50 protein-coding genes and 2 tRNA genes (2 of these 52 cut by a window edge) are annotated in these 57671 nt (G+C 66.9%); 3 read left to right on the top strand and 49 right to left on the bottom strand.

Going from position 1 to position 57671, the window contains the following annotated elements:
* The 4 genes from DFQ59_RS13855 to DFQ59_RS13840 form a co-directional block, all read right to left on the bottom strand.
* On the bottom strand, positions 1-3108 hold the 5' portion of the coding sequence (locus DFQ59_RS13855; protein ID WP_114280304.1) for an efflux RND transporter permease subunit. Its footprint begins 117 nt before the window's first position; 3108 of the gene's 3225 nt are visible here — the first part of the coding sequence; it begins with the start codon at positions 3106-3108; its stop codon lies beyond the left edge, outside the window.
* Positions 3105-4166, bottom strand: a complete 1062-nt coding sequence (locus tag DFQ59_RS13850; protein WP_114280303.1) for an efflux RND transporter periplasmic adaptor subunit — start codon at positions 4164-4166, stop codon at positions 3105-3107. Before DFQ59_RS13850 ends, DFQ59_RS13855 begins: the two co-directional genes overlap by 4 nt.
* A gap of 592 nt (positions 4167-4758) precedes the next feature.
* Positions 4759-5271 carry an SCP2 sterol-binding domain-containing protein gene (locus tag DFQ59_RS13845; RefSeq protein ID WP_114280302.1) on the bottom strand — a complete coding sequence of 171 codons (513 nt, stop codon included), beginning with the start codon at positions 5269-5271 and terminating at the stop codon, positions 4759-4761.
* A 201-nt stretch (positions 5272-5472) separates the two neighbouring features.
* The gene (locus tag DFQ59_RS13840; RefSeq protein ID WP_114280301.1) at positions 5473-6735 is read right to left on the bottom strand and encodes an OmpP1/FadL family transporter; all 1263 of its coding nucleotides are present in this window, start codon (positions 6733-6735) and stop codon (positions 5473-5475) included.
* 363 nt (positions 6736-7098) lie between these two features.
* Here DFQ59_RS13840 and DFQ59_RS13835 point away from each other — a divergent pair, with 363 nt between their 5' ends.
* Positions 7099-8355: an OmpP1/FadL family transporter gene (locus DFQ59_RS13835; RefSeq protein WP_114280300.1), complete on the top strand. Its 1257-nt coding sequence runs from the start codon at positions 7099-7101 to the stop codon at positions 8353-8355.
* A 364-nt stretch (positions 8356-8719) separates the two neighbouring features.
* Here DFQ59_RS13835 and DFQ59_RS13830 read toward each other — a convergent pair whose 3' ends face one another.
* From DFQ59_RS13830 to DFQ59_RS13670, 33 genes are all read right to left on the bottom strand, one after another.
* Positions 8720-9157, bottom strand: coding sequence for a biotin/lipoyl attachment domain-containing protein (locus tag DFQ59_RS13830; RefSeq protein ID WP_114280299.1), 438 nt, complete (start codon positions 9155-9157; stop codon positions 8720-8722).
* Positions 9158-9367: 210 nt separating this feature from the next.
* Entirely contained in the window at positions 9368-10435 is a 1068-nt protein-coding gene (locus tag DFQ59_RS13825) for a class III poly(R)-hydroxyalkanoic acid synthase subunit PhaC (RefSeq protein ID WP_114280298.1), read from the bottom strand.
* An 11-nt stretch (positions 10436-10446) separates the two neighbouring features.
* Positions 10447-11562, bottom strand: a complete 1116-nt coding sequence (gene phaE, locus DFQ59_RS13820) for a class III poly(R)-hydroxyalkanoic acid synthase subunit PhaE (protein ID WP_114280297.1) — start codon at positions 11560-11562, stop codon at positions 10447-10449.
* Between the two features lie 476 nt (positions 11563-12038).
* Positions 12039-14129 carry a polyribonucleotide nucleotidyltransferase gene (pnp, locus tag DFQ59_RS13815; RefSeq protein ID WP_211314941.1) on the bottom strand — a complete coding sequence of 697 codons (2091 nt, stop codon included), beginning with the start codon at positions 14127-14129 and terminating at the stop codon, positions 12039-12041.
* A gap of 43 nt (positions 14130-14172) precedes the next feature.
* Positions 14173-14442, bottom strand: a complete 270-nt coding sequence (gene rpsO, locus DFQ59_RS13810) for a 30S ribosomal protein S15 (RefSeq protein ID WP_114280295.1) — start codon at positions 14440-14442, stop codon at positions 14173-14175.
* 149 nt (positions 14443-14591) lie between these two features.
* A complete protein-coding gene (gene truB / locus DFQ59_RS13805; protein WP_114280294.1) occupies positions 14592-15512 on the bottom strand; it encodes a tRNA pseudouridine(55) synthase TruB in 921 nt (306 codons plus the stop codon).
* The gene (rbfA, locus tag DFQ59_RS13800) at positions 15509-15889 is read right to left on the bottom strand and encodes a 30S ribosome-binding factor RbfA (protein WP_114280293.1); all 381 of its coding nucleotides are present in this window, start codon (positions 15887-15889) and stop codon (positions 15509-15511) included. The genes truB and rbfA overlap by 4 nt, the downstream gene beginning before the upstream one ends.
* 26 nt (positions 15890-15915) lie before the next feature.
* Positions 15916-18552 carry a translation initiation factor IF-2 gene (gene infB, locus DFQ59_RS13795; RefSeq protein ID WP_114280292.1) on the bottom strand — a complete coding sequence of 879 codons (2637 nt, stop codon included), beginning with the start codon at positions 18550-18552 and terminating at the stop codon, positions 15916-15918.
* Between the two features lie 43 nt (positions 18553-18595).
* Positions 18596-20101 carry a transcription termination factor NusA gene (gene nusA / locus DFQ59_RS13790; protein ID WP_114280291.1) on the bottom strand — a complete coding sequence of 502 codons (1506 nt, stop codon included), beginning with the start codon at positions 20099-20101 and terminating at the stop codon, positions 18596-18598.
* A 35-nt stretch (positions 20102-20136) separates the two neighbouring features.
* Positions 20137-20595 carry a ribosome maturation factor RimP gene (gene rimP, locus DFQ59_RS13785; protein WP_114280388.1) on the bottom strand — a complete coding sequence of 153 codons (459 nt, stop codon included), beginning with the start codon at positions 20593-20595 and terminating at the stop codon, positions 20137-20139.
* 220 nt (positions 20596-20815) lie between these two features.
* Positions 20816-20892: transfer RNA gene (locus DFQ59_RS13780), tRNA-Met, on the bottom strand.
* A 78-nt stretch (positions 20893-20970) separates the two neighbouring features.
* Entirely contained in the window at positions 20971-22407 is a 1437-nt protein-coding gene (nuoN, locus tag DFQ59_RS13775; protein ID WP_114280290.1) for an NADH-quinone oxidoreductase subunit NuoN, read from the bottom strand.
* 62 nt (positions 22408-22469) lie between these two features.
* Positions 22470-23987, bottom strand: a complete 1518-nt coding sequence (locus DFQ59_RS13770) for an NADH-quinone oxidoreductase subunit M (RefSeq protein ID WP_114280289.1) — start codon at positions 23985-23987, stop codon at positions 22470-22472.
* A gap of 71 nt (positions 23988-24058) precedes the next feature.
* A complete protein-coding gene (gene nuoL / locus DFQ59_RS13765) occupies positions 24059-26047 on the bottom strand; it encodes an NADH-quinone oxidoreductase subunit L (RefSeq protein ID WP_114280288.1) in 1989 nt (662 codons plus the stop codon).
* A 9-nt stretch (positions 26048-26056) separates the two neighbouring features.
* Positions 26057-26362, bottom strand: a complete 306-nt coding sequence (gene nuoK, locus DFQ59_RS13760) for an NADH-quinone oxidoreductase subunit NuoK (protein ID WP_114280287.1) — start codon at positions 26360-26362, stop codon at positions 26057-26059.
* A gap of 60 nt (positions 26363-26422) precedes the next feature.
* Positions 26423-27025, bottom strand: coding sequence for an NADH-quinone oxidoreductase subunit J (locus DFQ59_RS13755; RefSeq protein ID WP_114280286.1), 603 nt, complete (start codon positions 27023-27025; stop codon positions 26423-26425).
* A gap of 30 nt (positions 27026-27055) precedes the next feature.
* Entirely contained in the window at positions 27056-27544 is a 489-nt protein-coding gene (nuoI, locus tag DFQ59_RS13750) for an NADH-quinone oxidoreductase subunit NuoI (protein WP_114280285.1), read from the bottom strand.
* A 10-nt stretch (positions 27545-27554) separates the two neighbouring features.
* Positions 27555-28598 carry an NADH-quinone oxidoreductase subunit NuoH gene (gene nuoH, locus DFQ59_RS13745; protein ID WP_170142160.1) on the bottom strand — a complete coding sequence of 348 codons (1044 nt, stop codon included), beginning with the start codon at positions 28596-28598 and terminating at the stop codon, positions 27555-27557.
* A 48-nt stretch (positions 28599-28646) separates the two neighbouring features.
* Positions 28647-31025, bottom strand: a complete 2379-nt coding sequence (nuoG, locus tag DFQ59_RS13740) for an NADH-quinone oxidoreductase subunit NuoG (protein WP_114280284.1) — start codon at positions 31023-31025, stop codon at positions 28647-28649.
* A gap of 34 nt (positions 31026-31059) precedes the next feature.
* The gene (gene nuoF / locus DFQ59_RS13735; protein ID WP_114280283.1) at positions 31060-32334 is read right to left on the bottom strand and encodes an NADH-quinone oxidoreductase subunit NuoF; all 1275 of its coding nucleotides are present in this window, start codon (positions 32332-32334) and stop codon (positions 31060-31062) included.
* A 64-nt stretch (positions 32335-32398) separates the two neighbouring features.
* Entirely contained in the window at positions 32399-32893 is a 495-nt protein-coding gene (nuoE, locus tag DFQ59_RS13730; RefSeq protein WP_114280282.1) for an NADH-quinone oxidoreductase subunit NuoE, read from the bottom strand.
* A complete protein-coding gene (locus DFQ59_RS13725; RefSeq protein ID WP_114280281.1) occupies positions 32893-34146 on the bottom strand; it encodes an NADH-quinone oxidoreductase subunit D in 1254 nt (417 codons plus the stop codon). The genes nuoE and DFQ59_RS13725 overlap by 1 nt, the downstream gene beginning before the upstream one ends.
* A complete protein-coding gene (locus tag DFQ59_RS13720) occupies positions 34139-34828 on the bottom strand; it encodes an NADH-quinone oxidoreductase subunit C (protein WP_114280280.1) in 690 nt (229 codons plus the stop codon). The genes DFQ59_RS13725 and DFQ59_RS13720 overlap by 8 nt, the downstream gene beginning before the upstream one ends.
* Before the next feature lie 12 nt (positions 34829-34840).
* Positions 34841-35317 carry a NuoB/complex I 20 kDa subunit family protein gene (locus tag DFQ59_RS13715; RefSeq protein WP_114280279.1) on the bottom strand — a complete coding sequence of 159 codons (477 nt, stop codon included), beginning with the start codon at positions 35315-35317 and terminating at the stop codon, positions 34841-34843.
* Positions 35318-35644: 327 nt separating this feature from the next.
* Positions 35645-36001 (bottom strand): NADH-quinone oxidoreductase subunit A, encoded by a 357-nt coding sequence (locus tag DFQ59_RS13710; protein ID WP_114280278.1) that lies wholly within the window; start codon positions 35999-36001, stop codon positions 35645-35647.
* A 241-nt stretch (positions 36002-36242) separates the two neighbouring features.
* Positions 36243-36327 (bottom strand) — tRNA-Leu (locus tag DFQ59_RS13705).
* 14 nt (positions 36328-36341) lie between these two features.
* Entirely contained in the window at positions 36342-36761 is a 420-nt protein-coding gene (gene secG, locus DFQ59_RS20625; protein WP_114280277.1) for a preprotein translocase subunit SecG, read from the bottom strand.
* Position 36762: 1 nt separating this feature from the next.
* Positions 36763-37521: a triose-phosphate isomerase gene (gene tpiA / locus DFQ59_RS13695; protein WP_114280276.1), complete on the bottom strand. Its 759-nt coding sequence runs from the start codon at positions 37519-37521 to the stop codon at positions 36763-36765.
* Between the two features lie 362 nt (positions 37522-37883).
* Positions 37884-39230: a phosphoglucosamine mutase gene (gene glmM, locus DFQ59_RS13690; protein WP_245937282.1), complete on the bottom strand. Its 1347-nt coding sequence runs from the start codon at positions 39228-39230 to the stop codon at positions 37884-37886.
* 310 nt (positions 39231-39540) lie between these two features.
* Positions 39541-40380, bottom strand: a complete 840-nt coding sequence (gene folP / locus DFQ59_RS13685) for a dihydropteroate synthase (RefSeq protein WP_114280274.1) — start codon at positions 40378-40380, stop codon at positions 39541-39543.
* Positions 40381-40558: 178 nt separating this feature from the next.
* Positions 40559-42478: an ATP-dependent zinc metalloprotease FtsH gene (gene ftsH / locus DFQ59_RS13680; protein WP_211314940.1), complete on the bottom strand. Its 1920-nt coding sequence runs from the start codon at positions 42476-42478 to the stop codon at positions 40559-40561.
* Positions 42479-42576: 98 nt separating this feature from the next.
* Complete coding sequence (gene rlmE, locus DFQ59_RS13675; protein WP_114280272.1) at positions 42577-43197, bottom strand: 23S rRNA (uridine(2552)-2'-O)-methyltransferase RlmE; 621 nt, start codon at positions 43195-43197, stop codon at positions 42577-42579.
* Positions 43198-43200: 3 nt separating this feature from the next.
* On the bottom strand, positions 43201-43431 hold the full coding sequence (locus DFQ59_RS13670; protein ID WP_147275254.1) for a hypothetical protein: 231 nt from the start codon (positions 43429-43431) through the stop codon (positions 43201-43203).
* 63 nt (positions 43432-43494) lie between these two features.
* On the opposite strand from DFQ59_RS13670, the gene yhbY reads away from it, so the two are divergent.
* Positions 43495-43785 carry a ribosome assembly RNA-binding protein YhbY gene (gene yhbY / locus DFQ59_RS13665; protein ID WP_114280270.1) on the top strand — a complete coding sequence of 97 codons (291 nt, stop codon included), beginning with the start codon at positions 43495-43497 and terminating at the stop codon, positions 43783-43785.
* Here the strand turns inward: yhbY and DFQ59_RS13660 are convergent.
* The 12 genes from DFQ59_RS13660 to hrcA all read right to left on the bottom strand — a co-directional run bounded on the left by DFQ59_RS13660 (position 43769) and on the right by hrcA (position 57360).
* Positions 43769-44260: a DUF4149 domain-containing protein gene (locus DFQ59_RS13660; RefSeq protein WP_211314939.1), complete on the bottom strand. Its 492-nt coding sequence runs from the start codon at positions 44258-44260 to the stop codon at positions 43769-43771. The genes yhbY and DFQ59_RS13660 overlap by 17 nt on opposite strands.
* Before the next feature lie 4 nt (positions 44261-44264).
* The gene (locus DFQ59_RS13655; protein WP_114280269.1) at positions 44265-45065 is read right to left on the bottom strand and encodes a peptidylprolyl isomerase; all 801 of its coding nucleotides are present in this window, start codon (positions 45063-45065) and stop codon (positions 44265-44267) included.
* 210 nt (positions 45066-45275) lie between these two features.
* On the bottom strand, positions 45276-45752 hold the full coding sequence (gene greA, locus DFQ59_RS13650; RefSeq protein ID WP_114280268.1) for a transcription elongation factor GreA: 477 nt from the start codon (positions 45750-45752) through the stop codon (positions 45276-45278).
* Between the two features lie 13 nt (positions 45753-45765).
* The gene (carB, locus tag DFQ59_RS13645) at positions 45766-48972 is read right to left on the bottom strand and encodes a carbamoyl-phosphate synthase large subunit (RefSeq protein ID WP_114280267.1); all 3207 of its coding nucleotides are present in this window, start codon (positions 48970-48972) and stop codon (positions 45766-45768) included.
* 78 nt (positions 48973-49050) lie between these two features.
* Positions 49051-50199 carry a glutamine-hydrolyzing carbamoyl-phosphate synthase small subunit gene (gene carA, locus DFQ59_RS13640; protein ID WP_114280266.1) on the bottom strand — a complete coding sequence of 383 codons (1149 nt, stop codon included), beginning with the start codon at positions 50197-50199 and terminating at the stop codon, positions 49051-49053.
* Between the two features lie 205 nt (positions 50200-50404).
* Positions 50405-50608: a hypothetical protein gene (locus tag DFQ59_RS13635; protein ID WP_114280265.1), complete on the bottom strand. Its 204-nt coding sequence runs from the start codon at positions 50606-50608 to the stop codon at positions 50405-50407.
* A 170-nt stretch (positions 50609-50778) separates the two neighbouring features.
* Positions 50779-51015, bottom strand: coding sequence for an HP1242/YdcH family protein (locus DFQ59_RS13630; protein ID WP_114280264.1), 237 nt, complete (start codon positions 51013-51015; stop codon positions 50779-50781).
* 356 nt (positions 51016-51371) lie between these two features.
* Positions 51372-52175 (bottom strand): 4-hydroxy-tetrahydrodipicolinate reductase, encoded by an 804-nt coding sequence (dapB, locus tag DFQ59_RS13625; protein WP_114280263.1) that lies wholly within the window; start codon positions 52173-52175, stop codon positions 51372-51374.
* A gap of 84 nt (positions 52176-52259) precedes the next feature.
* A complete protein-coding gene (gene dnaJ, locus DFQ59_RS13620; RefSeq protein WP_114280262.1) occupies positions 52260-53390 on the bottom strand; it encodes a molecular chaperone DnaJ in 1131 nt (376 codons plus the stop codon).
* Between the two features lie 184 nt (positions 53391-53574).
* A complete protein-coding gene (dnaK, locus tag DFQ59_RS13615; RefSeq protein WP_114280261.1) occupies positions 53575-55503 on the bottom strand; it encodes a molecular chaperone DnaK in 1929 nt (642 codons plus the stop codon).
* A 96-nt stretch (positions 55504-55599) separates the two neighbouring features.
* A complete protein-coding gene (gene grpE, locus DFQ59_RS13610; protein ID WP_114280260.1) occupies positions 55600-56193 on the bottom strand; it encodes a nucleotide exchange factor GrpE in 594 nt (197 codons plus the stop codon).
* Between the two features lie 84 nt (positions 56194-56277).
* The gene (gene hrcA, locus DFQ59_RS13605) at positions 56278-57360 is read right to left on the bottom strand and encodes a heat-inducible transcriptional repressor HrcA (protein ID WP_114280259.1); all 1083 of its coding nucleotides are present in this window, start codon (positions 57358-57360) and stop codon (positions 56278-56280) included.
* Positions 57361-57527: 167 nt separating this feature from the next.
* Here hrcA and DFQ59_RS13600 point away from each other — a divergent pair, with 167 nt between their 5' ends.
* On the top strand, positions 57528-57671 hold the start of the coding sequence (locus tag DFQ59_RS13600; protein ID WP_114280258.1) for an NAD(+) kinase. Its footprint extends 738 nt past the window's final position; the window shows 144 of its 882 coding nt (coding positions 1-144); the start codon lies at positions 57528-57530; the stop codon falls past the right edge of the window.

The following is a 57671-nucleotide window of genomic DNA, read 5'->3' as shown; positions in this document are numbered from 1 at the left end:
GATGGGGTCATCGAGAATGAACAGCGCGCCCAGCATGGCCGCGAGGCCGGTGAGCATGATGGGCTTGGCGCGCACGGCGCCGGCCCGGATCACCGCCTCCTGGAACGGCAGCCCCTCCGTCACCTGCTGGTTGATGAAGTCCACCAGCAGGATCGAGTTGCGCACGATGATGCCCGCCAGGGCGATCATGCCGATCATGGAGGTGGCGGTGAACTGGGCCCCCAGCAGGGCGTGGCCCGGCATCACGCCGATAATGGTCAGCGGGATGGGGGTCATGATGATCAGCGGCACCATGTAGGAGCGGAACTGGGCCACCACCAGCAGGTAGATCAGGATGAGGCCCACCGAGTAGGCGATGCCCATGTCGCGGAAGGTCTCGTAGGTGATCTGCCACTCCCCGTCCCACTTCAGGCCGTAGAAGTAGGGATCGTCGGGCTGGCTCAGCAGGTGCTGGTTGAGCGGCCGTCCCCCCTCCACGCGCTCCTCGCCCAGCTGGAAGTAGGCATCGAACATGCCGTACAGGGGGCTGTCGGTCTCGCCGGCCATGTCGGCGGTGACATAGACCACCGGGAGCAGGTCCTTGGAGTAGATGGACAGCTCGCGCCGGCTCTCCTCCACCCGCACCAGATCCGACAGGGGCACCAGCCCACCGTCCTGGGCGCGCACGCGCAGATCCAGCAGCGAGCGCGCCTCGTCCTTCATGGATACCGGCAGCTCCACCCGGATGGGCGTGGGGTACTTCACCCGGCCGCCATGGAGATAGCTCATGTCCTCCCCCTCCAGGGCCGTGCGCACGGCCGAGACCACCGCCTGCTGGGAGACGCCCAGCAGGGCCGCCTTCTCCTGGTCCACGTCGAGGATCAGCTTCGGCTGCGGCGACTCCACCGAATCGTCCACGTCCACGATGTCGGCGGTATTCTCCAGCACCTTGCGCACCTGCTTGGCGACCCGGACCTGCCCGTCGTAGTCGAGGCCGTAGATCTCGGCCACCAGCGGCGCCTGGACCGGCGGCCCGGGCGGCACCTCGACGATCTTGACGTTGGCATCGTAGCGGCTGCCGATGGCCTGCAACGGTTCGCGCATGGACAGGGCGATGTCGTGGCTGCGCCGGTCCCGGTGCTTCTTGTCCACCAGGTTCACCTGGATGTCGCCCACGTTGGGGCCGCTGCGCAGGTAGTACTGGCGCACCAGGCCGTTGAAATTGATGGGCGAGGCGGCCCCGGCATAGGCCTGGTAGTCGGTCACCTCCGGCACGGTGGCGAGATAGCGGCCCAGTTCGGCCAGCACCCGCGCGGTCTGCTCCACGCTGGTGCCCTCGGGCATGTCCACCACCACCTGGAACTCCGACTTGTTGTCGAAGGGCAGCATCTTGAGGACGACCACCTTCACTGCCGCCAGGCTGACCGAGACCAGGATGAGCGCCAGGATGCCCGCGCCGAGCAGGCGGCGCTTGCCGCGGCCCTGTTCGCGCTGCAGGAACGGCCCCACGAAACGCTTGAACACGCCGTAGAGCCCGCCCTCGTCCTGCGTCCCGCCGGACTCGCCGTGCGCATGCCCCTTTCCGCCCAGCAGCCTGTTGCTCAGCCAGGGCGTGAAGATGAACGCCACCGCCAGGGAGATGAGCATGCCCATGCTGGCGTTGATGGGGATGGGGGCCATGTAGGGCCCCATGAGCCCGGTGACGAAGGCCATCGGCAGCAGTGCGGCGATGACCGTGAAGGTGGCCAGGATGGTGGGGCCGCCCACCTCGTCCACCGCCACCGGGATCGCCTCGAGGAGGCTTTTCCCGCCCAGCTGCATGTGACGGTGGATGTTCTCCACCACCACGATGGCGTCATCCACCAGGATGCCGATGGAGAAGATCAGTGCGAACAGCGACACCCGGTTGAGAGTGAAGCCGTAGGCCCAGGAGGCGAACAGGGTGATGGCCAGCGTCACCACCACCGCCGCGCCGACGATGATGGCCTCGCGGCGGCCCAGGGTGAAGAGCACCAGGGCCACCACCGACAGGGTGGCGAAGACGAGCTTCTTGATCAGCGTCTTGGCCTTGTCGTCGGCGGTCTGGCCATAGTTGCGGGTGACATAGGCGTTGACGCCCTCGGGAACGAAGGTGCCCTTGAGTCCCTCGAAGCGCTGGATCACCTGGTTGGCGATGTCCACCGCGTTGGTGCCCGGCTGCTTGGCGATGGCGATGGTCACCGCCGGATACTCGCCCTGGCGCCCTATTCCCCGCTCCCCAGCGGCCGGACCGGTGCCCAGCCACACATACTGCTCGGGCTGATCGGGACCGGTGCTCACCGCGGCCACGTCGCCCAGGTAGACGGGGGCCCCGCCGTGCACGCCCACCACCAGGTTGCGGATATCCTCGGCGTTGCTCAGGAAGCGCCCGGCCTGGACCAGCACCTCGTGGTTGTCGGCCACCAGCGCGCCGGCGGGCAGGGAGCTGTTGCTGGCCTGCAGGGCCATGCGCAAATCGTCCACCGCCAGGCCGTAGCCGGCCATCTTCACGGGATCGATCTGCACATGCACCACCGAGTCGGGACCGCCGATGGTGTAGATGTCGCGCGTGCCCTTGACCCGCTTGAGCTCCGTCTCGATGGCATGGGCCACCTTCTGCAGCTCATAGCCGCCGCGGTGCTCGTCGTCGGTCCACAGCGTCAGGGTCACGATGGGCACATCATCGATCCCCTTGGGCTTCACGATGGGTTCCAGCACCCCCAGGTTCTGGGGCAGCCAGTCACGCTTGGACATGAGCTGGTTGTAGAGCCGGACGATGGCGCCGATGCGATCCTCGCCCACCTTGTAGCGCACGGTGAGCACCGCCATCCCCGGCTGGGAAACGGTATAGACGTGCTTGACCCCGGTGATCTCCGAGAGCACCTGCGCGGCCGGCTGGCTCACCAGGTTCTCCACCTCCTCCACCGAGGCGCCGGGGAAGGGGATGAAGACGTTGGCGAAGGTCACGTTGATCTGGGGCTCCTCCTCACGGGGCGTGACCAGCACCGCGAACAACCCCAGCAACAGGCCGGCCAGGGCCAGCAGCGGTGTTATCTCCGAGGTCAGGAAGGCCCTGGCGGTGACGCCGGAGATGCCGAGCTTCTCCTTCATGACCGAGCGCCCACCTGCTGCTCCTTCAGGTACAGACCGGCCCGGATGGGATCGAGCGCGATACGCTCGCCGTCCTCGAGCCCGGCCAGGATCTCCACCTGGCCATCATCGAGAGTGCGGCCGAGGCGAACCTGGCGCAGGACCACCCGGCCGTCCTGCCCGATCACGTAGACACCCTGAACCTCGCTGCGGTGGACCACTGCCTTGGCGGGCACCAGCAGGCGCTGCTGTTCACCGACGCGGAACGCCACTTTCACGAACATGCCCGGATAGATGCCTTCCACCTCCCGGGGCAGGAGGACCCGGGTCTTGAAGGTGTGCGACAGGCTGTCGGCATAGGGGAGCACGTTGATGCGCTCCGCCGCCAGGCTGCGCCCTTCCGGGCCGGACAGCAGCACCCGGGCCTGGCCGAACCTGCGCACCTGTTCCACCAGCACCTGGGGCACGTTGGCGATGGCCCGCAGCTGCTCGAAGGAGAATCCGGTCATCAGCGGCTGGCCGGGGCTGGCCATCTCGCCCAGCTCCACGTGGCGCTCCAGCACCACCCCCGCGTAGGGTGCCCGCACGACGGTATAGCCCAGCTGCTCCTCGGCGCCGCGCACGGCCGCCTCGGCGGATGCCAGCTTGGCCCGTGCCGCCTCCAGGTTGGCGCTGGCGCGATCCATCTCCGCCTTGGCCACCAGCTTCTTCTCGTAGACACCCTTGATGCGGGTGTACTCCTCCCCGGCCTCCCGCAGCCGGGCCTGGGCCTCCTTCAGCGCGGCCTTGGCCTGCTCCAGGGCGGCCCGCTGCTCGGTGTCACGCAGCCGCAGGATGATGCTGTCCTTGGGCACGAGGTCGTCCACATCGAAGTTGATCTCCACGATCCGGCCCGAGGTCTGGGCGGAAACGGTGGACTGGTTCACCGCCTCGATGACAGCATCCACGGTGCGCTCAAGGGGAACGATGCTCGTGCTTGCCTCACCGACCGGAAAGGGCAGCTCCTGTGACTGGGCCGCGGCCGGCAGCAGCCCGAGCAGTGCGAGAGCGATGAGAGGGAAGGGATTCGATTTCAACATGGTCGTCTGCCGGGAATCAGAATTCTTTATCAAATGGATGCGAAATTGTATATTAGATAATTCTAATGCTGCAACCCCGCACATCACGGCGCCCCCCAGGGACGCCCTCAACCGGGAAAGTATGGACGATATCGCAGCGGCAGGGTGAGAGGACCGTCCGCCATGACAGCAGGCGGGATGCCCCAGCCCCAGTGCCCGGGAACCAACCGGGACACAGGTAAAAAGGGCTCGTCAGCAGAATTCGTGGGTGGAGAGAGAAGAAGTTTCCTCTCGCCAAGACGCCAGGGTCGCCAAGGAATCAACAACGCTCTTCCAGCCGATTAACGATGCGAGTGATTCCCTGGTCATTCTGTATTCCTGTATTCCCCCATTCCCTTGGCGTTCTTGGCGTCTTGGCGAGAGCAAAAAACAATTCCGTCCCGGAATGACACAACCCGGGAAATGCGCCTCTCCGCCACTATCGCCCATGTGCATCAGGCACCTGGCGCCCGTTACAAGCTAAACATCCACCCACGGATTCTGCGGATGAGGCAAAAAAGAAGCCCGCCGAGGCGGGCTTCCGGAACGACCATGCAGCGTGGCTGTTGCGGGGTCAGGGGCACTGGCTCTGGTCGCCCGGAACCTCATCCGCCATCTGCAGGAAGGCGTTGAAGGGTCCCATCACGCCCATGGCCTCCATCTTGGGCCCCTTGAACTTCAGCTTGCCGGTCATCATGGCGCCCATGGCGCCGCAGCCGAACTTGGCCTGGCCCATGCACATCCAGTCCTCGTCGGTGGCGTACATGAGGTAGTCCATGGAGGGATCCATCTCCTCGGCCGTGGGCGCGCCGCCGTAGGTGCACATGGACTTGCCGTCCTGGGCCGAGATGGTCAGCTGGACCGCGGTCTCGGCTCCGCACTTGTCCCGATAGAGGCGGATGATCTTGTAGCCACGCTCGCCGTTGTTGCCCATCCAGTTGTCGCCCGCCAGCTCGGTGGTCAGCTCCGGCGAGGTGTTCCAGGACGAACACATCTCCTTGGCCCACTCCGCATCCATGTAGACCGCGGACCAGGCCGAAGCGGGAGCCGCCAGCAGGCCGGCGGCCAGCATCAGTGCTTTTTTCATAATCTCCTCCTAAGTGACAGTTCTATATGTCTATTTTTATAGATTGGGCAGCCAATCGGATTTCTGCGGCCGCCTGTACAGCAGGGCTGCCAATAGCGGCGGGGCGAGACGGCCTTGCCGCTGCTCCATCCATGGAACCGGAAAAAAGAGGGCCATGAGAACATGGCCCTCCTGTATTCCCTGTCAGCCCATTCCTGCGATTCAGAATTTCCAGCCGTAGGCGACGCCGATGGAATCCTGGTGCATCTTGATGGAGGTGTTGCCCGGAGCGAACTTGGTCGGCCCGGTGACCTCCTCCTCGAAGGCGTGCATGTAGGCGAAGGTCAGCTCGGAGCCATTCTGCAGGGTATAGGTGCCGCCGAGAGAGATGTGCTTCTGCACCGTGGCCGGCGCCAGGACGTTGAAAGTCACCTCGCCACTGGGAATCACGTCGGTACCATAGGTGTAACCGGCACGCAGCACGAGGTTGTCCTTGGCCTGGTAGGCGAGACCCAGCTTGTAGACGTTCTGATCATCCCAGCCGAAACCGGGGCCGTTGTCGGCACCGAGGATACAGTCCGGCGCCGCGCAGGTCAGGAAGTTGTCGATGGAATTGCCCACCGAGGCCACTTCGCTGTAGTTGATGCGCTGGTAGTCGAAGGCGACGGTCAGCTTGGGCGTCGCCTCAACGGCGATGCCAAGGCCCCAGTTGGAGGGGACGTCGAAATCTCCGTTCTCGGCGAACAGACCCTTGTAGTCATCGAATTCAGTCATCCAGGTGCGGGTCTGGTAGGTGGCACCCAGGGTGACGCCCGGGGCGACCTTGCCGGTCCAGCCGATGCGCACGCCGGCTCCGTAGGAGAAGTCGTGGCCATTGTTGGTCACGTTGCCGGGACTGCTGGTGGGCGGGGTGGTCCCGTCGAAATTCTCCAGGCCGTTGGCCTCGAAGGCCTGGGCGGCCAGGTTGACGCCGATGCCGATGCTGTGGTTCTCGTTCAGCTTCATGGACAGGGTCGGCACAACGAACAGCTGCATGAGGTCGATACCGGCCTCGGTGGAGCCGAACAGGGGGATGGCGGTTTTATAATCGGTGTTCATGCCGCCGTTGCCGAACACGGAGACGCCCAGCGACATGGTGTCGCTGACCATCTGGTTGTAGCCGAACTCGGGAATCAGGAACAGCTTGGTTTCGCTACCGTCATACTTGCCGGGAACACCGGGCCCACCCATGTTGTCGATTTCCGCATCGCGAATGGGGCGGAACAGGTCGACACCGAAATCGACGCGATTGCCGACCCAGACCATGCCGGCAGGATTCACGCCGCCGGCGATGGCATCCTGGGGCAGCGCGATGCCCACACCACCCATGCCCTTGGCCTTCAACCCGATACCATGGGGTGCATAGCCGGTGGTTGCCCATGCGGCGGAGGTAGCGCCAATCGCGACGAGAATCCCCACACCCAGCAGCTTTTTCTTGAATATCATTGCAGTCTCCTCTCCAGGGACGATTTTCTGATAATGATTGTATTAATTATTTTTATGTTGTTGTTTTCTGTGCCAATAAAAAAGAGGTGTTGGCACCAAACGCCCCGAAATAATGTCCCCCACCCCGGGCAATGTCAATTGATTCGGCATAGAAAAAGCACATATTATTATTTGTGAATGTTCTTATATATTTCATGGACTACCATGGTTCGGCGTCGACTTCTGGTATTCTTTCCGGCGCCCGGATACGGACACCGTCTGACACAATTGGATTCTTCGCGGTTTCCGGCAATTCTTGCAGCAGACTGAGGCACATTTCACTTACAATACCCAAGGTCATTTTGCGCATTTCTGGAGGGGAGGATGCGACGTAATACGATTTCCAACCATAGCCACGCCGCGGGTCTCCGCCGTTCCCTGGCGACTCTCGGCATCCTGCTGGCCAGCAGCCCGCTCGCCCATGGTTCCGGGTTCCGGCTGCCGGAGCTGACGCTGCCCGGCATGGCCCTGTCCAATGCCGTGGTGGCCGACCCCGACGAGCGCGGCACCTATCCCTACAACCCCGCCGCCGCGGGTCTGCATGAAGAAAACTCGCTTTATGCCGGGTTGATTCTCATCGATCCCCACCTCAAGTCGGATGCCGCCGCGACCCCTTTCGGGCTGGTGGAAAGCAACGGCGAGTCGCCGGTCCCGGTGCCCAACCTCTCCGCCGCCTGGCACGTGCCGGACTCGCCGCTGGCGGTCAACTTCAACGTCACGGCCCCCTTCGGCCTCGAAACAAAATGGCCGATGGGCAACTTCTCCGGCAGCCCGACCGACCCCACCCACACCAAGGTTGAACTCATCAACTTCAATCCGAACCTCGTCTACCGTCTCGGTCCCGACACCAGCATCGCCGTGGGCGCCGACTACTACTACCTGCGGGAAACCGTCTTCGACACCGCCGTTTCCTCCCTGGAGGGCGACGGGGCCGAGTGGGGCTGGAACGTGGCCTTCATCCACCGCGCCGGCGACTGGACCATCGGCGGTACCTACCGCTCCAGCGTGGAGATGGATGTGACCGGGACCTTCGGACTGCCCTTCGGCAGCCAGGCGCTCCAGTTGCCGCCCGGGACCGTGCTGCCGGCGAAGACCGGTATCGAGTTTCCGGCCATGCTGCAGCTGGGCGTCCACCATGCCGTCAACGAACAGTGGTCGGTGGAGTTCGACTTCGAGCGTACCTACTGGAGCTCCTTCGACCGGCTCGATATCTCCGCGAAGCACCCTGTTGCGGGCTGGGTCCCGGTGGCCAGCGACGTGAACAACTGGGACGACAGCAACGCCTACCGGTTCGGCCTCCGCTACCGGCCGGACAGCCTCAACACCTGGCGCTTCGGCTACACCTACGACCAGACGCCGCAGCCCGAGCTCTACTTCTCGGCCCGGGTGCCCGACGCGGATCGCCACCTCTTCAGCATCGGCTACGGCCGCCAGCTCACCGACACCTTGAGCCTGGATCTCGCCTACATGTATGTGCGCTTCGAGGATCGGACGGTGGACGGGGCCACGAACGTCACCTACAACGGCGACTACGAATCGGACGCCCACCTGTTCGGCGGCAGCCTGAACTGGACATTCTGAAGGGATGGTTCCGGGTTTCGAGGGGCGGGTTCCGGGGCGGCCGGCGCCTCGCCCCTCCTGGGCAACGCGCGGGATTCACCACGGAGACACGAAGGGCACGAAGAAAGGCGGAAAGACGATTTATCCGCAGATTACACAGATTACGCAGATGGGAATGTGTTCACAGCGAGTGTCCGGCAAGCAGGCCGGCGCGTTTCCGATACCGGGCTTGCCAAGACTGGGAATGAGCAGCACACGCCGCCAGCCTCAGACGGTTCAGTTGGCACGAAAAAATCTGCGTTAATCAGCGTAATCTGCGGTTAGATCGCTTTTGGCTTTTTCTTTTCTTCGTGTGCTTCGTGCCTTCGTGGTGAAGCTTGCCCCGTCAGCAGCCGTCGAAGCCGTCCTCCTCCATCCGCTGCTCGAACTCCGTGAGTGCCGCCGCGCCGGTCAGCAGCGCGGCGGACTCGACCGCCCAGTCCGCGGGGCGCAGGCGCAGCAGCCAGCCGGTGGCGTAGGGATCCCGGTTGATGGTCCCCGGGGAGTCCAGCAACCGTTCGTTCACCGCGACGATCTCGCCGCCCACCGGCGCGTTGATGGGGCCGACCCACTTGCCCGACTCCACCGTGGCGCAGGATCGTCCGCGCCGGATCTCCTTGCCCACCCGGCGCGGGGTGAAGGCCACCAGCGGACCGGCCAGGCAGCAGCCGTAGCTGGTCATGCCCACCGTCACCGTGCCGTCCGCCTCCGGACGCGCCCAGATATTGCTCTCCACGTCATAGAAGAGCGCCTCGGGAATGTCGCAGCCACGTACCGTCGCCATTTGTTGATCGTTTTCCACAGATTACGCAGATTACACAGATTACGCCGTTACCTGTATCGGAGTTGAATCCAGACAGATTGCCAGACACAAGTGCTTGCGAACACATCCGACCGGAACTCCGTGTATCCTGTTCCAGCACCTGCCGCCCACTGGTTGCCAGCCTAATCTGCGTAATCTGCGTAATCTGCGTAATCTGCGGATAATGGAGCCTCACCCGCTGCGGGCGTTGAGCCATTCGGCCACCGCGGCGGGGATCTCCTTCTGGGCGCGGCCGCTGACGTAGATGCCGATGTGGCCGCCGCGGAAGGCGAACTCGCTGTAGTCGCGGGTCCCCACCAGCGACTTCATGGCCAGGGAGCTGGCCGGGGGGACGAGGTGGTCCTGGGTGGCGTAGACGTTGAACACCGGCATCGACAGGTCCTTCAGATCGACCCGCCGGCCGCCGATTTCCACCGTCCCCTTCACCAGGCCGTTGTCCTGGAAGAACTGCTTGACGAACTCGCGGAAGGCCTCCCCGGCCTGGTCCGGACTGTCGAAGATCCACTTTTCCATGCGCAGGAAGTTCCGTGCCGCCTCCTCCTTCTCGAGGATGTTGACGAGATCCACGTACTTCTGGCCGGTGAGCCGGAACGGCTTGAGGGTGAGGAAGGTCCAGTTCAGCAGCTCTCCGGGAACGTTCCCCAGGGTGTCCACCAGCAGGTCCACATCGATCTGCCGCACCCAGTGGCTGAGCAGGTTGTCGGGGGTGTGGAAATCCACCGGCGTGACCATGGTCACCAGGTTGCGGACCCGTTCCGGGTGCAGGGCGCTGAAGCAGAGGCTGAACGCCCCGCCCTGGCAGATTCCGAGCAGGTTGATGCGCTCCTGCGCGCTGCGCGCGCGGATCCGGTCCACGCAGCGGCGGATGTAGCCGTTGATGTAGTCGTCGAGATTCAGGAACCGGTCGGCCGCATCGGGATAGCCCCAGTCGATGAGATAGACATCCAGGCCCGCGTCCAGCAGGCCGCGTACCAGCGAGCGGTCCTCCTGCAGGTCGGTCATGTAGGGGCGGTTCACCAGGGCGTAGACGATGAGCAGCGGCACCGGGTGCGGCTGTTTCACCCGCGGCTGGTAGCGGTACAGGGTGAGCTTGTCCTCCTGGTAGACCACTTCCTTCGCGCAGGCGCCCACCTCGATGTCGCCGATTCCGGCGAGGGTGCGGGAGCCGTGGGTGAGCTTCTCGCCGAACTCGGCCAGTTCCTTTGCCATCTGGTCGGGACGCAGGGTGATGGGAAACATGGCGCGGCTCCTCACTTGTCGGTCTTGCGGGAAGCGGTGGAACGGGCGGCTGCAGCGGCACCCTTCCGGCGTGGAGCGGCCTTTTTCTCCGCCGGGCGCGTCCGGGTACTCTTCACCGCCGGTTGCTCCGCGGGTGCGCCCCCCGCCCCGGGCCGCGCCTGCAGCATGGCCACCGTCTCGCGCAGTTCGTTCACCTCCCGGCGCAGGGCCTGGATGCGCCGGTGGGCGGTGTCCATTTCGCGCTTGCCCGGCAGGTTGGCCGCGGTGGTGAACTCCTCGCTCATGAGCTGGGCGTGGTGTTTCCAGGCCATCAGGGCGTTGACCATGCGTCCGTGGCGTTCGGCGTACCCGGTGGTGGCCACCACCTCGGCGTAGGCCTCCTCGCTGGCGTCCACCCACAGATCGTAGACCCCGCGCAGGTTGTCCACCTGCTCGCCCGCCTCCGCCATCTTCTCCAGGCGGGCCATGAGGCGCTCCAGGGCGGCGCTGTTGACGTGCCCGAGCAGCTCGGCATAGTCCTGCTGCGCCTTCTGGTAATCCAGCCACAGGCGGGCGCCATGCTGGGCCTGTTCCTGCCATTCGCGGGTATAGCCGAGCGCCGGGGCCGACAGGGAGCGTTCCACACCGGCGTGGAGGTGGCTGACACCCTCGTTCTTCAGGCCACCCAGGAAATCACCCGGCAGGGTGGAGAAGGCGGAGGAGACCCGTCTCCAGGTATCCAGCGGCAGGCCCCAGAAGGCCAGGGCGCCCTGGGCCGCCCCGGCGGCCTGCTCCCCGGCCTTGCCGAAACCCTCGCGCAGTGTCTCGAGCCCCTGGCCGAACCGGGCCTGCCAGGCCTCGCCGGCCTGGGCCGCCGACTGCATCCGGCGCAACAGGCCCATCATCTCGTCGCCGAACTGGAAGAACGCGCGGCCCTGCTCCAGCAGCCGATCGCTGACCTCGCTCCCCGTGGTGCCCGCACCGGCCGGTGGGCCCATGAATTTGAGCATGCCCTCCAGCGCCTGCTGCCAGGGCTGGCTGCCCTCGGGCGCCTGGCGGCTCAGCTCCAGCCAGGCGTCCCAGTACTTGCGCTGCGCCTCGGCCCAGTCCCGGCCCGGACCCTTGTCCCGCTCGTTGCCATCCGCCATGGTGCATCCCCCGCTGGATCGCCGCTTTCCGTCGATGTTACCGCCGCCGCGCCCGCCAGGGCCAGACACCGCTTCGCGTGACGCTGCGAAACCTGTGTTCACCACGAAGGCACGAAGGGCACGAAGAAAAGCGAAAAGACGTTTATCCGCAGATTACGCAGATTACGCAGATGGGAATGTGTTCACAGCGAGTGTCCGGCAAGCAGATCGGCGCGCTTCTCAATACCGGGCTTGCCGAGGCTTGGAATAAACAGTGCCCGCCGCCAGCCTGAAGTCGGTTCAGTTGGCATGAAAAAATCTGCGTTAATCTGCGTAATCTGCGTAATCTGCGGTTAGATCGTTTTTGTCTTTTTCTTTTCTTCGTGCCCTTCGTGCCTTCGTGGTGATCTTTTTCTTTCTACCCGGAGCACAGGCTTTCACGCGGGCACAAAAAAGGGGGGCTTGCGCCCCCCTTCCGGGTCCGTTGCGGAACGGCGTTACTCGCCTTCGTTGACGGCCTTCATGCTGAGGCGGATGCGCCCCTGCTTGTCCACTTCGAGGACCTTCACTTTCACCACGTCGCCCTCGGAGAGCTTGTCGCTGACATTCTGCACCCGCTCCTCGGAGATCTGGGAGATGTGCACCAGGCCGTCCTTGCCGGGCAGAATGGTGACGAAGGCGCCGAAGTCCATGAGCCGGGCCACGCGCCCCTCGTAGATGGCGCCCACCTCCACATCGGAGGTGATGAGCTCCACCCGCTTGCGCGCCTCCAGTCCGGCCGCGGCATCCACCGAGGCGATGCGCACGGTGCCGTCGTCGGTGATGTCGATGGTGGCACCGGTCTCCTCGGTGATGGCGCGGATGGTGGCGCCGCCCTTGCCGATGACGTCGCGGATCTTCTCCGGGTCGATGTGCACGGTGATGATGCGCGGAGCGTACTCGGACATCTCCGAGCGCGGCGCGCTGATCACCTTGTTCATCTCGCCGAGGATGTGCAGCCGGCCGGCGTGCGCCTGCTCCAGTGCCTGCAGCATGATCTCGCGGGTGATGCCGTCGATCTTGATGTCCATCTGCAGGGCGGTGACGCCCGCGGTGGTTCCGGCCACCTTGAAATCCATGTCGCCGAGGTGATCCTCGTCGCCCATGATGTCGGTGAGCACGGCAAACTTGTCGCTTTCCTTGATGAGGCCCATGGCCACACCGGCGACGGGCGCCTTGATGGGCACACCGGCGTCCATCAGCGCCAGGCTGGTGCCGCACACGGAGGCCATGGAGCTGGAACCGTTGGACTCGGTGATCTCGGAGACCACCCGCACCACGTAGGGGAAATCGTCCATGGTCGGCATCACCGCCTGGATGCCCCGCTTCGCCAGCCGGCCATGACCGATCTCGCGACGCTTGGGCGAACCGAGGAACCCGGTTTCGCCGACGCAATAGGGCGGGAAGTTGTAGTGCAGCATGAAGTTCTCACGCCGCTCGCCCTCGATGGCGTCGATGATCTGGGCATCACGGGCGGTGCCCAGGGTGGTGAACACCAGCGCCTGGGTCTCGCCGCGGGTGAACAGCGCCGAGCCATGGGTCCGCGGCATGACGGTCGTCTCGATGGTGATGGGACGGACCTTGTCGTTGCCGCGGCCGTCGATGCGCGCCTCGCCGGCCAGGATGCGGCCGCGGACGATGCGCTTCTCCAGCGAACCGAAGGCGCCCCGGACCTGATCCTCGCTCCAGCGCGGCTCATCGCCGACCACCAGCTTCTCCACCAGGGTGCTGCGGATCTCGCTCACCCGGTCCTGGCGCGCCAGCTTGTCCTGGATGCGGTAGGCCTCGCCCAGCGCCTCGGCGACCTCCGCCTCCACCGCCGCCTTGAGCTCGTCGTCGGCGGCGGGCGCCTGCCAGTCCCAGGCCGGCTTCCCGACCTCGGCGGCCAGTTCGCGAATGGCGCCGATGACCGCCTGCGACTGCTCGTGGCCGAACATCACCGCGCCGAGCATGATCTCCTCGGACAGCTCCTTGGCCTCGGACTCCACCATCAGTACGGCGGTTTCGGTGCCCGCCACCACCAGGTCCAGCTTCGAGTCCGCAAGCTGGCCGAGGTCGGGGTTGAGCACGTACTCGCCGTTGACATAACCCACCCGGGCCGCGCCGACCGGGCCGTTGAACGGCAGACCGGAGATGGCCAGCGCCGCGGAAGCGCCGATGAGGGAGGGAATGTCCGGATCCACCTGGGGATTGAGGGACATCACCGTGGCCACCACCTGCACTTCGTTGGTGAACCCCTTGGGGAACAGCGGGCGCAGGGGACGGTCGATGAGACGCGAGGTGAGCGTCTCCTTTTCCGTGGGCCGGCCTTCACGCCGGAAGAAGCCGCCGGGAATCTTGCCTGCCGCGTAGGTCCGCTCCTGGTAGTTCACCGTGAGCGGGAAGAAGTCGCGGCCGGGAACGGGCGTCCTGTTCCCCACCACGGTGACGAGAACCACCGTGTCGGCCATGTTCACCATCACCGCGCCGGTGGCCTGGCGTGCGATTGCACCCGTCTCTATGGTGACCTCATGGCCGCCGTACTGAAAGCGTTTGGTTGTTGGTGTCACAGGAAATTCCTTTAAGCTGCGTGAAGGCCGTGTTTCTTCTGACTCAGCGGCGCAGGCCGAGGCTGGAGATGAGCTCACGGTAGCGTTCGACATCCTTCCGCTTCAGATAGTCCAGCAGCTTGCGGCGGCGGCTGACCATGCGCAGCAGGCCCTGGCGGGAGTGGAAGTCGTGGATGTGGGTCTTGAAATGGCCGGTAAGGTGGTCGATCTGGGCCGACAGCAGGGCCACCTGGACCTCGGGAGAACCGGTATCACCAGGCGCGCGCTGATACTTCTCGACGACCTGCGCCTTGTTCGGGCTGCTCAGAGACATGGGTGTTCACTCCTAACATGCGATTCAGTAAAGCAATCAGAGCCGGGTATTCTAACCGGCCCCCGTTGAACGTAACAAGATCAATACCATAACCCGGGGCATGGCCGCCTCCCGGTACCGGACCTTCGGTCCCGGGTTCCGTTCGGCCGCTAGCCCTCCTGGATCAGGCGCCGCGGCGCCACCCGGCCGTCGTCGAGAATCTCCCCGACACCGAGAAAGCCGCTGTCCGCCCCGTAGAGCCTCACCCAGCCATGGGTAGGCGCGCGGGGCACGATGACCGGCTGTCCCTGACGCAGGTAGAAGGCCGCCGCCTCGGAAAGGCGCACCTCGGGCCAGTGGCTGGTGGAGCTCTCCAGGGGCAGCAGGAGCCCGTCGAGCGCCTCCGTCCCGCCATCGAGCGCCATCTCGCGCAGCTGTTCCAGGGTGTACATGGGCTGGCCCTCGTAGGGACCGGCCCCGAGCCGGCGCAGGACGATGACATGAGCCCCGCAACCGAGCGCCTCGCCGATGTCCTCCACCAGGGTGCGGACATAGGTGCCCTTGGTACAACGGATTTCGAGCTCCAGCTCGTCACCCTCGAAGCGCAGCAGCTCCAGCTCGTGAATGATCACGCTCCGTGGCTGGCGCTCCACTTCCAGACCCTTGTGGGCCAGCTTGTACAGCGGCTGGCCCTGGTGCTTGATGGCCGAATACATGGACGGAACCTGTTCGATGGAACCGGTGAATCGCTCCAGAACCTCGCGCAGGGCCGTCTCGGCCAACTCCGGCACCGGCCGGGTCTCAACCACCTCGCCCTCGGCATCGCCGCTCGCGGTTCGCACCCCGAGCTTGCCGGTGACCCGGTAGTACTTGTCCGCCTCCAGCAGGAAGCGGGAAAACTTGGTTGCCTCACCGAAGCACACGGGCAGCAGGCCCGAGGCCAGGGGATCGAGGCTGCCCGTGTGACCCGCCTTGCGGGCCCCGTACAGTCGCTTGACCTCCTGCAGTGCGGCGTTGGAGGTCATGCCCGTGGACTTGTCCAGCAGCAGGATGCCGTTCACATCCCGTCCGCGCTTGTGACGTCGACTCACTCTTCCTCATCTCCGCTCGAGCGCCGGTCGGCCGCCACGGCGGCATCGATGAGCGCGCTCAGCCGCACGCCCCGCTCGACTGAAACATCGTGGACGAAATGCAGCTCCGGCGTGGTGCGGAATTTCACCTCGCGCGCCAGCAGGTGGCGCAGGTAGCCACCGGCGCGGTTGAGCGCGCGCAGGTGTTCCTGGACCTTCTCCGCCGCATCCATGAAGGTGACGAAGACCTTGGCGTGGGAAAGATCACGGCTCACCTCGACGGCGGTGATGGTGACCATGCCCAGGTGGGGGTCCTCCAGCTCGCGCGGAATGATCTGCGCGAGCTCCCGCTGGATCACGTCCGCGACCCGGCGCGTACGACTGAAATCTCTCGGCATGTCGTTGCAGTATCCGCGCAGCGGCGTCAGAGCGTACGCTCAACCTTGACGCGTTCGTAGACCTCGATGTGATCGCCCGCGCGCACATCGTTGTAGTTCTTCACGCCGATGCCGCACTCCATGCCGTTGCGCACCTCGCCGACGTCATCCTTGAAGCGGCGCAGCGACTCCAGCTCGCCCTCGTAGATCACCACGTTGTCGCGCAGCACGCGGATGGGGTTGTTGCGCTTCACCACACCCTCAACCACCATGCAGCCGGCGATGGCGCCGAACTTCGGCGAGCGGAACACGTCGCGCACCTCGGCCAGGCCGATGATCTGCTCCTTGAACTCGGGCGCCAGCATGCCGGTCAGGGCCTTCTTGACCTCGTCCACCACGTCGTAGATGACGCTGTAGTAGTGGAGATCCACACCCTGCTCTTCCACCAGGCGCTTGGCCTGGGCGTTGGCGCGCACATTGAAGCCCACGAGGATGGCCTCGGAGGCCACCGCCAGGTTGACGTCGGACTCGGTGATGCCGCCCACGCCGCTGGCCACGATGGTGACCTTCACCTCGCCGGTGGAGAGCTTGGTGAGCGCATCGTTGAGCGCCTCCACCGAACCCTGCACGTCGGCCTTGAGCACGATGTTGAGGCTGGCGATCCGGCCCTCCTCCATCTGCTCGAAGACGTTCTCGAGCTTGGCCGCCTGCTGGCGGGCGAGCTTCACCTCGCGGAATTTGCCCTGGCGGAACAGGGCCACCTCGCGCGCCTTGCGCTCGTCGGCCACCACCACCGCCTCGTCACCGGCATTGGGCGCGCCGGACAGGCCGAGGACCTCGACCGGCATGGACGGTCCCACTTCGTTGACCATGTTGCCGGCCTCGTCGAGCATGGCGCGGACACGTCCGTACTCCTGTCCCGAGAGCAGCACGTCACCCTTGCGCAGGGTGCCGCTCTGCACCAGGATGCTGGCCACCGGACCGCGCCCCTTGTCCAGGCGCGACTCGATCACCACGCCCTTGGCCGGACCGTCCGCCACGGCGGTCAGCTCCAGCACCTCGGCCTGCAGCAGAATGGCGTCCAGCAGTGCGTCAACACCGTCACCGGTCTTGGCCGAGACCTCCACGAACATGGTGTCGCCGCCCCACTCCTCGGGAATCACGTCCTTGGCGGTCAGTTCGTTCTTGACCCGGTCGGGGTCCGCTTCCGGCTTGTCGATCTTGTTCACCGCCACCACCAGCGGCACACCGCCGGCCTTGGCGTGCTGGACGGCCTCGACGGTCTGCGGCATCACGCCGTCATCCGCCGCCACCACCAGGATGACGATGTCGGTGGCCTTGGCGCCGCGGGCGCGCATGGCCGTGAAGGCCTCGTGGCCCGGGGTGTCCAGGAAGGTGATGACGCCCTTCTCGGTCTCCACGTGGTAGGCGCCGATGTGCTGGGTGATGCCGCCGGCCTCGCCCGCCGCAACACGGGTGCGGCGGATGTAGTCCAGCAGGGATGTCTTGCCATGGTCCACGTGACCCATGATGGTCACCACCGGGGCGCGCGGGGACTCCTCGCCCTTGGCCTCGGCGGCGGCCACCACCTCCTGCTCCAGGGCATTCTCCCGGAGCAGCTTGGCGGTATGGCCCATCTCCTCCACCACGAGCACGGCGGTCTCCTGGTCGATCACCTGGTTGATGGTGGCCATGGCCCCCATCTTCATCAGGGTCTTGATCAGGTCAGCGGCCTTCACCGACATCTTCTGGGCCAGTTCGGCCACGGTGATGGTCTCGGGGATGGTCACCTCGCGCACCACCGGCTGGGTGGGCATGGAGAAGCCGCCCCGGGTCTCCAGGGTTGAGGGACGGCCCCGGCTCGGCTTGCCCCGGCCACGCCGTCCGGTCTTGCCCGGCGCGACATGCAGCTCGTCCCAGCCGCCGGTCGCCTTGCCGGCGCGGCCGCGCCGTGCGCCGCGACCCTCTTCCGCCTTGCGCGCGGGCTTCTCCGCCTCGGCCTTGCGCCGGGGCTTCTCCTCCTCGCCCTTGCGTACCGGCTTTTCCGCCGGCGCCGGCGCCGGCGCGGCCGCGCCGGTCTTCAGCCGGGCGGCTTCCTCGGCCTTGAGGCGGGCCTCCTCCTCGGCTTTCTGGCGGGCCTCCTCCTCGGCTTTCTGGCGGGCCTCCTCCTCGGCCTTGAGGCGGGCCTCCTCCTCGGCTTTCTGGCGGGCCTCCTCCTCGGCCTTGAGACGGGCCTCCTCCTCGGCCTGCAGACGGGCCGCCTCATCCTCGCGGCGGCGCTGGGCGCCTTCGAATACCGCCCGCTCCTCGGATTCGCGGCGCTCGCGCTCTGCGGTCACCTCGGCCAGCTGCTCGGCCTCCATGGCCTGGACCACGCTGCGCTTCACGTAGGTGCGCTTCTTGCGCACCTCCACCGCCACGGTCTTGGTCGTGCGTTCACGGCCCTGCCCGCTGGCGATCTTGAGCTCGCTCACCTCGCGGCGCTTGAGGGTGATTTTCCTGGGTTCTGCCGCGGCTTCACCGTGGTTGCGCTTCAGGTAGGTGAGCAGCTTTTGCTTTTCCTCGTCGCTGACGGATGCTTCGGGCCCAGCGACCTGGACGCCCGCTTCGTCCAGCTGCGTGAGCAGCCGGTCGACAGGAACGCCCACGACCTCAGCCAACTGCTTGACGGTGACTTCTGACATATTCAACTTCTCCCGCGCCCAAGACAGGTGCGCATCTTCGACGTTACTGCTCGTCGGCAAACCAGGGGGCGCGCGCGGTCATGATGAGGCTGGCGGCGCGCTCTGCATCCATGCCCTCGATGTCGAGCAACTCGTCCACCGACTGCTCCGCCAGGTCGTCCATGGTGACAATGCCGCGACTGGCCAGCAGATAGGCGAGATGACGATCCATGCCCTCCATCGCCAGCAGGTCCTCGGCCGGCTCGGTGGACTCCAGCTGCTCCTCGGAGACGATGGCCTGGGTGAGCAGGACGTCACGGGCACGGTTGCGCAGTTCGTTGACGATATCCTCGTTGAATTCCTCGATCTCCATCATCTCGTTGATGGGTACATAGGCCACTTCCTCGAGCGTGGAGAATCCCTCCTGGGCGAGGATGGTAGCCACTTCCTCATCCACATCAAGCTGGTCCATGAAATTCCTGACCAGCGCCGCGGCCTCGCTTTCGCTCTTGGCCTCGGCCTGCTCGACGCTCATGACGTTCAGGACCCAGCCGGTGAGTTCGCTCGCCAGGCGGACATTCTGCCCGCTGCGGCCGATGGCCTGGGACAGCTGCTCTTCGGCCACCGCCACATCCATGGCGTGGGAGTCCTCGTCCACGACGATGGACACCACTTCCGCCGGGGACATGGCGTTGATGACGAACTGGGCCGGGTTCTCGTCCCAGAGCACGATGTCCACCCGCTCGCCGGACAGCTCGCCGGAAACGGCCTGCACCCGCGAACCGCGCATGCCCACGCAGGCGCCCACCGGATCGATGCGGGGATCGTTGGATTTCACCGCGATCTTGGCCCGGGAGCCGGGATCACGGGCGGCGCCGCGGATCTCGATGAGCTCCTCGCCGATCTCGGGCACCTCGATCTTGAACAGCTCCACCAGCATCTCCGGCCGGGTGCGGCTGACGAACAGCTGCGGCCCCCGGGGTTCGGAGCGGACGTCGTACAGGTAACCGCGCAGGCGATCGCCGGGCCGCACCGCCTCGCGCGGGATCATGTCCTCACGGGAGATGAAGCCCTCGGCATTGTTGCCCAGGTCCAGCACCACGGTGCCGCGCTCGGCCTTCTTGACCACTCCCATCACCAGGGTGCCCACGCGGTCCTGGAAGGCATCCACCACCCGCGCCCGTTCGGCCTCGCGCACCTTCTGCACGATGACCTGCTTGGCGGTCTGGGCCGCGATGCGCCCGAAGGCGATGGATTCCATCGGCTCTTCCACCGACTCTCCCGGCTCGATGCCGGGGACGCGCTGGCGGGCCTCTTCGAGCGACAGCTGGGCCTCGGGATTCTCGATGCCCTCCTCGGCCTCGACCGCGGGATCAGCCACCTCCCAGCGACGGAAGGTCTGATAGTCCCCGGTCTTGCGGTCGATGGCGACCCGCACATCGATGTCACCACCATGGCGCTTCTTGGTGGCCGTGGCGAGCGCCGCCTCCAACGCCGCGAAGATGACGTCCTTGTCGACGCCCTTCTCGTTGGAGACCGCCTCAACAACCAACAAAACCTCTTTGCTCATAGCTACCGCCTCAATCTGCCTCAGCAGGCCTCAAATCAGGTCGTCTCGGGTACCAGGTTGGCCTTGTCGATACCCGCTAACGGAAGCTCGTACTCGACTTCGTCGTCGATGACGATAACCTTGTCCTCGCGAACACCGGCCAGCATGCCGGCGAACTTCCGCCGCCCCTCGATGGGCAGCGCCATGCGGATGCGCACCCGGTTTCCGACGTACTGCTCGTAGTGCTCGCGCTTGAACAGCGGACGATCGAGCCCCGGGGAGGAGATCTCGAGGGCGTACTGGCCGCGGATGGGATCCTCCACGTCGAGCATGCCGCTGACCTGGTGGCTGACCGCCTCGCAGTCGTCCAGCGTAATCCCCTGCTCGGAGTCGATGTAGATCCGCACGAGCGACCGCCTGCCCTGCGACAGGTGCTCGATACCCAGCAGCTCGTAACCCATGGCGGTCACGGTCGGCTCGATGATTCGCTGTAGTTCGGATGCCTTCCGGCTCAACCCAGTCACCCAGGAAAAAAAAATGGGCACAAGGCCCACTTTGAGTTCAGACCGCCCCGTCGGGAGCGGCGCTTGACCGCCGGCGGCCGGGTTGCGCCGGTTACCGTCACCCGCGCGCCGCCGCCAGCCGGAGCCATTCTGAGGAGCCCCGGCCCGCCCAGACGGCGGCTCCGGAACCCCTAACAAAAAGCCCCTCTGAAGGGGCTTTTTGTCAAAACCTTGGTAGCGGGGGCAGGATTTGAACCTGCGACCTTCGGGTTATGAGCCCGACGAGCTGCCAGACTGCTCCACCCCGCATCAGAGGACTGGTATTCTAGTGGTACGCCTGCCGGAGCGCAACCCCTCCGACCCTCCCGGAGGCAGATATTTCCCTTTTCACAGCCCGAATGCGCTGTTGCAGACGGCGAACAGGGCGCCCGGAAAGATACCCAGCGCCAGCAGCGCCAGCCCGTTGGCGCTGATCACCAGCCGCAGGTCGCCGCCGGCCTCCAGCGGCGCGGCGTCCTGGGCCGGTTCGAAGTACATCAGCCGCACCACCCGCAGGTAGTAGAACGCGCCGATGACGGAGAACACCACCGCCACGACGGCCAGCCAGACCAGGTCCACGCCCACCGCCGCCTGCAGCACCGCCAGCTTGGCGTAGAAACCCACCGTGGGGGGCACCCCGGCCATGGAGAACATCAGCACCAGCATGATGAAGGCGAACCAGGGACTGCGCGTCCCCAGTCCCCGGAAGTCCTCCAGGCGCTCGGCTTCGAAGCCGTTGCGGGAGAGCAGGATGATCATGCCGAACCCGCCGGCCGCCGTCAGCGCGTAGGTGACCGCGTAGAACATGGCCGCCGAGTACCCCATCGCGGTCCCGGAGAGCACGCCGAGCAGCAGGAAGCCCATGTGGGAGATGGTGGAGTAGGCCAGCATCCGCTTCAGGTTGGTCTGGGCGATGGCGATCACGTTGCCCACCGCCAGCGAGAGGATGACCAGCACGGCCAGCAGGCCCTCCCAGTGGGGCTGCAGCCCGCCCAGCCCCTCGGCCAGCAGGCGGATCACCATGGCGAAGGCGGCCACCTTGGGCGCGCTGCCCACGAACAGGGTGACCGGCGTGGGCGCGCCCTCGTAGACATCGGGCACCCACATGTGGAACGGCACCGCCCCGAACTTGAAACCGATGCCCACCACCAGGAACACCAGGCCGAACTGGAACACCAGCCCGCCCTCGCCGGCCACGGTCCGCTCCGCCACCTGGGCCAGGTCCAGGCTGCCGGTGGCGCCGTAGAGCATGGACATGCCGTACAGCAGCATGCCCGAGGCCAGCGCGCCGGTGACGAAGTACTTCATGGCCGCCTCGGAGGCCCGCGACGAGTCGCGGTTGAAGGCCACCAGCGCGTAGAGGGACAGCGACAGCAGCTCCAGGCCCAGGTACACCAGCAGCAGGTTGCGGGCGGAGATCATCACCATCATGCCGAGCACGGCGAACAGGCCGAGCACGAAGAACTCCCCGCGCAGCAGCTCCCGCACCCGCAGGTAGTCGCGGGAGTAGAGGAAGGCCAGGAACACGGTCAGGTAGATGAAGGCCTTGAGCACGTGACCCACGTCGTCGGCCACGAACATGCCGCTGAAGGTGACGGCCGTCCCGGCGCCGTACTGGCCGAGGCTGAGCACCGCCGCACCGACCAGGGTGGCCTGGGAGAGCAGGTAGGTGACCACCCGGGTGCGATCGTTGAGAAACAGATCCAGCACCAGGACCAGGCAGGCCATGGCCAGCACGAACATCTCCGGCAGGGCCGGGCTGAACTGGGGCACTTCGAAGCTCATGCAACCTCCGGGTTACATCACGCCAGCGACGGGGCGCGGGATGCGCGCCCCGTCCAGGTTCCTCAGGGTAACTTGCTCTGCATCATGTGGACCACGAGGTTGTCCACCGAGGCATGCATCACGTCCAGCAGCGGCGCCGGCCACAACCCGACCACCAGGACGGTCGCGGCCAGCAGCACCAGCACCAGGCGCTCGCGCAGGTTGATGTCCTTCAGCGCCGCCACCCCCTCGTGCACCACGGCGCCGAACAGCACCCGCTTGTACATCCACAGGGTGTAGGCGGCGCCCAGGATCAGGGTCATCGCCGCCAGGAAGGCGATCCAGAAATTGGCCTTGAAGCTGGCCAGGATGACCATGAACTCGCCCACGAAGCCCGAGGTGCCGGGCAGTCCGGCATTGGCCATGGCGAACAGCATCATGAAGGCGGCGAAGGACGGCATGGTGTTGGCCACGCCGCCGTAGTCGCGGATCTGGCGCGAGTGCAGCCGGTCGTACATCACGCCCACGCACAGGAACAGCGCGCCGGAGACGAAGCCGTGGGAGATCATCTGCACCAGCGCGCCCTCGATGCCCATGGCCGCGCCGCTGCTGCTGCCGGTGGCCGCCAGGATGGTGAAGGGAATGAAGAAGCCGAGGGTCACGAAGCCCATGTGGGCGATGGAGGAATAGGCGATGAGCTTCTTCATGTCCTCCTGCACCAGCGCCACGAAGCCGATGTAGACCACCGCCACCAGGGACAGGGCGATCATCAGGCCGTCGAGCGAGGCGCTGGCATCGGGGGTGATGGGCAGGCTGAAGCGCACGAAGCCGTAGGTGCCCATCTTCAGCATGATGGCCGCCAGCACCACCGAGCCGCCGGTGGGCGCCTCCACGTGGGCGTCCGGCAGCCAGGTGTGCACCGGCCACATGGGCACCTTGACCGCGAAGGCGAGCAGGAACGCCAGGAAGATGAGCACCTGGGCGGTCATGCCGAGCGGCAGCGTGTGGAAATCGAGGATGGAGAAGCTGCCGGACTGCAGGTAGAGGTAGATCAGCGCCACCAGCATGAACACCGACCCGAGGAAGGTGTAGAGGAAGAACTTGATGGTGGCGTAGATGCGCCGCGGGCCGCCCCAGATGCCGATGATGAGGAACATCGGGATCAGCATCGCCTCCCAGAAGACGTAGAAGAGGATGCCGTCGAGGGCGGCGAACACGCCGTTCATCAGCCCTTCCATGATCAGGAAGGCCGCGAGGTACTGGGCCACCCGCTCCTGGATCACCTCCCAGCCGGCGATGACCACCAGTACGGTGGTGAAGCTGGTGAGCACGATGAGAGGCATGGAGATGCCGTCCACGCCCAGGTAGTACTCCACGTTGAAGGCGGGGATCCAGGCGTGCCGTTCCACGAACTGCATCTCGGCCGTGCCGGTGGAGAAGCCGGTCCACAGGGGTACGCACAGCAGCAGCACGCCGACCGCGGCCAGCAGGGCCACGGTTCGCGCCGCCAGCGCGTTGCGGTCGCCACCGGTGGCGAGCACCAGTGCGCCGCCCACCACGGGCGCCCAGACGAGCAGACTCAGAAGCGGTAGATCCGTCATGGAATGGGTCCTTTAGCCCTTGTCTCTTGTTCTGTGCACGGCGCGGACACGAGCCGCGCGGCGAACCCCGCTCAACCGAACAGCATCCAGCTGAGCATCCCCACCAGACCGATGATCATGGCGAAGGCGTAGTGGTAGAGGTAGCCCGACTGCACCCGGCGCAACACCCCGGCCAGGCGTCCGACGGTGTTGGCGGTGCCGTTCACCAGCCAGCCGTCGATGAGCGTCGCGTCACCGGCCCGCCAGAGCAGGCGGCCGAGGCCGCGCCCGCCGCTGGCGAACACGCGATCGTTGAATTCATCGAAGTAGTACTTGTGGTCCAGCAGCGTGTACAGGCCCTGCACCCGGGCGCGGATGTTCTCGGCGATGTCCGGCCGCCGGGTGTAGACGTACCAGGCGCTGGCCACGCCGGCCGCGGCCAGCCAGAAGGGCGGCGCCAGCAGACCGTGCAGCAGCATCGCCAGCGGGCCGTGGTACTCGGCGCCCAGCTCCGCGAGCACGTCGTGGCCGGGCAGCACGCTGATCGCCTCGCCCAGCAGGCCCTGGAACAGCATCGGCCCCACGAACAGGAACCCGGCGATGACCGACGGGATCGCCAGCAGCACCAGCGGCAGGGTCACCACCCAGGGCGACTCGTGCAGATGGGAGCGGGTGTGCTCGTCCATCCGCTCCTCGGTGTGGAACACCAGGAAGAACATGCGGAAGGAATAGAGCGCGGTGACGAACACCCCGATCAGCACGCAGAAGTAGGCGTAGCCGGAGCCCGGCACCTGGGACAGGTGCACCGCCTCGATGACGGCGTCCTTGGAGTAGAAGCCGGAGAAGCCCGGGAAGCCGATGAGCGCCAGCGATCCCACCAGGGAGGTCCAGTAGGTGATGGGCATGTACTTCTTCAGGCCGCCCATCTTGCGGATGTCCTGCTCGTGGTGCATGGCGATGATGACCGAGCCCGCGGCCAGGAACAGCAGCGCCTTGAAGAAGGCGTGGGTGGCGAGATGGAAGATGCCGGCGGCGTAGGCCGAGGCGCCCAGGCCCACCATCATGTAGCCGAGCTGGGACAGGGTGGAGTAGGCCACCACCCGCTTGATGTCGTTCTGCACCAGGCCCACCAGACCCATGAACAGGGCGGTGGTGGCGCCGATGACGAGGATGAAGCCCAGCGCCGTCTCCGAGAGCTCGTACAGGGGCGACATGCGCGCCACCATGAACACGCCGGCGGTCACCATGGTGGCGGCATGGATGAGCGCGGAGATGGGCGTGGGGCCCTCCATGGAGTCGGGCAGCCACACGTGCAGGGGCACCTGGGCCGACTTGCCCATGGCGCCGATGAACAGCAGGATGCCGATGACGGAGAGCAGCGACCAGTCGCTGCCGGGCAGGACCTGGATGGTCATCTCCTTCAGCAGCGGCGCGGCGGCGAACACGTCGGCATAGTCGAGGCTGTTGAAGTACATGAGCACCGCGGCGATGCCGAGCAGGAAGCCGAAGTCGCCCACGCGGTTCACCAGGAACGCCTTCAGGTTGGCGTAGATGGCCGTGTCGCGCTGGAACCAGAAACCGATGAGCAGGTAGGAGACCAGGCCCACCGCCTCCCAGCCGAAGAACAGCTGGAGGAAGTTGTTGGACATCACCAGCATGAGCATGGAGAAGGTGAACAGCGAGATGTAGCTGAAGAAGCGCTGGTAGCTGTTGTTGCCGGACAGGCTGCCGTCCTTCCAGTTGTGCTCGTCGTCGGCCATGTAGCCGATGGTGTAGATGTGCACCATCAGCGACACGAAGGTGACCACCGAGATCATCACCGCCGTGAGGGAATCCACCAGGAAGCCCACTTCGAACTGCACCCCGTCGCTGACCGCCCAGGTATAGACGCTGAGGTTCTCGGCCGCGGCGCCGTCGATGACGATGTGCTTGAACACCAGGAACGACAGCGCGGTGGAGACCGCCACGCCGAGGATGGTCACGCCATGGGCGCCGGCGCGGCCGATGTAGCGGCCGAACAGCCCGGCGATGATGGCGCCCGCCAGGGGCGCCAGGACGATGGTCAGATAGATGTTCTCCATGGCCTGCCCCTACCCCTTAAGCTCGTCCAGATCCTCGACGTTGATGGTGCGCCGGTTGCGGAACAGCACCACCAGGATGGCCAGGCCGATGGCCGCCTCGGCCGCCGCCACGGTGAGGATGAAGAACACGAACACCTGGCCCGCCGTATCCCCCAGGTAGTGGGAGAAGGCAATGAAGTTGGTGTTCACCGCCAGCAGCATCAGCTCCACGCACATCAGCAGCACGATGATGTTCTTGCGGTTGAGCACGATGCCCGCCATGCTCAGACCGAAGAGCACGGCCCCCACGACGAGGTAATTGGAAAGCGGAATCATGGTTCGCCTGTTCTCGTTGTCCTGTCGGCGGGGACTCGCCCCCGTTGATCTTCCGCGCCCTCAGCGCTTCGGTCGTTCCGCGGCCATGCGCACCAGCCGCACCCGCTCGCTGCGATTCACCGCCACCTGTCGGCCCACCTCCTGCTTCCGGGTGTCGGGGCGGCGGCGCAGGGTCAGCGCGATGGCCGCCACGATGGCCACCAGCAGAATCACCGACGCCACCTCGAAGGGATAGACGTAGACGGTGTAGAGCAGCTCGCCGAGGGTCTCGGTATTGCTGTGCTCCGCCGCCTGGCGGGCCGGGGCGGCCACCGCCTCCGGACCGAACAGGCGCGGCCCCACCACCAGCACCATCTCCAGCACCACCAGCGCCAGCACCAGGACCCCGATGGGCAGGTAGCGGGCGAAGCCCTCCCGCAGCGGCGCCAGGTTGATGTCCAGCATCATCACCACGAACAGGAACAGCACCATCACCGCGCCCACGTAGACCAGCACCAGCACGATGGCCAGGAACTCCGCCTCCAGCAGCAGCCACAGCGCCGCGCTGGTGAAGAAGGCCAGCACCAGGAACAGCACCGCGTGCACCGGGTTGCGGGCCGTGATTACCATCCCGGCGGCGAAGATGAGCACCGCGGAGAAGAAGTAGAAGATCGCCTGCTCCATAATCTCTCGCTCTCGTTACTCGGCAGCCCGTCAACGATAGGGCGCATCGGCGGCACGGTCGGCCGCGATCTGCGCCTCGAACCGGTCACCGATGGCCAGCAGTTTGTCCTTGGTCATGATCTGCTCGCCGCGCTTTTCGAAGTGGTACTCGAAGATCCGGGTCTCGACGATGGAATCCACGGGGCAGGACTCCTCGCAGAAGCCGCAGAAGATGCACTTGAACAGATCGATGTCGTAACGCGTGGTCCGGCGCGAGCCGTCCTCGCGGGGCTCGGCCTCGATGGTGATGGCCAGCGCCGGGCACACCGCCTCGCACAGCTTGCAGGCGATGCAGCGCTCCTCGCCGTTGGGGTAGCGGCGCAGGGCGTGCAGGCCGCGGAAGCGCGGCGACAGCGGCGTCTTCTCATCCGGGTACTGGACCGTGATCTTCCGTGCGAACAGGTACCGGCCCGTGAGCTTGAGCCCCATGGCCAGCTCCCACAGCAGGAAGCTCTTGATGTAGCGTTGCAGAGCGCTCACGTTCTCCTCCTCAGTCGAACCACGGCCCGAGGCCGGCCAGGACTGCGGCGCCTTCGGCAAAGATCCAGACGATGGTCACCGGGATGAACACCTTCCAGCCCAGGCGCATGATCTGGTCGTAGCGGTAGCGGGGGAAGGTGGCGCGGAACCAGAGGAAGAAGAACAGGAACACGCACACCTTCAGCAGCAGCCAGATCGTCCCCGGCACCCAGGCGAACAGCCCCTCCAGCACCGGGATGCCCTGGAACGGCGACAGCCAGCCGCCGGTGAACAGGATCGCGGTCAGGGTGGCGATGAGGATCATGTTGGCGTACTCGGCCAGGAAGAACACGGCGAAGGCCATGCCCGAGTACTCCACGTGGAAGCCGGCCACGATTTCCGACTCGCCCTCGGCCACGTCGAAGGGCGAGCGGTTGGTCTCGGCCACGCCGGAGATGAAGTAGACCAGGAACAGCGGCAGCAGCGGCAGCCAGAACCAGTGCAGGAGACTGCCCTGCTGGGCCGCCACGATCTGGCTCAGGTTGAGGCTCCCGGCGGCCATCAGCACACCCACCAGCGCGAAGCCCATGGCGATCTCGTAGGAGATCATCTGGGCCCCGGCGCGCATGGCGCTGAGGAAGGCGTACTTGGAGTTGGAGGCCCAGCCGGCGACGATGATGCCGTACACGCCCATGGAGGTCATGGCGAGCAGGAACAGCAGGCCGGCATTGATGTCGGCGATGACCATCCCCTCGCCCACCGGCACCACCGCCCAGGCGGTCAGCGCCGGCGCGATGGCCATGACGGGGCCGAGCATGAACAGGTAGCGGTTGGCCGCGCTGGGCACCAGCAGCTCCTTCATCACCAGCTTGAGCGCATCGGCGATGGGCTGCAGCCAGCCGCGCGGCCCGACCCGGTTGGGCCCCACCCGCACATGGAGGTAGGCGATGACCTTGCGCTCGGCGAAGGTCAGGTAGGCCACGCCCAGCATCAGCGGCATCACCAGCGCGATGATCTTGATGAGGATCACCACCAGGACCATCGGCCCTTCCGGATTCATGAACCAGTCGAACATCACCCGCGCCCGTCCCTCAGCAGATACCCGTTGGAATCAGCCATCGTCTCAACCCCGCTCCAGCGTCACGGGCCCGTAGGAGGCCCCCAGCGCCGCCGTCTCGGCCAGTCCCGCCGGGACCACCACCACCCGGTCGGCGACCCGCGGGTCGACTACCAGCGGCAGCGTGGCGCTGCCCTCGCCCTGGCGCACGGTCACCCGCTCGGCACCGGTCAGGCCCAGGCGCTCGGCCAGTGCCGGCGCGATGCGCACGCAGGCCGCGGCGCGGGCATCGGCGGTCCGCTGCAGGGCCGCGGCCCGGCGCACGATGGCGTCCACCGCGTAGAGCGGAACCTCGCCCAGCCGCACCGGTTCGGCGCCGGGCGCCGGCAGGCCCGGCGGGCAGCGCCAGGCGAGCTGGTTGCTCGGCTGCGGCTCGCCGACGGCCGCCCGCACCGCCGCCAGCACCTCCTCGGCGCTGTCGTAGTCGAAGCCCTGCAGCCCGAGCAGGTTGCCCAGCACCCGCAGCACCTTCCAGCCCGGGCGCGCCTCGCCCAGCGGCGGGGCGACGCCGCCGAAGCTCTGCCAGCGGCCCTCGGCGTTGACGAAGGTGCCGGCGGTCTCGGTGAAGGGCGTCACCGGCAGGATCAGGTGGGCGTGCTGCAGCAGGTCCGCGCCGGCATAGGCCGACAGGGCCAGCACGAACTCCGCCCCGGCCACCGCCGCGGCGGTGGCCGCCGGGTCGGCGCAGTCGCGGCCGGGTTCCACCCCCAGCAGCAGCCAGCCCCGCAGGCCGGCCTCGCGCATGGCGCCGGCATCGAGACCCGGCTCGCTCAGCGCCTTGCCACCGGGTTCCCGGTGCGGCACCGCGCCGGCGAGCCAGGCGCCGGCGCCGTTGGCCCCCTCGGTGAGGTAGCCCAGCCGGGCGCCGGTCAGCTCGCTGATGACACTCGCCAGGCAGCGCAGCAGGTGCAGGTCCGGGTGAGCCATGGCCTGTACCCCCAGCAGCACGGTGGCCGAACCGGCCTGCGCCAGCCGGGCGGCAAGCTCACGGTGCATATCGTCCGCGGCGGTCTCGGAGACCAGCTGCGGCAACCCCTCGGGGCGCGGCGCGGTGCCCGCCTCCAGCGCCGCCCGGGCGATGCCGGCCAGGGTATGGGTCCAGGTGTCCGGGGCCGCGGCCAGGGTTGTGGCCGGGAAGGTCTGCTCGTGGTCCACCCCGGAGAGGAAGGTGATGTCCGCGCCCCGCAGCGCCGCCTTGCGCAGGCGATGGGCGATGAGCGGCTGCTCCTTGCGCAGGTTCGCGCCCACCACCAGCGCCGCATCGACCGCCTCAAGATCCGCGATGGCCTGGCCGAGCCAGGGGAAGAGCGGCGCGCGGTCCTGGTCCTCGAAGCTGGACTGGCGCAGCCGGTGGTCGATATTGCGCCCCCCCAGTCCGCGGATCACCGCCTGGGCCAGGTAGAGTTCCTCAACCGTCGACGAGGGCGAGACCAGCGCGCCCAGGCGTCCGGCGCCGTGCTGCTCCAGCACCTGCTTGAGGCCGGTGGCCGCGGCGGTCAGCGCCGTGTCCCAGTCCACCTCGCGCCACTGGCCGTCGGCGCCGCGCTGCAGGGGCCGGCGCAGGCGTTCGGGATGGTTGAGCCCCTCGTAGCCGAAGCGGTCGCGGTCGGAGAGCCACACCTCGTTGACCGCCTCGTTCTCCCGCGGCACCGCGCGCAGCACCTCGCCGCGGCGGGTATGGACCCAGAGGTTGGAACCGACACAGTCATGGGGCGCCACGCTGGGGTGCTGGCGCAGCTCCCAGGCGCGGGCCTGGTAGCGGAACGGCCGGGAGGTCAGGGCGCCCACCGGGCACAGGTCGATGACGTTGCCCGAGAGCTCGGAGGCCACCGTCCGGGCGACGTAGGTGCCGATCTCGGTGTGCTCGCCGCGACCGGTGGCGCCCAGCTCGCGCACGCCGGCGATCTCGGCGCCGAAACGCACGCAGCGGGTGCAGTGGATGCAGCGGGTCATGTCGGTGGCGATGAGCGGACCGATGTCCTTGTCCTTCACCACCCGCTTGCCCTCGCTGAAGCGGGAGACGTCGCCGCCGTAGCCCACGGCCACGTCCTGCAGCTCGCACTCGCCGCCCTGGTCGCAGATGGGGCAGTCCAGCGGATGGTTGATGAGCAGGAACTCCATGACCGCCTTCTGCGCGGCGATGGCGCGGGGCGAGTCGGTGAAGACCTTCATGCCCTCGCTCACCGGCGTGGCGCAGGCGGGCAGTGGCTTCGGCGCCCGCTCCACCTCCACCAGGCACATGCGGCAGTTGGCGGCCACCGACAGCTTCTTGTGGTAGCAGAAGCGCGGAATGGTGATGCCGACCTGGTCCGCGGCCTCGATGACCATCATCCCCTGCTCGACTTCCAGGGGGATGCCGTTGATCTCGATCTTGACCTTGCTCATGCGTTGGCTCGTCGCTGTCCTGTCCGTGCCGGCGTCACGCCGCGGAGACCATGCACCGCTTGTGCTCGATGTGGTACTCGAACTCGTCCCGGAAATGCTTGAGGAAACTCTGCACCGGCATCGCCGCGGCATCGCCCAGGGCGCAGATGGTGCGGCCCATGATGTTGCCGGCCACGTTGTCCAGCAGGTCCAGGTCCTCGGGGCGCCCCTGGCCGTGCTCGATGCGATGCAGGACCCGGGACAGCCAGCCGGTGCCCTCGCGGCACGGCGTGCACTGGCCGCAGGACTCCTCGTAGTAGAAGTGGGAAAGCCGGGCCAGGGTCTTGACCATGCAGGTGGTCTCGTCCATCACGATCACCGAGCCGGCACCCAGCATCGAGCCGGCCTTGGCGATGGCGTCGTAGTCCATGTCCACCTGCATCATCACGTGCCCGGGCACCACCGGCACCGAGGAACCGCCCGGGATGACCGCCTTCAGGCGGTGACCGTCGCGCACCCCGCCGGCCATCTCCAGCAGCTCGGCGAACGGAGTCCCCATGGGCACCTCGAAGTTGCCGGGCCGGTTCACGTGACCGGAGACGCTGAAGATCTTGGTGCCGCCGGAGCCCTCGGTGCCGAGCCCCGCGAACCACTCCCCGCCCTTCTCCAGGATCACCGGCACCGAGGCCAGGCTCTCGGTGTTGTTGATGGTGGTGGGGCGTCCGAACAGGCCGTAGTTGGCCGGGAACGGCGGCTTGAAGCGCGGCTGGCCCTTCTTGCCCTCGATGGACTCCAGCAGCGCCGTCTCCTCGCCGCAGATGTAGGCGCCCGCGCCGAGGTGGGTATAGAGATCGAAATCCACGCCCGAGCCCTGGATGTCCCGGCCCAGCAGCCCGGCCGCGTAGGCCTCCTCCAGCGCTCCCTCGAAACGCTGGTAGGGCTCCCAGAACTCGCCGCGGATGTAGTTGTAGCCGGCGGTCGAGCCGAAGACGTAGCCGGCGATGGCCATGCCCTCGATCACCTGGTGGGGGTTGTAGCGGAGGATGTCGCGGTCCTTGCAGGTACCCGGCTCGCCCTCGTCGGAGTTGCACACCACGTATTTCTGACCCGGTGCGTTGCGGGGCATGAAGCTCCACTTCAACCCGGTGGGGAACCCGGCGCCGCCGCGGCCGCGCAGCTTCGAGGTCTTGAGCTCCTCGATGATGGCCTCGGGCGGGGTCTTCTCCTTGAGGATCCTCTTCCACACCGAGTAGCCGCCGACGCTGAGATAGCTCTCCAGCGTCCAGGGCTTCTCCAGGTGCAGGGTACGGAAGCAGACTTCGTTGGCCATGGGTCTCTCGTTACTGGGTATCGGAACCGAACCGGTCAGGTACGCTGGACGGCTGCAACGGCGCTCACTCCAGCCCGTCCAGGATCTCGTCCAGCCGTTCCGGGGTGAGCTTCTCGTGGTAGTCGTGCCCCAGCTGCGCCACCGGCGCGTGGGCGCAGGCCCCGAGGCACTCGACCTCCTTGAGGGTGAAACGGCCGTCGGGGGTGGTCTCCCCCATCCGGATGCCGAGACGCTGCTCCAGGTGGGACTGCAGCGACTCGGAACCGCACAGCATGCAGGAGATGTTGGTGCACAGGCAGATCTTGTGCCGACCCACCGGCTCCAGCTCGTACATGGAATAGAAGGTGGCCACCTCGTACACGGCGATGGGCGGCATCTCCAGGTACGCGGCGATGGCGTCCATGTACTCGCGGCTGATCCAGCCGCCGTTCTCCTCCTGCACCACGCTGAGGGCCGCCATCACAGCGGATGACTTGCGATCCGCGGGATACTTCGCCACCCAGCGATCGATCTCGGCGCGGGCCGCGGCGGAGAGCTGCGGAGTCGGGTTCTCACTCATCAGCGGTCAATCTCCCCGAACACGATATCCTGGGTCCCGATCACGGTGACCACGTCCGCCAGCATGTGGCCGCGCACCATCTCGTCCATCGCCGCGAGGTGGGCGAAGCCCGGCGCGCGGATCTTGAGCCGGTAGGGCTTGTTGGCGCCGTCGGAGACCAGGTAGACGCCGAACTCCCCCTTGGGGTGCTCGATGCCGGCATAGACCTCCCCCTCGGGCAGGCAGAAACCCTCGGTGAAGAGCTTGAAGTGGTGGATGAGGGCCTCCATGTCCGCCTTCATCTCTTCGCGCGGCGGCGGCGCGACCTTGTGATCGTCCACCATCACCGGCCCCGGGTTCTTGCGCAGCCACTCCACGCACTGGCGGATGATGCGGTTGCTCTGGCGCATCTCCTCGATGCGGACCAGGTAGCGATCGTAGGAGTCGCCGTTGACCCCCACGGGAATGTCGAAGTCGAGGCGATCGTAGACCTCGTAGGGCTGCTTCTTGCGCAGGTCCCACTCCACCCCGGAACCGCGCAGCATCGGCCCCGTGAGCCCGAGCTGCAGGGCGCGCTCGGCGGTGACCACACCGATGTTCACCGTCCGCTGCTTCCAGATGCGGTTGTCGGTGAGCAGGGTCTCGTACTCGTCCACCCGGCCCGGGAAGCGCTCGGTGAAGTCCCAGATGAAGTCCAGCAGCGAGCCCTGGCGGTTCTCGTTGAGCCGGGCCACATCCTTGGCGTCGTGCCACTTGGAGGGCTGGTAGTGGGGCATGCTCTCGGGCAGATCGCGGTAGACCCCGCCCGGGCGGTAGTAGGTGGCGTGCATGCGCGCGCCGCTCACCGCCTCGTAGCAGTCGAAGAGGTCCTCGCGCTCGCGGAAGCAGTAGAGGAACATCGCCATGGCGCCCACGTCCAGGGCGTGGGTGCCGAGCCAGAGCAGGTGGTTCAGGATGCGGGTGATCTCGTCGAACATCACCCGGATGTACTGGGCGCGGATTGGCACCTGCACGCCGAGCAGCTTCTCCATGGCCAGGACGTAGCCGTGCTCGTTGCACATCATGGAGACGTAGTCGAGCCGGTCCATGTAGCCGATGCTCTGGTTGTAGGGCTTGCTCTCGGCCAGCTTTTCGGTGGCGCGATGGAGCAGGCCGATATGGGGATCGGCGCGCGAGATCACCTCGCCGTCCATCTCCAGCACCAGGCGCAGCACGCCGTGGGCCGCGGGATGCTGGGGACCGAAGTTCAGGGTGTAGTTGCGGATCTCAGGCATCGGATCCCTCCGGCTTGGCCGGTTCCTGGCGGTAGCGGTGATCGTGACGGATGACCCGCGGCACCAGCACGCGCGGCTCGATATCCACCGGCTCGTAGACGACCCGCGCCTGCTCCGGGTCGTAGCGCATCTCGACGTTGCCGGAGAGGGGGAAATCCTTGCGGAACGGATGGCCGATGAAACCGTAGTCGGTGAGGATGCGGCGCAGGTCCGGATGGCCGTTGAACAGGATGCCGTAGAGATCGAAGGCCTCGCGCTCGAACCAGTTGGCCGCCGCCCAGATCTCCACCACCGAGTCCACCAGGGGCGGCTCGCCGGCGGCGAAGACCCGCAGGCGCAGGCGATGATTGTTGCGGTAGGAGATGAGGTGGTAGACCACGGCGAAACGCGGCCCCTCGCGCTCCCCGGCAGCCGGCTGGCCGGCCACGCCGCGGCTGAACCCGGTGCCGCTCACGCTCTCGGTGGCCCACTCGGCCTGTCCGTAGGTGAGGTAGTCGACGCCACAGAGATCGGTCAGCTGCTCGAAGCCGAAGGCCGCCTCGTCGCGGAGCGCCTGGCAGACCTCCAGCAGGTGTTCGGGCCGGACCTCCGCGGTGACCATGTCCGTGACATGGTCGCTGATTGTTACCCGCTCGCCCAGGCGCTCCCGGACCCGGGCTGCCAGTGTCTGCACGTCAGCCATCAGAGGAGTCTCTCAACGGGCAATGGTATTGGTTCGACGGATCTTGTTCTGCAACTGGAGTATTCCGTACAGAAGCGCTTCCGCCGTGGGCGGACAGCCCGGCACGTAGATGTCCACGGGCACGATGCGGTCGCAACCGCGCACCACCGAGTAGGAGTAGTGGTAGTAGCCGCCGCCGTTCGCGCAGGAGCCCATGGAGATGACCCAGCGCGGTTCCGGCATCTGGTCGTAGACCTTGCGCAGCGCCGGCGCCATCTTGTTGCACAGGGTGCCGGCCACGATCATCACGTCGGACTGGCGCGGGCTGGGCCGGAACATGATGCCGAAACGATCGAGATCGTAGCGGGAGGCTCCCGCGTGCATCATCTCCACCGCGCAGCAGGCCAGACCGAAGGTCATGGGCCACATGGAGCCCGTGCGCGCCCAGTTGATGAGCTTGTCGGCGGTCGTGGTGACCACGCCCTTTTCGAGGACACCCTCAATGCCCATTGCAGACATCTCCCAGAGACATTGCCGGCAGCCGGCGGGCCGCGACTCGCGGACGCTCGCATCCCCGCTGCGCGGGGCCCCTGCTCCCTGCTCGCGCGGCCGACCGCGCCAACCCGGGAATACCGTCCAGCTCCGTGCCCCGCGGCCGGCGGGCCGCGACTCGCGGACGCTCGCATCCCCGCTGCGCGGGGCCCCTGCTCCCTGCTCGCGCGGCCGACCGCGCCAACCCGGGAATAACGTCCAGCTCCGTGCCTTGCGGCCGGCGGGCCGCGACTCGCGGACGCTCGCATCCCCGCTGCGCGGGGCCCCTGCTCCCTGCTCGCGCGGCTACTCCCATTCCAGGGCTCCCTTTTTCCATTCGTAGATGAATCCGATGACCAGGATCCCCAGGAACAGGCCCATGGCGAGGATGCCGAACACGCCGATGCGGTCCAGCACGACGGCCCAGGGGAACAGGAAGGCGATTTCGAGATCGAAGATGATGAACAGGATGGCGACGAGGTAGTAGCGCACGTCGAACTTCATGCGCGCATCCTCGAACGCTTCAAAGCCGCACTCGTAGGGCGAGAGCTTCTCGGCATCAGGCCGGCGCGGGCCGAGCAGCGCTCCCGCCACCATGGGGCCGACTCCGAACAATATCCCGACCCCCAGGAACACCAGGATGGGCAGGTAGTTCTCAAGCATCCGTTGTCCTCCGCCACCAGCGGTCAGAGTTCGGCGGGTTACCCGCACCAGCCGGGTGGTCATTTCATGTCGCGGTCGGCAGTCTACGATGAGGCGTGAGTTGTGTCAAATTTTACCAGCAGGAATAGGCTTTATAATTCAGTACCTTATATGAAATAAGGTTATTTTATGGACCCTAAGTTATTTTTAGGGCATAAAAAAACGGCATTCTCCGAACCATGGAGAATGCCGTCTCTCGTATTGGTGCCGAAGGTGGGACTCGAACCCACACGGCTTGCGCCACCACCCCCTCAAGATGGCGTGTCTACCAGTTCCACCACTTCGGCGTAATCGTCGTCTGTCAGTTCTGTCCGGCCGGAGCCTCCGCGGGCTGTGCGGGCGGCGCGGATACCGGAGGCGCATCGCCGCCGGCGGTCTCCCCGGCTCCCGCCGGAAGACTGGGCACGTCGCTGCCACCCTGGACCGGCGCGCTCACCGGAGCTTCCTGCTCCACGGGAGCCACCCGCTCGGTCACGCTGGTGGGCGCCTCCCGGCTCCCGGCCATGTAGGCGAGGGTCAGGCTGGTGATGAAGAACAGCGCCGCCAGCCCGGCGGTCACCCGCGACAGGAAGGTGGCCGACCCCTGGCTGCCGAACACGGTCGCCGAGGCACCGCTGCCGAAGGCCGCGCCGGCATCGGCGCCCTTGCCGTGCTGGATCAGGACCAGGGCGATCAGCCCCACGGCCACGAAAACGTGCAGAACGGTCAGCAGTGCATTCATGTCAGCTGCCGCCCGCGGCCCGGCCGATGGCCAGGAAGTCTTCCGCCACCAGCGAGGCGCCACCGATGAGGCCGCCGTCGATATCGGGCTTGGCGCACAGTTCGGCCGCATTGTCCGGCTTCATGCTGCCGCCGTAGAGAATCTTCAGAGCCCCGGCCACCTCGGCATCCTCGGCCGCCACCCGGGCGCGGATGAAGGCATGGACCTCCTGGGCCTGTTCCGGCGTGGCCGTGCGGCCGGTGCCGATGGCCCAGACCGGCTCGTAGGCCACCACGCAGCGTCCCAGGCCCGCGGAGCCGACCCGGGCGAGGACCGCGTCCAGCTGCCGCCCGACGACGTCGTTGGTGACGTCCTGCTCGCGCTCCTCGAGGGTCTCCCCCACGCAGACGATGGGGGTCAGTCCCGCCTCGAGGGCGGCGGCGGTCTTCTCGGCCACCTCCGTGTCGCTCTCCCCGTGCAGGGTCCGGCGCTCGGAGTGGCCGACGATGACGAAGCGGCAGCCGAACTCGAGCAGCATGGCGGCCGAAATGTCGCCCGTGAAGGCGCCCTTGGGCTCCTTGCTCAGATCCTGGCCGCCCCAGGCAATCGGGCTGCCATCGAGCGCTTCCTGGACCTGCTGCAGGAACACGTAGGGCACGCACACCGCCAGATCGGCACCGTTCACCGCCATGGCGCCCGCCTTGATGCCGTCGAGAAGCGTACGGGCGCTCTCACGCGTACCGTTCATCTTCCAGTTGCCGGCCACCAGGGGCTTGCGCATCGTTGACTCCATCGTCGCTTACATCAGAAAGGCTGCGGATGTTACCGTGGAAACGCGCCACTGACAAGACCCGGACCTCCGCAGCGCGGCTCCCCGGCATGTCGTTCATTCACCACGAAGGCACGAAGAAGATAAAAAATAGACAGGATTGACAGGATGAACAGGATTGATGCGGAAACCGGTATCCCCGGAGGGTGCCGACGGCGAACAAGCAATTGACAGGCTGCCGGTTGTCACACTGAACCTGCCTGGGCTGCCGGCCCACACTCCAGGCTCTCCGGCAACCCAGCGAAGCCGGGACCAGATAATCCCGTCAATCCTGTAACTCCTGTCTATTTGCCCTTCGGGCCTTCCCTGCGTCTTCAGGCCGCCATGGCGGACTCCACGGCCTTGGCGATGGTCCGGGCCAGGGCGTCCACCTCGGCGGCGTCCTCGCCCTCCACCATGACCCGGATCACCGGTTCCGTCCCCGAGGGGCGCAGCAGCACCCGCCCGCGGGCGCCGAGCTGCACCTCGGCCGACTGCACCGCCGCGGTCACCGCGGGGATGGCGCACGGGTCGCCACGCTCCGCCACCCGCACATTCAGGAGTCGCTGGGGGAACTTGCGCATTCCGGCCCGGAGCTCGTCGAGGGGGCGGCCGGTGGCCACCATTTCGGCCAGCACCTGCAGCGCGGAGACGATGCCGTCACCGGTGCTGGTGCGGTCGCGGCAGATAATGTGGCCGGAGGACTCCCCGCCCAGGGTCCAGTCGTTAAGCTCCAGCTGCTCGAGTACGTAGCGGTCGCCGACCGCCGTCCGGGTGAGTTCGATGCCGCGCTCGCGCAGCGCCACCTCGAGGCCCAGGTTGCTCATCACGGTCCCCACCACGGCGCCCTCCAGCTCGCCGCTGCGCTGGCGCGCGCAGGCGATGATGTAGAGCAGCTCGTCGCCGTCCACCAGCTCACCGTTACGGTCCGCCATGATCACCCGGTCGCCGTCCCCGTCGAAGGCGATGCCGAGATCCGCGCCCCACTCCCGCACGCCGCGGCGCAGCGCTTCCGGCTGGGTGGAGCCGAAACCGGCATTGATGTTGAGGCCGTCAGGCTCCACGCCGATGGCACGGACCTGGGCGCCCAGTTCGCGGAACACGCTCGGCGCGACATGATAGGTCGCGCCGTGGGCGCAGTCGATGACCAGCTTCAGCCCGCGCAGGCTCATGCGCATGGGCACGGTGCTCTTGCAGAACTCGATGTAGCGTCCCGGCGCATCCACCACCCGCTCGGCCTTGCCCAGCCGCGAGGACTCCACCGTGGTCATGGGCTCGTCCAGCTGCTGCTCGATGGCCAGCTCCAACTCATCGGAAAGCTTCTGCCCTGAGCTGGAGAAGAACTTGATGCCGTTGTCGTGATGGGGATTGTGGGAGGCGCTGATGACGATGCCGGCATCGGCACGCAGGGTCCGGGTCAGATAGGCGATGGCGGGCGTGGGCATCGGCCCGAGCAGGAGGATGTCGACACCCGCCGCCGACAGCCCCGCCTCCAGGGCCGACTCGAACATGTAGCCGGAGATGCGCGTGTCCTTGCCCACCAGCACCCGGCTCTGGCCGCCGCGGGCCAGCACCCGCCCGGCGGCCCAGCCCAGCTTGAGCACGAAGTCCGGCGTAATGGGCGGCACGCCCACGTGTCCGCGCACCCCGTCGGTCCCGAAATAGCGTTTCCCGTTGCTCACCCTGCCCTCTCCCTGAGGTGGTCGTGTCATTGGAAAGTGAATTTCACCATGAAGGGGTGAAAGTCACAAAATATCGTTCTATCCGCAGATTACGCGGATTACGCGGATTACACAGAGGGGACGATCCCTCACGGATCGTCCACTGGACCTCCTGGCGACTACGGCGGCACCCGCAGCGCGCAAGTCCGGACACGGGCACCGTACCCGGGTTTCCACCGGGAGCAGAGGCAAACTCCGCTAAAATGAATCGGCGTAATCTGCGCAATCTGCGGATATAACGGTTCATCCTGTCGGTGGAGGACCCGCCGGCTCAGCTGCCGAGAACCGCCTCGACCATGCGCACCGCGTCGACGGTCTCGGCGACGTCGTGGACCCGCAGGATGCGCGCCCCGCGGGTGGCGGCGAGAACCGCCAGGGCGATGCTGCCGGCGAGGCGCTCGTCCACCGGGCGGCCGAGCACGTGGCCGATGAGCGACTTGCGCGACAGGCCCGCCAGCACCGGAACGCCCAGGGCGGTGAAGGCTTCCAGCCGGCGCAGCAGGGCCAGGTTGTGCTCCGGCGACTTGCCGAAGCCGAAACCGGGGTCCGCCAGCAGGCGCTGGCGGTGAATCCCCGCGGCCTCGCACACGGCGATGCGCTCCTTCAGGAAGGCCCGCACCTCGCCCACCACGTCCTCGTACTCGGGGTTCACCTGCATGGTCCGGGGCTCGCCGCGCATGTGCATGAGGCACACCGGCACCTCGAGTTCCGCCGCCGCCTCCACCGCGCCGGGCTCGCGCAGGGCGTAGACATCGTTGATGAGACCGGCCCCGGCGGCCACCGCGGCACGCATCACCCCCGGCTTGCTGGTATCCACCGATACGGGCACCTCCAGCGCGGCGGAAAGCGCCTCCACCACCGGGATCACGCGGTCGAGCTCCTCGTCCTCGCTGACCGCCGTGGCCCCCGGCCGGGTCGACTCTCCGCCCACATCGATGATGCCCGCACCGGCGGCGACCATGGCCCGCCCATGGGCCACCGCCCGCTCAGGCTCCAGGAAGACGCCGCCGTCGGAGAAGGAATCCGGCGTGATGTTGAGAATGCCCATCACCTGGATTCGGGTCAGGTCCAGCGGCCGTCCGCCGCAGTCGATCACATCGGGTTGCTGCATGGTTCCCTTCGCTGTGCTCAGTGCCGAACAGTGATGTTCACGAGCCATCACGGCCGTTCGAGCAGCGGCGGATGATACGCAACATCCAGCGCCAGTCTCTCAACCCATCACCGGTCAGCAGAAAAACAAACGCCCCCGCGCGAACCGCGCGGGGGCGTGGGTGGCGGCTTTCGCCGGCTCAGTGCTCGCTGGCGGGTCCGCCGATGGTGCCGTCGGTCTTGCCGGCGCCCCCCTTCGGGGCATCGGCGGTCCCGGTGGTGGCGCCGCCGCTGGGAGTACTGTCGATCCAGTCTTCGGGCTCGCGCGGGGGACGCCCGGACATGATGTCGTCGATCTGCTTCTCGTCGATGGTCTCGTACTTGATCAGCGCCTCGGCCATCATGTGCAGCTTCTCGATGTTGTCCGTCAGCAGCTGCTCGGCGCGCCGGTAGTTGCGATCGATGAAGGCGCGGATCTCCTCGTCGATGATGTGGGCCGTCTCGTCGGACACGTTCTTGTGCTGGGTGACCGAGCGGCCGAGGAACACCTCGCCCTCGTCCTCGCTGTAGGCCTGGGGCCCCAGCTTCTCCGACAGCCCCCACTTGGTCACCATGTTGCGGGCGATATCGGTGGCACGCTGGATGTCGTTGGAGGCGCCCGTGGTCACGCTCTCGGGCCCGAAGATCATCGCCTCGGCGATGCGTCCGCCGAACAGGCTGGAGATCTGGCTCTCCAGGCGCTGCTTGGTATAGCTGTAGCGGTCTTCCTCGGGCAGGAACATGGTCACGCCCAGCGCCCGGCCGCGGGGGATGATGCTCACCTTGTAGACCGGATCGTGCTCCGGCACCAGCCGGCCCACGATGGCATGGCCCGACTCGTGGTAGGCCGTGAGCTTCTTCTCCGACTCGCTCATCACCATGGACTTGCGCTCGGCGCCCATCATGATCTTGTCCTTGGCGCGCTCGAAGTCGTCCATGTCCACCAGCCGCTTGTTGGCGCGGGCGGCGAACAGGGCCGCCTCGTTCACCAGGTTGGCCAGGTCGGCGCCGGAGAAACCGGGCGTGCCGCGGGCGATGTACTCCGGGCGCACATCGTCGGAGATGGGCACCTTGCGCATGTGCACCCGCAGGATCTGCTCGCGGCCGCGGATGTCCGGCAGCGGCACCACCACCTGGCGGTCGAAGCGGCCCGGGCGCAGCAGTGCCGGGTCGAGCACGTCGGGCCGGTTGGTGGCGGCGATGACGATGACGCCCTCGTTGCCCTCGAAACCGTCCATCTCCACCAGCAGCTGGTTCAGGGTCTGCTCGCGCTCGTCGTGGCCGCCGCCGAGCCCCGCGCCGCGATGCCGGCCCACGGCGTCGATCTCGTCGATGAAGATGATGCAGGGGGCGTGCTTCTTGGCCTGCTCGAACATGTCGCGCACGCGGGAGGCGCCCACGCCCACGAACATCTCCACGAAGTCGGAACCGGAAATGGTGAAGAAGGGCACCTTCGCCTCGCCGGCGATGGCCTTGGCCAGCAGGGTCTTGCCGGTACCGGGTGTGCCCACCATGAGCACGCCGCGGGGAATCTTGCCGCCGAGCTTCTGGAACTTGCCCGGATCGCGGAGGAAGTCCACCAGCTCCTTGACCTCCTCCTTGGCCTCCTCGACCCCGGCCACGTCGGCGAAGGTCACCTTCACCTGGTCCTCGCCCAGCAGGCGGGCCCGGCTCTTGCCGAAGGACATGGCCCCGCGGCCGGAGCCGCCGCCCTGCATCTGGCGCATGAAGAAGATCCACACGCCGATGAGCAGCAGCATCGGGAACCAGGAGATGAAGATCTGCATGAGCAGGCTCTGCTGCTCGGGCGGACGCGCCTCGATGGTGACATTGTTCTCGAGCAGGTCGCCCACCAGGCCCGCATCACCGGGGCTGTAGGTGCTGAACCGCTCGCCGTTCACCGTAACGCCCTGGATGTTGCGCCCGTCGATGAGCACCTTCTGCACCTGGCCCGACTTCACATCGGCGATGAACTGGGAGTAATCCAGGGGCTGGTTGGCCGGCTGGCGCGGGCTGAAGTTGTTGAACACGGACATCAGCACGACCGCGATCACAACCCACAGGATGATGTTCTTTGCCATGTCGTTCAATCTGAGAGCCCTCTCGGTTCCAACTGGGGGCATGGGCCACAGGGGCGGAAACAGGCCGGCCGCGCCGGCATCAACTGGTTAGTACGTTACTATACGAGATAGTTCCTCGCCAGCAGGTACACTTCCCGCGACCGCGGACGCGACGCTTTCGGCTTGCGAATCATGACCTTGCCGAAGCTCCCGCGGACCTCCCGCAGGTAGGCGTCGAAGTCCTCGCCCTGGAACACCTTGACCAGGAAATCCCCGCCCGGCGCCAGCACCCGCCGCGCCAGATCCAGCGCCAGCTCGGCCAGGTACATCGCGCGGGGCTGGTCCACCGCCTTCGTCCCACTAATATTGGGGGCCATGTCGGACATCACAAGGTCCACGGGCCGATTCCCCACGCACTCGATCAGCCGTTCCAGCACCTCGTCCTCGCGGAAATCGCCCTGGATGAACTCCACCCCGGCGATGGCGTCCATGGGCAGGATGTCCAGCGCCACCACCCGGCCCCGGTCGCCCACCAGGCGCACCGCCACCTCCGACCAGCCGCCGGGGGCGGCGCCGAGATCCACCACCGTCATCCCCGGGCGCAGCAGGCTGTCCCTGTCCTGGATCTCCAGCAGCTTGAACACGGCCCGGGAACGGTACCCCTCCTGCTGGGCGCGCTTCACGTAGGCATCGTTGAAGTGTTCCTGCAGCCAGCGGTTGCTGCTCTTCGAGCGGGCCACGGCTCATGCCTCCCGGTCGGGTTCGGCCGCCGCGGCGCGCTGGCGGCGCAACACCCCGCGGGTGCGCCAGAACAGCCACCCCGCGGCGAGCCAGCCGTAGCCGAGCAGGAGCAGGAGCTGGCCCGGCGTGCCGCTCACCAGCCGCTCGTGGACCAGCCACAGCAGCAGGCCGAGCAGCAGGGCGATGCCCAGCTCCACCTTCACGCCGTTGAAGGGGCTCGGGGCCACTGTCATTCCCCTGCCCGCACGCGGTAAACTACGCCCCCTTTCTTTCAACCTGAAAACCCTCGACCACTCATGCAACTGACGGGCAAGCAGAACCGTTTTCTCCGCAGCCGTGCTCACTCCCTGCGCCCGGTGATCCTGATGGGCAGCGCCGGCCTCACCCAGGCGCTCATCGACGAGACCGCGCGGGCGCTACGGGACCACGAGCTGATCAAGGTCCGCCTGGTCGGCGAGGACCGCGAGGATCGGCGCGGGCTTGCCGACTCGCTGTGCGCGGCCACCGGGGCCGAGCTGGTGCAGATCATCGGCCACGTGGCCGTCATCTATCTTCCCGGCGACCCGCCGGTCATCCGCCTGCCCTGATCGGACGGCCGGACAGGACTGTCCCGGCCGCCATCACCAGCGCCAGGGCCAGTACGCTGTTCACCAGCCACAGGCTGCTGGAGATGCCGTGCAGGAGGCCGAACCGGGCCGCCGCCGCGCTGCCCTCCAGCAGGCCCTCCGCCTTCAGGGCGGCCATGCGCGGCTGCAACAGGAACTCGCCCGCCGCGGTAAGGACCAGCATCACGCCCACCACCGCCGCACGCCAGTCGCCCATGATGCGGCGACCCTCGCGGTAGAGCGCACCGGCCAGCAGCAGTGCGCCGCAGGCCAGTCCCAGGTAGCTGGTGGCGGTGAACACCCGCCCGGCGACCATGCCCGCCAGCTGGCGTTCCTCCAGGGTGGCGAACAGCAGCGGCGCCACCAGGTAGCCGGCAATCCAGAGCCCGCCCGCCCACAGGGTGAGCAGGATGCGCTCACCGGCGTTGGCGGGCAGGACCGGACTGGAATCGGTCACGGAATCAGGAGCCGCCCAGATCAATCTTGGCCTTGGCGCGCAGCTCGCCGAGCCACTCCTGGGTGGCGCGCTGCTGCAGGAACTCGATCAGCTGATCGCGGATGTCGTCCAGGGCCGGAGCGGGCGTGGTGCGGCTGTCCTCGAGCAGGATCACGTGCCAGCCGAACTGGGTCTGCACCGGCTGGGCGCTGTACTTGCCCTTCTCCATCACGGCGACGGCGTCGGCGAAGGGTTTCACCATCTGGTTGGCGGCGAACCAGCCCAGATCGCCACCGGACTTGCCGGAGGGGCCGGTCGACTTGCTCTTGGCCAGCTCCGCGAAGTCGGCACCGCCGTCCAGCTCCTTGATGACCGCCTTGGCCTCGTCCTCGGTCTTCACCAGGATATGGCGGGCCTTGAACTCGGTGGTGCTCATGCGCGGGGCCAGGACCTCGTACTCCTTCTGCAGCGCCTCGTCGCTGATGGGGTGCGCGGCGAGGTAGGACTGCACGGCACGGCCGGCGAGGAGGCCGCGGCGCATCACTTCCAGCTCCGCCTGCAGCTTCTCATCCTTCTCCAGCCCCTGCTTCAGGGCCTCCTGCACCAGCAGCTCCTGCGCCACGAGCTCGCCCACCAGGACCTCCTGGGACACCTCACCGCCCTCCTTGGGACGGCGCTTGGCGTAGGCCTCCACCAGTACCGGGGTGATGGCCTGGCCGTTGACTGTGGCCAGTGTCTCCGCGGCAGCGATGGTGGGAACATGGGCGCCCGCGAGGGCGGCGGCCAGGGCCAGGCCCTGCAGCGCATATCGGGTAATCTTCCTCACGTCTTTACCTCTGCTCGGGTTGCCGTTTATGCCCGGGATGGGCAACGGTGGTGTGTGGGAGCCGCGCCGCACGCCGCGACCATGGTCTCGAACTGCGAATGATGGTGCATCCGCCACGGACGGCGGTGTGCGGATATCCGCGTCGGGGCGGCGGGATCCCCGCCCCTTGCCTTAATGCTACGCGATCCCGGTGGAAATATGCCCCCCGGTTCAGAGATAGCGAACCTCGATGATCTCGTAGATCACCTCTCCGCCGGGAGTCTTGGCGACCACCTCGTCACCCACGGACTTGCCGATGATGGCCCGGGCCAGGGGCGAGGAGACGGAAATCTTGCCCTCCTTCAGATCCGCCTCGTCGTCGCCGACGATCTGATAGGTGACCTCGTCCTCGGTCTCGGTGTTGAACAGGTCCACCGTGGCGCCGAACACCACCTTGTCGCCCACGTCGAGGCTGTGGATATCGACGATGTGGGCGTTGCCGAGCTTGTGCTCGATCTCGGCGATGCGACCCTCGATGAAGCCCTGCTGCTCCTTGGCGGCATGGTATTCGGCGTTCTCCTTGAGATCGCCGTGGGCACGGGCCTCGGCAATGGCGTTCACCACCTTGCGCCGCGCCACCGTCTTGAGGTGTTCGAGTTCGGAGCGGAGCTTTTCCGCACCGGCCTTCGTCATCGGTACTCTCGTCATGGGTGGCCTTCCTTCAGTGCAGGTCCTGCAGGCGGTAGACGCTGCCGCGGTCCTCGTTGCGCAGCGCCAGGGCGGTGGCGAACCCGCCTGCCAGAGTGGTGGTATAGCTCACCTTGTGCTGGAGGGCGTTGCGGCGGATGGCGTAGGAGTCGGCGATGGCCTGCTTGCCCTCCGTGGTGTTGATGATGAAGCTGATCTCGTCGTTCTTGATCATGTCAACGATGTGGGGACGCCCCTCGGCCACCTTGTTCACCCGCTGCACGGGCACACCGGCGGCCTCGATCACCGCGGCGGTGCCGCGGGTGGCGAAGACCTCGAAGCCGAGCTCCACGAAATCGCGCGCCAGCTGCCCGACCCGGCCGCGATCGGCGTCGCGCACGCTGATGAAGACCCTGCCGCTGCGCGGCAGCTGGGAACCGGCCCCCAGCGCCGCCTTGTAGAAGGCCTCGCCGAAGGTCTCGCCCACGCCCATCACCTCGCCGGTGGACTTCATCTCCGGCCCCAGTATGGGATCCACGCCGGGGAACTTGATGAAGGGGAACACCGCCTCCTTCACCGAGAAGTGCCGCGGCACCCGCTCCTGCAGGCAGCCCTGGTCGGCCAGGCCCCGGCCGAGCATGCAGCGGGCGGCGATCTTGGCCAGCGAATAACCGGTCGCCTTGGAGACGAAGGGCACCGTGCGCGAGGCGCGCGGGTTCACCTCGAGGACATAGATGTCGCCGTCCTTGATGGCGAACTGGGCATTCATCAGCCCCACCACCCCCAGCTCCAGGGCCATCTTGGACATCTGCTCGCGCAGCTCGTCCTGGATCGCCGGACTCAGGCTGTAGGGCGGCAGCGAGCAGGCGGAGTCGCCCGAGTGCACGCCGGCCTGCTCGATGTGCTCCATGATGCCGCCGATGAGCACATCGGGGCCGTCGCACACCGCGTCCACGTCCACCTCGATGGCGTCGTCGAGGAAACGATCCAGCAGGACCGGGGATTCATTGGAGACGGAGACCGCCTCGCGCATGTAGCGGCGCAGCTCCTCCTCGTTGTAGACAATCTCCATGGCCCGGCCGCCGAGCACGTAGGAGGGGCGGACCACCAGGGGATAGCCGATCTCCTCGGCCAGCACCACCGCCTGCTCCTGGTTGCGGGCCGTGCGGTTGGGCGGCTGGCGCAGGCCGAGCCGGTGGAGCATCTGCTGGAACCGCTCGCGGTCCTCGGCACGGTCGATGGCGTCGGGAGTGGTGCCGATGATGGGCGCCCCCGCGGCCTCCAGTGAGCGGGCCAGCTTCAGCGGCGTCTGGCCGCCGTACTGGACGATGATCCCCTTCGGCGCCTCCACGTGGACGATCTCCAGCACATCCTCCAGCGTCAGCGGCTCGAAGTAGAGGCGGTCGGAGGTGTCGTAGTCGGTGGAGACGGTCTCCGGGTTGCAGTTGACCATGATGGTCTCGAAGCCGTCTTCGCGGCAGGCCTGGGCGGCGTGCACGCAGCAGTAGTCGAACTCGATGCCCTGGCCGATGCGGTTGGGGCCGCCGCCGAGCACCATCACCTTGTCGCGCGCGGTGGGATCGGCCTCGCACTCCTCCTCGTAGGTGGAGTAGAGGTAGGCGGTGTCGGTGGCGAACTCCGCCGCGCAGGTGTCCACCCGCTTGTAGACCGGGCGCACGCCCAGCTCGTGGCGGCGCTTGCGGAAGGCATGCTCGGTCACGCCCAGCAGCTGCGCCAGGCGCCGGTCGGAGAAGCCCTTGCGCTTGAGCCGCCAGACCCGGTCGCGATCCATGGCCGCCAGGCCCGATTCCGCCACCTGCCCCTCCAGCTCCACCAGTTCGCGGATCTGCTCCAGGAACCAGGGGTCGATGGCGGTGAGGCTGTAGAGGGCCTCCACGTCCATCCCGGCACGGAAGGCGTCGGCCACGTACCAGATGCGGTCGGGGCCCGGACTCTTCAGCTCCCCGCGCAGCACATCGACGGCGTCCTCGGCGGTGAGGTCGAGCTGCTCGTTGAACCCGTCGGTCCCGATCTCCAGCGCCCGCAGCGCCTTCTGGATCGACTCCTGGAAGGTGCGGCCGATGGCCATCACCTCGCCCACCGACTTCATCTGGGTGGTCAGGCGCGGATTGGCGCGCGGGAACTTCTCGAAGTTGAACCGCGGCACCTTGGTGACCACGTAATCGATGGTCGGCTCGAAGGAGGCCGGCGTGGCGCCGCCGGTGATGTCGTTGCGCAGCTCGTCCAGGGTGTAGCCCACCGCCAGCTTCGCCGCCACCTTGGCGATGGGAAAGCCGGTGGCCTTGGAGGCCAGCGCCGAGGAGCGGGACACGCGCGGGTTCATCTCGATGATCACCATGCGCCCGCTGTCGGGGTCGATGCCGAACTGCACGTTCGAGCCGCCCGTCTCCACCCCGATCTCGCGCAACACCGCGAGGGAGGCGTCGCGCATGATCTGGTATTCCTTGTCGGTGAGGGTCTGGGCCGGGGCCACGGTGATGGAGTCACCCGTGTGCACACCCATGGGATCCAGGTTCTCGATGGAACAGATGATGATGCAGTTGTCGGCCTTGTCCCGCACCACCTCCATCTCGTACTCCTTCCACCCCAGCACCGACTCCTCGATGAGCAGTTCGTTGGTGGGGGAGAGATCGAGGCCGCGTTCGCAGATCTCCAGGAACTCCTCGCGGTTGTAGGCGATGCCGCCGCCGGAGCCGCCGAGGGTGAAGGAGGGCCGGATGATGGCCGGGAAGCCGATCTGCGCCTGGACCTGAGTGGCCTCCTCGAGGCTGTGGGCGATGGCCGAGCGGGGCGTCTCCAGGCCGATCTTCTTCATCGCCTCGCGGAACCGCTCGCGGTCCTCGGCCTTGTCGATGGCGTCGCGTGAGGCGCCGATGAGCTCCACGCCGAACTGCTCCAGCACCCCCTCGCGGGCCAGGTCCAGGGCGCAGTTCAGCGCCGTCTGGCCGCCCATGGTGGGCAGGATGGCGTCCGGCCGCTCCTTCTCGATGATGCGCGCCACCGTCTGCCAGGTCACCGGTTCGATGTAGGTGGCGTCGGCCATCACCGGATCGGTCATGATGGTGGCCGGATTGGAGTTGACCAGGATGACGCGGTAGCCCTCCTCACGCAGCGCCTTGCACGCCTGGGCGCCGGAGTAGTCGAACTCGCAGGCCTGGCCGATGACGATGGGGCCGGCGCCGATGATGAGGATGCTCTTGATGTCGGTTCGTTTAGGCATGTTTCACCGCGTAACGCGTCTGTGACTGCTCGGGTCGCCCGCGGCGCCGGTGCCGCCGCGGGTTGTGATGCGTGAGACTCAGGCCTGCCGGTAGTCCCGGATCAGTTCGACGAAATGGTCGAACAGGGGGGCTGCGTCATGGGGCCCGGGGCTCGCCTCGGGATGGCCCTGGAAGCTGAAGGCCGGGCAATCCGTACGGTGAATGCCCTGCAGGGAGCCGTCGAAGAGAGAACGGTGCGTCGGGCGCAGATTCTCCGGCAGGGTCGTCTCGTCCACGGCGAAACCATGGTTCTGGCTGGTAATCATCACCCGGCTGCTGTCCAGGTCCTGAACCGGGTGGTTGGCGCCATGGTGGCCGAACTTCATCTTCACCGTGCGCGCCCCGCTGGCCAGGCCCAGCAGCTGGTGGCCCAGGCAGATGCCGAACACCGGCACGCCGCTGGCCAGGATTCCGCTGATGGCCTCGATGGCGTAGTCGCAGGGCTCCGGGTCGCCCGGCCCGTTGGAGAGGAAGACACCGTCCGGATTCATGGCCAGCACCTCGGCGGCCGGGACCTGCGCCGGCACCACGGTCACCCGGCAGCCCCGGTCCACCAGCATGCGCAGGATGTTGTGCTTGACCCCGTAGTCATAGGCCACCACGTGCCAGGGCAGCTTCTCCTCCAGCGGGTGGGGCGCCTCGGGCAGTCCGCCCTCCAGGCTCCAGGTGCCCTGGGCCCACTCGTAGGGCATGTGGGTGGTCACCTCGCGGGCCAGGTCCATGCCCTTCAATCCGGGAAAGCCGCCGGCGGCGGCCACCGCCGCTTCCGCGTCGATCTCCTTCCCGGCCACGATGCAGCCGTTCTGGGCGCCCTTCTCGCGCAGGATGCGGGTCAGCCGGCGGGTGTCGATGTCGGCGATGGCAACCACCCGCTGCTTGCGGAGATACTCGGGCAGGCTCATCCGGCTGCGCCAGTTGCTGACCCGGGCCGGGAGGTCGCGGATGACCAGGCCGCTGGCCCAGACGTGGGTGGACTCCTCGTCCTCCGGCGTGGTCCCCACATTGCCGATGTGGGGATAGGTCAGGGTGATGATCTGCCGGGCATAGGACGGGTCGGTCAGAATCTCCTGGTAGCCGGTCATGGCGGTGTTGAACACCACCTCGCCGGTCACCTGGCCGTCGATGCCGATGGATTGGCCATGGAAAAGGGTGCCGTCCTCCAGTGCCAACAGGGCGGGCGTGCTCAAGCGGACCTCCAGGGGTACTCTGTGCTGGCTGGGTGGACTGGTTCCACCCACGTCAAAACGGGACGAACCCAGATGGCCCGTCCCGTCGCAACTTCCGGGTCGGCAGGCCGCACCGGGGCGCGGCACCGATAATTCGAATATGTTAAGCGATCCGACGCCTGACTGTCCACGCACAATGCCCGGACAGGGTCAGCCGGACGCCCCCTCAGTCAACCCCGCGCTGGTACTTGAGCTCCGGGGCGAGTACGGCGTTGATCTCGGCCAGCCGGGTCTTGTAGGTGTGGTAGAAACTGCCGGGCTGGGCACACACGTACTCCTGGTAGTCGAATCCGTTCTGGGCGACATACTCGCGGTAGGCGTTCTGCAGTTCGATGCGTTCCCTGATCAGGGCTACTTTGTCCACGCTCATCGGCCAGCTCCTGTAATGCCCGGGGCCCCATGCCCCGGCGTTCCGCCCGGCGCAGGCGAGGGTGATGACAGCCATCCCCGGCCCTGCCGCCCCCTCCGGGATTCCGCTGCGAGCCGGGCCGGCGGTGAGAATTTAGCGGCCCGACGGGCGCTTGGAAAGTACCCGTGCGCTCAGGCCCTCAACAACTCGTAGAGCTGGTCCTTGAGCTGGACCCGCTGCAGCTTGAGTTCCTCCATGTAGTTGTCGGCGACCGGCTGATCGTGCAGCTCCAGTTCGCGGATCTTGGCGTCGAGCGTGTCGTAGTCATCCATGATGCGGGCAAACTCCTCATGATTGCCCCGCATTTCGACAATCTTGTCCCGGTACTCCGGAAACTCGTGGAAAAGGTCGTGGTTTTCGCCGAGCATGATCTGCCCCCGGTGGATGGATAGTCTGGTTTGCCTGTTCGTACTGCGCCCGCATCTGCGGACGCCCTCCCGGGCTCAAGCTTACGCCATCGACGAAGGGAAGAGAACCACCGCCGCGCCGCCCCCAGGCCGCCCCCGGTATGACGCAACCCATTGGACCGTAAAACCTTTCGCCACGAAGGCAGGAAGGCCGGGGGAATTGGACTGCAGACCCGCGGAGCCCCCGGCCCGGGCTGCCGGCGCCGGAGTTGCCGCGGGAGAGCCCGTGCCGCCGCGGGACAGGTCGAAGGCGTGTTCGTCCCAAACCCGGCCGCCGCCCGCCCTCAGGGACATAACCGGCAGACTGGGCGGCGCGGCTACTTGAGGCCCAGCACGTCCTGCATGTCGAACAGACCGCGCTCATGGCCCATCACCCAGGAGGCGGCGCGTACGGCGCCGCCGGCGAAGGTCATCCGGCTGGAGGCCTTGTGGGTAATCTCGATCCGCTCGCCCTCTCCGGCGAACAGCACGGTGTGATCGCCCACGATATCGCCGGCGCGGATGGTTTCGAAGCCGATGGTCTTGCGCTCCCGCTCGCCGGTCCGCCCCTCGCGGCCGTAGACGGCGCACTCGGCCAGGTCCCGGCCCAGTGCGGCGGCCACGATCTCGCCCAGCCGCACCGCGGTTCCGGAGGGCGCGTCCACCTTGTGGCGGTGGTGGGCCTCGATGATCTCTATGTCGACCTCGTCACCGAGGACCCGGGCGGCAATCTCGGCCAGCTTGAAGCAGAGGTTGACCCCGACGCTCATGTTGGGCGCGAAGACGATGGCGATATCCTGTGCCGCCTCCGCCAGCTGCGCCCGCTGGTCCGGGCTCAGGCCGGTGGTGCCGATCACCATCCGCTTGCCGGCCCGGCGGCACACTGCGGCGTGGGCCAGGGTCGCCTCCGGGGAGGTGAAGTCGATGAGGACGTCGAAGCGGTCGGTTACCGCCGCCAGGTCCTCCACCAGCGGGACCCCCGCCGCGGACAGCCCGGCCAGCTCGCCGGCGTCACGCCCCACGGCGGCCCCGCCGGGCCGCTCGGTGGCCGCGCCCAGCTCCACGTGCTCACTCATCTGGCAGGCCTGGATCAGGCTCAGTCCCATGCGCCCGGCGGCGCCGGCAATGGCTACTCGGGTCATTCTCTGGGGCTCCGGCTCATTGGTCAGGTTGATTCCGGTTCAGGGATGTTGTCGGCGACGGGTGACGCTCACGCACTCACGCACTCACAACTCCTTGAAGAACTGTTTAACGTTGTCCCACCAGGTGGTGGAGTGGGGATCGTGACGCCCCTTGCCCTCCACCATGGTCTGCTCCAGCTCCTGCATCAGCTCCTTCTGGCGGCTGGTGAGGTTCACCGGCGTTTCCACCACCACCCGGCACAGCAGGTCCCCCTCGCTGTTGCCGCGCACGGGCCGCACACCCTTGCCGCGGATGCGGAACAGCTTGCCGGTCTGGGTCTCCGCCGGCACCCTGAGCTTCACCCGGCCGTTCAGGGTGGGCACCTCCAGCTCCCCGCCCAGCGCGGCGGTGACGAAGCTGATGGGCACCTCGCAGTAGAGGTCGGCGCCATCGCGCACGAAGATGGGATGCTCGCGCACCCGGATCTGAACGTAGAGATCACCGGGCGGCCCGCCATTCTCACCCGCCTCGCCTTCGCTGGACAGGCGGATTCGATCCCCGCTGTCGACCCCGGCGGGGACTTTGACCGACAGGGTCTTCTGCTCCTGCACCCGGCCACGCCCGCGACACTCCGGACAGGGATCGCTGATGACCCTGCCGGTGCCACGGCAGTGGGGGCAGGTCTGCTGCACCGAGAAGAAACCCTGCTGGATTCGCACCTGGCCGGCGCCGCCGCAGGTGGTGCAGATGGTGGGCTCACTGCCCTTGCGGGCGCCGCTGCCGCCGCACGACCCGCACTCCACGTGCACCGGGATGCGGATCTTCACCGTGGTGCCCTGCACCGCCTCCTCGAGGCTCAGTTCCAGGTCGTAGCGCAGGTCGGCGCCGCGGTAGGCACGGGAGCCGCCGCGACCGCCGCCACCGCCGAAGACGTCGCCGAAAATGTCCTCGAAGATGTCGCTGAAGCCCCCGCCGCCGCGGAATCCCCCGCCACCCATGCCGGCGCCGGAATCGACGCCGGCGTGGCCGAACTGGTCATAGGCGGCACGCTTGCGGGCATCGGAGAGGACCTCGTAGGCCTCCTTGGCCTCCTTGAACTTGTTCTCCGACTCCTTGTCCCCGGTGTTGCGGTCGGGATGGTATTTCATCGCCATCCGCCGGTAGGCCTTCTTCAGCTCCGCCTCGGAGGCGTTCTTGGCCACCCCGAGTACTTCGTAGTAATCCCGCTTGGACATGATTCTCCTGCCACTTCAGACGCCGTCCGTACACCCACGGCGGCCGTTTCCTCCCTGCGCGCGCCGCGACGGCGCCTGCGGGGCAAGTTCGGTTAGCTGCGGAACAGCATTTGATCCGGCCGGACACGACAAAGCCAGGCGCGGGAATTTCCCCGCGCCTGGCTCCGGCGGCGGCCGGACAGGGTTACTTCTTGTCGTCCTTCACCTCTTCGAACTCGGCGTCCACCACATCCTCGCCACCGGCGGCGGCGCTCTCCTGGGCACCGGCGGCGCCGGCTTCCTGCTGGGTGGACTGCTGGGCATAGACCCGCTCGGCCAGCTTCCCGGAGGCTTCGGCCAGCGCCTTGGTCTTGGCCTCGATATTCTCCTTGTCATCGCCCTTGATGGCTTCCTGCAGCGCCTCCATGGCCTCCTCGATGGCCTTCTTCTCGCCCTCTTCCACCTTGTCCTTGAGCTCATCGAGGGACTTGCGGGTGGCATGGATCATGGAGTCGGCCTGGTTGCGCGCATCCACCAGCTCGCGCATCTTGCGATCCTCGGCGGCGTGGGCCTCGGCGTCCTTGACCATGCGCTCGATCTCATCGTCGTTCAGGCCGGAGGAGGCCTTGATGACGATGGACTGCTCGCGGTTGGTGGCCTTGTCCTTCGCCGAGACGTGGAGGATGCCGTTGGCGTCGATGTCGAAGGTCACCTCGATCTGGGGCACGCCGCGGGGAGCCGGGGGAATGTCGCCGAGGTCGAACCGGCCCAGCGACTTGTTGTCGCGCGCCATCTCGCGCTCGCCCTGCAGCACGTGCACGGTCACCGCGGTCTGGTTGTCGTCGGCGGTGGAGAACACCTGGTTCGCCTTGGTGGGAATGGTGGTGTTCTTGTCGATGATCTTGGTCATCACCCCGCCCAGGGTCTCGATGCCCAGCGACAGCGGGGTCACGTCCAGCAGCAGGACATCCTTCACCTCGCCGGAGAGCACCGCCGCCTGGATGGCCGCGCCGACGGCCACCGCCTCGTCCGGGTTCACGTCCCGGCGCGGCTCCTTGCCGAAGAAGGACTTCACCTTCTCCTGCACCTTGGGCATGCGGGTCATGCCGCCCACCAGCAGCACGTCGTCCACCTCGCTGACGGAGAGTCCGGCGTCCTTCAGGGCCACCTTGCACGGCTCGATGGTGCGGTCGACGAGCTCCTCCACCAGCGACTCGAACTTGGCCCGGGTCACGCGGATGTTGAGGTGCTTGGGCCCGCTCTGGTCGGCGGTGATGTAGGGCAGGTTGATCTCGGTCTGCTGGCCGGAGGAGAGCTCGATCTTGGCCTTCTCGGCGGCTTCCTTCAGGCGCTGCATGGCCAGCGGATCGCCGCGCAGGTCCATGCCCTGCTCCTTCTTGAACTCGTCGGCCAGGTAGTCGATGAGCCGCTTGTCGAAGTCCTCGCCGCCGAGGAAGGTGTCACCGTTGGTGGAGAGCACCTCGAACTGGTGCTCGCCCTCCACCTCGGCAATCTCGATGATGGAGATGTCGAAGGTGCCGCCGCCCAGGTCGTAGACGGCGATCTTGCGCTCGCCCGGCTTCTTGTCCATGCCGAAGGCCAGCGCCGCGGCGGTGGGCTCGTTGATGATGCGCTTCACCTCGAGCCCGGCGATGCGGCCGGCGTCCTTGGTGGCCTGGCGCTGGGAGTCGTTGAAGTAGGCCGGGACGGTGATGACCGCCTCGGTGACCGGCTCGCCGAGATAGTCCTCGGCGGTCTTCTTCATCTTCTGCAGCACCTGGGCGGAGATCTGCGGCGGAGCCATCTTCTTGCCGTGGGCCTCGACCCAGGCATCGCCGTTGTCCGCCTCCACGATCTTGTAGGACACCATGTTCATGTCCCGCTGCACCACCTCGTCCTTGAACCGGCGGCCGATCAGGCGCTTGATGGCGAACAGGGTGTTCTGCGGATTGGTGACCCCCTGGCGCTTGGCCGGCTGGCCCACCAGGGTCTCGCCGTCCTTGGTGAAGGCGACGATGGACGGGGTGGTGCGGTCACCCTCGCTGTTCTCGATGACCCGGGCCTTGCCGCCGCTTTCCATCACCGCCACGCAGGAATTGGTGGTGCCCAGGTCGATGCCGATGATCTTTCCCATTGCCGAATCTCTCCGTTCGTAAAATCTGTAACTGGTTCCAGCAGCCTGTCGGACTTGAAGCTCTACATGGGGGCCGCCGCGCCCGCCTTCAAGCCCCTACTCGGCGGGCTCCCGGGCGACCACCACCCGGGCCGGCCGGATCAGGCGGTCATTGAGCAGGTAGCCCTTCTGGTACACGGCCAGCACGTGGCCGGGCTCCACCTCGGCGCTCGGCTGCATGGTCATCGCCTCGTGCAGCTCGGGGTTGAAGGGCTGGCCGGCCGGGTCCACCACCTGGATGCCGAACTTGTCCAGGACGGCGTCGAGCATCTTCAGGGTCAGCGCCATGCCGTCGCGCAGCGCGCCCAGCTCCTCGGAGCCGGAACCGGCGGCTTCCAGGCCGTGCTCCAGGCTGTCGCGCACCGGCAACAGCTCCCGGGCGAACTTCTCCAGGCCGTAGCGGTGGGCCTTCTCCACGTCCCGCTCCAGGCGCCGGCGCTGGTTGTCCAGCTCCGCCTGCAGCCGGACCACCTTGTCCCAGTGCTCGGCCGCGCGGGTCTCGGCCTCCGCCAGCCGGGTCTCGACGTCGACGGGCTCCGCGCCGGCCTCGCCCGGCTCCGGCGCCGCTTCCGCCCGGACCTGTTCCGCTTCCGGCGCCGCGTTCCCGGCGGCCAGCTGCTCTTCCGGGCGGTTCTTCTCTTCTCTGGACATGCGCCTGCATTCCTCCTGGCAATACTTGAACGGACACCGCGCCCGCGCCGTCAACGCAGGGGGGGGTAGCCGGTTATGTGGGGGTTATTGCTTGGGTTTCAAGGCCGCGCCGAGCAGTCGCGCGGTGACATCCACGATGGGGATGACCCGCTCGTAGGCCATGCGGGTGGGCCCGATGACGCCGAGCACGCCCACCACGTGGTCATTGATCGAGTAGGGGGCGGTCACCAGGCTCACCTCGCCCAGGGCCTCGCGGCCGGTCTCCTCGCCGATGAAAATCTGGATGCCCTCCGCCTGCAGGCAGCGGTCGAGCAGCTTGAGCAGGTCGCGCTTGTGATTGAAGGCCTCGAACAGCCGCCGCAGCTGCTGGGTGGCGGCGAACTCGCCGAACTGCAGCAGGTTGGCCTCGCCGGCGATGATGTAGTCGCCGCCGCTGCCGCTCTCGTCGTCGAACGCCTTCTCCGCCACCTCGATGGCGGTGAGCATCATCCGGTCCATCTGCTCGCGGTCGCGCTGCATCGCCTCGAGCAGCTTGCCGCGCAGCGCCACCATGTCCTGGCCGGCATAGGTGGCGTTGAGATAGTTGGCCGCCTCCTGGAGCTCGCCGGCGGTGTAGGGGCGCTCGGTGTGGATGACCCGGTTCTGCACCTCGTGCTCGTTGAGCACCAGGATCACCAGCACCCGGGAATCGGACAGGGGCAGGAACTCCACCTGCCGCAGCACCATGAGCTCGCGGCGCGGCACGGTGACCACGCCGGCCATCCGCGTCACGCCCGAGAGCAGCGCCGAGGCCGAGGCCACCAGCCCCTTGACGTTGAGATCGGGTTGCAGCCGCTCCTGCAGCTCGCGCAGCTCCCGCGACCGGAGCGGCTTGACCGTCAGCATGCTGTCCACGAAGAAGCGGTAGCCCTGGGCCGTGGGGATGCGGCCGGCGGAGGTGTGGGGAGCGCGGATGAAGCCGAGCTCCTCCAGGTCCGACATCACGTTGCGGATGGTGGCCGGGCTCAGGTTCAGCCCCGTGGTGCGCGCGAGGGTGCGCGAGCCCACCGGCTGGCCCTCGCGGATGTACTGCTCCACCAGCGCCTTGAGCAGCAGCCTGGCGCGATCGCTCAGGTGGCTGCTGTCGACACCGCCGTCGTTGCTGTCGTGGGGTTTCCGGGTCTGCATGAGGTCCGCTGTGCTCTCTGACCTGATGGGGGATATTAGCACTCTCCCCTGTCGATTGCTAAACACCCGCGGGCGCCCCCCGCAGGCCCGCGGATTCGGCACAACCCCTATGGTGGAGCGGGTTTTCCGTTACAATCATCCGACAGCTCGCTCAGGGAGAGGAAAACATGCCGGGCACCTTCCACTGCATCGGTCTCATCGGCAAGCAGGACGACCCCAGGGTCCACGCCACGCTGGCGACCCTGCGCGAATTCCTGCTCCGCCGTGGACACCGGGTGGTGATGGACGAGTGCACCGCCGCCGGCCTGCCG

Source organism: Thioalbus denitrificans, assembly GCF_003337735.1.
GTDB lineage: Bacteria > Pseudomonadota > Gammaproteobacteria > DSM-26407 > DSM-26407 > Thioalbus > Thioalbus denitrificans.
Note: the sequence above shows the minus strand (reverse complement) of the source record. Positions and strands in the feature narration are given on the sequence as shown.

Excerpts from the sequence above, each read along its gene's own strand:
- ftsH (WP_211314940.1), bottom strand. The coding sequence starts at position 42,478 with ATGGCAAAGAACATCATCCTGTGGGTTGTGATCGCGGTCGTGCTGATG.
- DFQ59_RS13830 (WP_114280299.1), bottom strand. The coding sequence starts at position 9,157 with ATGGCGACGGTACGTGGCTGCGACATTCCCGAGGCGCTCTTCTATGAC.
- nuoF (WP_114280283.1), bottom strand. The coding sequence starts at position 32,334 with ATGGCCAACGAAGTCTGCTTCCGTACCCTGCACCTGGAGAAGCCCTGG.
- nuoG (WP_114280284.1), bottom strand. The coding sequence starts at position 31,025 with ATGAGCAAGGTCAAGATCGAGATCAACGGCATCCCCCTGGAAGTCGAG.
- DFQ59_RS13825 (WP_114280298.1), bottom strand. The coding sequence starts at position 10,435 with ATGTTTCCCATCACCCTGCGTCCCGACCAGATGGCAAAGGAACTGGCC.
- phaE (WP_114280297.1), bottom strand. The coding sequence starts at position 11,562 with ATGGCGGATGGCAACGAGCGGGACAAGGGTCCGGGCCGGGACTGGGCC.
- DFQ59_RS13720 (WP_114280280.1), bottom strand. The coding sequence starts at position 34,828 with ATGGCTGACGTGCAGACACTGGCAGCCCGGGTCCGGGAGCGCCTGGGC.
- yhbY (WP_114280270.1), top strand. The coding sequence starts at position 43,495 with ATGCAACTGACGGGCAAGCAGAACCGTTTTCTCCGCAGCCGTGCTCAC.
- nuoE (WP_114280282.1), bottom strand. The coding sequence starts at position 32,893 with ATGAGTGAGAACCCGACTCCGCAGCTCTCCGCCGCGGCCCGCGCCGAG.
- infB (WP_114280292.1), bottom strand. The coding sequence starts at position 18,552 with ATGTCAGAAGTCACCGTCAAGCAGTTGGCTGAGGTCGTGGGCGTTCCT.
- rpsO (WP_114280295.1), bottom strand. The coding sequence starts at position 14,442 with ATGTCTCTGAGCAGCCCGAACAAGGCGCAGGTCGTCGAGAAGTATCAG.
- DFQ59_RS13670 (WP_147275254.1), bottom strand. The coding sequence starts at position 43,431 with ATGACAGTGGCCCCGAGCCCCTTCAACGGCGTGAAGGTGGAGCTGGGC.
- dnaK (WP_114280261.1), bottom strand. The coding sequence starts at position 55,503 with ATGGGAAAGATCATCGGCATCGACCTGGGCACCACCAATTCCTGCGTG.
- nuoL (WP_114280288.1), bottom strand. The coding sequence starts at position 26,047 with ATGGAGAACATCTATCTGACCATCGTCCTGGCGCCCCTGGCGGGCGCC.
- nuoK (WP_114280287.1), bottom strand. The coding sequence starts at position 26,362 with ATGATTCCGCTTTCCAATTACCTCGTCGTGGGGGCCGTGCTCTTCGGT.
- DFQ59_RS13835 (WP_114280300.1), top strand. The coding sequence starts at position 7,099 with ATGCGACGTAATACGATTTCCAACCATAGCCACGCCGCGGGTCTCCGC.
- grpE (WP_114280260.1), bottom strand. The coding sequence starts at position 56,193 with ATGTCCAGAGAAGAGAAGAACCGCCCGGAAGAGCAGCTGGCCGCCGGG.
- nusA (WP_114280291.1), bottom strand. The coding sequence starts at position 20,101 with ATGAGCAAAGAGGTTTTGTTGGTTGTTGAGGCGGTCTCCAACGAGAAG.
- nuoH (WP_170142160.1), bottom strand. The coding sequence starts at position 28,598 with ATGTTCGACTGGTTCATGAATCCGGAAGGGCCGATGGTCCTGGTGGTG.
- greA (WP_114280268.1), bottom strand. The coding sequence starts at position 45,752 with ATGACGAGAGTACCGATGACGAAGGCCGGTGCGGAAAAGCTCCGCTCC.
- DFQ59_RS13715 (WP_114280279.1), bottom strand. The coding sequence starts at position 35,317 with ATGGGCATTGAGGGTGTCCTCGAAAAGGGCGTGGTCACCACGACCGCC.
- DFQ59_RS13850 (WP_114280303.1), bottom strand. The coding sequence starts at position 4,166 with ATGTTGAAATCGAATCCCTTCCCTCTCATCGCTCTCGCACTGCTCGGG.
- carB (WP_114280267.1), bottom strand. The coding sequence starts at position 48,972 with ATGCCTAAACGAACCGACATCAAGAGCATCCTCATCATCGGCGCCGGC.
- nuoN (WP_114280290.1), bottom strand. The coding sequence starts at position 22,407 with ATGAGCTTCGAAGTGCCCCAGTTCAGCCCGGCCCTGCCGGAGATGTTC.
- DFQ59_RS13630 (WP_114280264.1), bottom strand. The coding sequence starts at position 51,015 with ATGCTCGGCGAAAACCACGACCTTTTCCACGAGTTTCCGGAGTACCGG.
- rbfA (WP_114280293.1), bottom strand. The coding sequence starts at position 15,889 with ATGCCGAGAGATTTCAGTCGTACGCGCCGGGTCGCGGACGTGATCCAG.
- dnaJ (WP_114280262.1), bottom strand. The coding sequence starts at position 53,390 with ATGTCCAAGCGGGATTACTACGAAGTACTCGGGGTGGCCAAGAACGCC.
- tpiA (WP_114280276.1), bottom strand. The coding sequence starts at position 37,521 with ATGCGCAAGCCCCTGGTGGCCGGCAACTGGAAGATGAACGGTACGCGT.
- hrcA (WP_114280259.1), bottom strand. The coding sequence starts at position 57,360 with ATGCAGACCCGGAAACCCCACGACAGCAACGACGGCGGTGTCGACAGC.
- DFQ59_RS13635 (WP_114280265.1), bottom strand. The coding sequence starts at position 50,608 with ATGAGCGTGGACAAAGTAGCCCTGATCAGGGAACGCATCGAACTGCAG.
- secG (WP_114280277.1), bottom strand. The coding sequence starts at position 36,761 with ATGAATGCACTGCTGACCGTTCTGCACGTTTTCGTGGCCGTGGGGCTG.
- DFQ59_RS13840 (WP_114280301.1), bottom strand. The coding sequence starts at position 6,735 with ATGATATTCAAGAAAAAGCTGCTGGGTGTGGGGATTCTCGTCGCGATT.
- DFQ59_RS13725 (WP_114280281.1), bottom strand. The coding sequence starts at position 34,146 with ATGCCTGAGATCCGCAACTACACCCTGAACTTCGGTCCCCAGCATCCC.
- DFQ59_RS13710 (WP_114280278.1), bottom strand. The coding sequence starts at position 36,001 with ATGCTTGAGAACTACCTGCCCATCCTGGTGTTCCTGGGGGTCGGGATA.
- DFQ59_RS13770 (WP_114280289.1), bottom strand. The coding sequence starts at position 23,987 with ATGACGGATCTACCGCTTCTGAGTCTGCTCGTCTGGGCGCCCGTGGTG.
- DFQ59_RS13845 (WP_114280302.1), bottom strand. The coding sequence starts at position 5,271 with ATGAAAAAAGCACTGATGCTGGCCGCCGGCCTGCTGGCGGCTCCCGCT.
- dapB (WP_114280263.1), bottom strand. The coding sequence starts at position 52,175 with ATGACCCGAGTAGCCATTGCCGGCGCCGCCGGGCGCATGGGACTGAGC.
- folP (WP_114280274.1), bottom strand. The coding sequence starts at position 40,380 with ATGCAGCAACCCGATGTGATCGACTGCGGCGGACGGCCGCTGGACCTG.
- DFQ59_RS13755 (WP_114280286.1), bottom strand. The coding sequence starts at position 27,025 with ATGGAGCAGGCGATCTTCTACTTCTTCTCCGCGGTGCTCATCTTCGCC.